Below are 55502 nucleotides of genomic sequence, written 5' to 3'. Positions count from 1 at the left end.
GGCCGATGCGGTGACCTGTGCGGTCAGGCTCGCCAGCGCATCGAAGATCGGCGTCAGCCCGCTCTGATAGGCGCGGCCGGCCGGTGTGGTGATGAGACGGTTCGCCTTGCGCTCGAACAGCGCGACGCCGAGCCGCTCTTCCAGCAGATGCACCATCCGGCTGATCGCGGCGGCCGAGACGTTGAGCTCGTGCCCTGCGCCGGCGAAGCTGCCGCTCCGCGCCGCGGCTTCGAACGCCTTGATCCCGTTGAGAAACAGCAGCCGCCGCATTCATCACCCTCAGGAAAACTGATGCAAGAGCAAGATAACTCAGTTTGCCCGCGCCGTCCAAGCGCGGGAATATTGGTGCCGCCACGAGATCATGCTCTGGACGTTGAGGGAGACATGCGATGGCTGAGACGACCGATGCCCTGGTGCTGGATCTTGTGGAATGGATCGCGCGCGAGCCGCGGCCCTATGCCGAGGTGATCGAGACCTGGCGCACCTCGTGCCCGCGGCTGACGATCTGGGAAGACGCCGTCGACCGCGGCTATGTCGCGCGCCGCCCGTCGGTCGAGGGACTGCGGGTGACGGTGACGGAAGTCGGCGAGAGATTCCTGCGCGCGCACGGCCGCATGCATTGATGCGCGCCGGCGGAATCTAGCGCGCCGGCTCCTTGAGCCGCGGCTTGATGATCTCGACCATGCGGTCGGCCGAGGTGCCGGGCGGGAAGAAGCCGAGATAATTGCCGTCGCGGTCCATCAGATAGATGTAGGCGGTGTGATCCACCGTGTAGTCGCCCGCACCCTCGAGCGGCACTTTTGCGTAGTAGACCTTGTAGGCGTCGGCGACCTTGCGGATCGCGTCCGCGCTGCCGGTCAGGCCGATCAGGCGCGGGTGGAACAGCGAAACATACTCGGCGAGATGGGCCGATGTGTCGCGCTCGGGATCGACGGTGATGAAGATCGGCTGCACGCTGTCGGCATCGCTGCCGAGCTCGTCGAGCGCCAGCGCGATCGCCTGCAGATCCGTCGGACAGACGTCGGGACAATAGGTGAAGCCGAAATAGACCAGCATCAATCTGCCGCGGAAATCGCGGTCGGTGCGCTCGTGGCCGGTCTGGTCGGTGAGTGCGAAGGGACCGCCGACCGGCTCCCGATTCCACATCAGGATGTCCATGATCTCGGCGGCCGAGCGCGTCGACTGCGTCGGCGCATCGCCGGCATGCGCGCTCGCCAGCGTCAGCCAGAGGCCGACACAGGCGAGCGCGATGGCCAGCCTTATAACATTTGCAATCATATGCCGAAGGAGAGGCGGCTGCCGGTGGTTGTGACCAGCACCTTGTCGCCCATCTGCGCGGTTGCTTCCTGCACGAAGTTGAGCCCGGAGCAATGCATCGGGATCAGCACGTCAGGATCGAGCTTCTTGATCTCGGCGACCACCTCGGTGAGGTAGTCCTTCGGCGCGGGGCCAAGATGGAAGCCGCCGACGATCGCGTGCACCTTCTGGATGCCGGAGACCTCCTGCGCCTGCATCACCGAATTGACGATGCCGACATGGCCGCAGGATGAGATCACGACCAGGCCCTTGTCCCTGATGTTGAAGCAGGTGGCGTGCTCGTGGATGTGCTCGTCGGGCACGATCTTGCCGTCCAGTTCGGCCGGCAGATAGTGGCTGGTGTTGCAGCCGAGCCCGTCTTTGATGCCGAACTCGACCCAGGTTTGCGGCAGGATGCGCTCGATGCTGCGGCGGGTGATCTTGCCGGTGGTGAAGGCATGGCCCGCGATCACGGTCGGCGTTTCGCACAGCACCGTGGTGACGCGTTGGGCTGCGAGCTGGCGGCGATCGAGCGTGCCGAAATCGGCGAACTGGCCTTTCGTCGGCGTCGCGTTGACGCGGTGGCAGAAATTGTCCTCGCCGCCGGCATAGAGCCTGACGTCGGCCGGCAGTTTGTCGCGGAATTTATCCAGGAAGCCGTTGAGGCCGCCGAAATGATCGTAATGGCCGTGGCTGACGATCAGCGCGTCGATCTTTGTGGGATCGACGCCGACCAGCTCCATGTTGTTGAGCAGCACCTCGGGCGTGTAGCCATAATCCAGCATCAGCGTGCGCTGGCTGCCGGCGGCCTCCGACTCGAGCCACAGCGACAGGCCCCATTCATTGTGCAGCGACCTGCGGAAATCGGCGCCGCGCGTCGCCGGCACGATCGAGACGCCGTTGGCCTGCTTGGCCCGCAGGAACTGGTCGAAGCTGGAATCGACGAGAACGCGGATCGACAATTTGTCGACGGTCGGCACCTCGATCGGCGCAGCACTCGCGATCTCGACGCAGGAGAAGGCGCCGGCCGCGGCCGCGCCGGCGATCGCCGCCGAGCCCTTCAGGAAATCGCGTCGCGCCAAATCTCTTGTCATGGAAAATCCCCCGAAAATGGTGATGCAAACAGTCGCGGAACCTAGGTCCAATCGCGCCAAGGCTCAAGAGAGGCTCAATGGGATTTCGGCGTCGGCGGGTTCATCACATTCACGCGCTGTCATGAGGCCGCCATTGACTCGTCGCGGGCATTGCGCGCAAGTTCATGCAATCGCATCTTCTTTCGCGACGCACACGGATGCGCGCGCCCAACGCAGGATCGTCCCCATGATCGACCTCCACTACTGGTCCACGCCGAACGGCCACAAGATCACGATGTTTCTCGAAGAAACCGGGCTTGAGTACAAAATCTTCCCGGTCAACATCGGCAAGGGCGATCAGTTCAAGCCGGAGTTCCTGGCAGTCGCGCCGAACAATCGCATTCCCGCAATTCTCGATCACGCGCCGAAGGGCGGTGGCAAGCCGATCTCGATCTTCGAGTCGGGCGCGATCCTGCTCTATCTCGCCGAGAAGACCGGACAGTTCCTGCCCGCCGATCTCTACGGCCGCTACGACGCGATCCAGTGGACGTTCTGGCAGATGGGCGGGCTCGGGCCGATGGCCGGCCAGAACCATCACTTCCGCAACTACGCCGTCGAAAAGCTGCCTTACGCGATCGACCGCTATGTCAACGAGACCAACCGTCTCTATGGCGTCTTGAACAAGCGCCTGTCCGATCGCGAATTCATCGCCGGTGATTATTCGATCGCCGACATGGCGAGCTATCCCTGGGTCGTGCCGTACAAGAACCAGGGCCAGGAGATCGACGACTTCCCGCATCTGAAGCGCTGGCTGGAGACGATCGGTGCGCGCCCCGCCACGATACGGGCCTACGCCAAGGCGAAGGAGGTCAACCCGAATTTCGGCCAGCCGGTGAACCGCACCGAGGAAGAGCGCAAGCTGCTGTTCGGGCAGACCGCGGCGGTGGTGCGGTAGGCGGAGGTCTCTCCGCCGTCATTGCGAGGAGCGAAGCGACGAAGCAATCCATTCTTTCCTTGTGTGGAGGCATGGATTGCTTCGCTTCGCTCGCAATGACGGATGTAGGTGAGTGAACCTACCCCCCGACATATGTCGCCGCCCGCCGCTCATTCCACGCCGCGAGCCCCTCGGCGAGATCGTGGCTCGGCACCAGCGCTGCGAACTGCTCGCTCTCGACCAGCAATCCTTCCGCAATCGCCATATTAAGCCCGCGGGTCACCGCGGTGATCGTGCTGGCGACGGCACCCGGGGAATGCCTGGTGATGCGGCCGGCCAGCTCCCGCGCGGCCGGCAGCAACTGATCGTGCGGCACGATCGTGTTGATGAGCCCAATCTCGCGCGCGTGCTCCGGCGAGAATGGATCGCCGGTCAGCAGCAACTCCAGTCCGCGCTTGCGGCCCGCCAGTCGAGGCAGCCGTTGCGTGCCGCCGAAGGTGGGCGGCATGCCGAGCTTGATCTCGGGTTTTGCAAACAGCGCCCTGTCACTGGCGATGGCGAGATGCACGGCTTCGGTGATCTCGCAGCCGCCGCCGAAGGCAAGCCCGTTGACCGCTGCGATGACCGGCTTGCTGAACGCCTCGAGCCGCGCGGTCATCGCCTGTCCGCGGCGGACGAAATCGCGCACCGCGATCGCGGGCCCTTGGCTCACGCTTTCCGAGAATTCCTTGATGTCGGCACCGGCGGAAAACGCGCGCTCGCCGGCGCCGGTCAGGATCACCGCGCGCACCGTCGCATCGCCCTCGATGCGGTCGAGTGCGGCCATCAGGTGATCAATCAGCGCGTAGCTCAATGCGTTCAACTTCTCCGGGCGGTTCAGCGTGATCAGCGCGATCCCGTCGTCGATCTCGAGCAGAATGGGTTCAGTCATGGCGTGGTCTCCGGCATTTGCATGTGGGGTTGGCACGACTGTAGGGGCGACGGCAATTTGTGTATATTCACTGGTCGGTATACATACGTCTGATGCCCAGACTTTCCGAACCCACCCGCGAGCGCATCGTCCAGGCGGCCAGCGCGCTGTTCTATAATGAAGGTATCAGGCGCGTCAGCGTCGACGAGGTGGCGGCCAAGGCCGGCCTCACCAAGCGCACGCTGTATTATCACTTCAAGAGCAAGGACGATCTCGTCGCCGCCTATCTCGCCGCGCGCGACCAGCCCAATCTCGCGCTGTTCCGGAAATGGTTCGCGGAAGCCGAAGGTGGCCTTCCCGAGCAGGTCGAAGCGATCTTCCGCAATCTCGCCCGCGCGGCGCGGCACCCGAAATGGAAGGGCTGCGGCTTTCTGCGCACCTCGGCCGAGCTCGCCAACATGCCCGGCCATCCCGCGATCAGGATCGGTGCCGCGCACAAGAAGAAGTTCGAGGATTGGCTGCGCACGACCTTCGATGAGGAAGGCATCACCGATCCGCTGAAGTTGGCGCGCCAGATCCTGCTGCTGCTCGACGGCTCGTTCGCCGTCGTGCTGTTGCATCGCGACGCCAGCTACATGGAGACGGCAGGTGAGGCGGCGCGCACGCTGATCGAGACGGCGTTGGCGACGCCGAGGCGGAAACGGCGGCAAGGCGTACGCACAAAGGCCGCGTCCGCTATGCTTTGAGCAGAGGACATAGAATTCGGACCGAATGTACGTCGGTATTGGGCACAAGGAGACATCGCAGGCTTGGCTTGATAATAAAAGGGGCCGCCAGCTGAGGGAGTCTCTGGGTGCGATCAGGATTTCGTGGATGTCAAAATTCGGACGCCGATTCCTTCAAGTGCTTTTGGCTCTGTGCATAGCGAACATCATTTCGATCTTCATTGTAGCCCTTGCAATAGTAGGCGGGGACGCACTCAAGGGGGGCGTAATTGATGGGCACTACTACGTTGGGCATTTGGGGAAGCTCGTCGAAGTGAGCGAGGCTACCTACACCTACGCCCGATTGCATGAAATGACCCTCTTCCTCACGGTTCCGTTGGCCGTCTTGGCCAGAGGGATACTTAGGAGAGGCTAGTCCAAAATCCGAATTGCGACACTCGTGACCACGCATGCCTCGGCTCGGTTGAATACAAGACAACCAACAATCAAACAAAGTGCGCAAAGCCCTGACGTCTTCCGTTTACGCGTATTCGCAGGCTGATCGCTCATCAAAGCACCACGATGCCAAGTCTTCTTGAGGTCTGCAATGGTTCAAAAGCGGTCCATGATGGCCAAGCCTTACCCTCAAAAGCGGACTCTCTTGGGCACACGCCCTGGCCGATCGGCTTCCGTCATTGCGAGGAACTGGTGACAAAATTGCAAAACAATTTTGCGCTGAAGCGACGAAGCAATCCATCGCTTCAAATATGCGGGACGATGGATTGCTTCGCTTTGCTCGCAATGACGCCTATTGAGGCCGCCGTGTGAGCACGCCTCTTTCCTGCAACATCGCCAGCACCGCGTTGAGGTCTGGCAGCACGGCTGCGCATTTTGCGCGGGTCTCTTCGGTGGGCGGCGCGATGTCGGGGACCATCAGCGTGATGGCGCCGGCGGCATGGGCGGCAGTGACACCATGGTTAGAATCCTCCACGGCGATGCAGGCCGCGGGCGTCACGCCGAGATGCGCGGCCGCCTTCAGATAGAGCTCCGGGTCCGGCTTGCCGCGTGTCACGTCGTCGAGCGTCAGCAGCGTGTCGAAGCGTTCGCGGATGCCGGCGAGTGCGAGGTTGCGCTCGGCGCCGCGGCGCGACGACGCGGTTACGATCGCCATCGGGCAATCGGCGGCGGCCAGCGCATCGAGCAGCGCCAGCGTGCCTGGCTTGAGCGGCAGGCCCGATCGCATCATCTCGTCGCGATGAACGAGGAACGCCTGATTGATCTCGGCCATTGGAAATGTCGGACCATAGTGCTCGAGCAGCATGGCCTCGCAGACCGGCCCGGGCAGGCCGACCATGGAATGGCAGAGCGCGACGGCATCCTCACCGTAGTCGAATGCGGTCAGCGCCGCGACCAGGCTGTCGAAATAGACCTTCTCGGTGTCGAGCAGCGTGCCGTCCATGTCGAGCAGGACGGCGTCGATAGTCCATTGCCTGCTCATGTGGCACTCGCGCTTGCGTGTTGTTCCGCCAGTTTCCGCAAGCATGACGGGCACAGGCAGTCGCCGCCGTCAGTCGGCATCGGCAGGCGAAAGCTTTCATCGGAACACCAGCAGGGACCGCCGAGCGTGCAGGAAAACCCGGTGCTGCAATTCGCGCAGACGAGCCGCCGAGGCGAAGACTGTTGGGATCGGTCTGTCATGACGAGATGAACATTCTAACCGCGATTTAATGCTGGAATTAATCTCGGGTTCATCCCGAACCGCGCTATGATCGCAAATCATACAAGGGATAACCTGCCAAGGGAATCCCCAAGGAAACTGCGATGGCCCGCGATTCGCAAGCAGCGCTGGTTGCCCTCAATCGGTTCGGATTCGGAGCCCGTGGTGGCGCATCCGGCGATTTCGTCAATGCGGCCTCCGATCCGCGCGGCTTCGTCAAGGCCGAGCTCGCGCGTCCCGACGGCGCGCTGCTCGAGGTTCCCGGCCTGCTCTCGACCGCCGCACTCGGCAAGCAGGTGTTCGACTATCAGTTCGAGATCCAACAGGCCCGCGACGCCGCGAAGGCGGCGCAACCGGCCGCCGGCGAGACGGCGCCGCAGTCATCGTCCGAGCCGGTGCCGCAGCGGCGCAATCTGTCGCTCTCCACCATCGCCAAGGAGATCACGGCGAAGGACCCGACGATGCAGTCGGCGGAGAATGCCAACGCGGCGATGACACCGGCCGGGACGATGCAGCCCGCGGTCGATCCGCCGAAGCCGCCGGCGCAGCCGCTCAACATCATCCAGAAGACATTTCGTGCCGAGGCGCTGGCGCGGCTGCAACGCGGTGTGGTCGCCGATTGCGGCTTCGTCGAGCGGCTGGTGGTGTTCTGGTCCAATCACTTCTGCATCTCCGCCAACAAGGGCGCGCTGGCGCGGATGTGGGCGGGCTCGTTCGAGCGCGAGGCGATCCGCCCGCATGTGCTGGGTCGTTTTGCCGACATGCTGAAGGCGGTCGAACAACACCCGGCGATGCTGTTCTTCCTCGATAACCAGCAATCGCTGGGCCCGGATTCGCGCGCCGGCATCAACCGCAAGCGCGGTCTGAACGAGAACCTCGCGCGCGAGATCATGGAATTGCACACGCTCGGCGTCAGCGGCGGCTACACCCAGGACGACGTGACGTCGTTTGCACGCGTCATCACGGGATGGACCTTTGCCGGACGGCAAGGCCAGCTCGGCACGCCAGGTACCTTCGTGTTCAACGCCAATGCGCACGAGCCCGGCCCGCAGTCTGTGCTGGGCAAGAGCTATCCGCCAAACGGCGTCGCGCAGGGCGAGGCGGTGCTATCTGACATCGCGCAGCATCCCTCGACCGCAAAATTTATCGCGACCAAGTTCGCGCGCCATTTCGTCGCAGATGATCCGCCGCCCGCGCTGATCGCAAAGCTGCAGGATGTCTTCACCAAAACCGATGGCGACCTCAAGGCGCTCGCCACCACGCTGGTCGATTCCAGCGACGCCTGGCAGGCGCCGCTGACCAAGATGCGCTCGCCCTACGAATTCCTGATCGCCTCCGGCCGCCTGCTGGCGCGCAACCCGGAAGATCCCGGCCGCTATCTCAACGGTCTCAACGTGCTCGGTCAGCCGCTGTGGTCGCCCGCCGGTCCGAACGGCTTTCCCGATACCAGCGCGGCCTGGGCGGCGCCCGAGGGTCTCAAGCTCAGGCTCGATATCTCCGCGCAGACAGCCTCCCAGCTCGCCGACCGGCTCGATCCGCGCGATCTGCTCGAACTGGTCGCCGCGGACGCCGCATCGCCGGAGACGCGGCGCACCATCGAGCGCGCGGAATCCCGCCAGCAGGCGCTGGCGCTGTTGTTGATGTCGCCGGAATTCCAGAGGAGGTGACGATGGAGTGCTGTGAGAGCTTGATGACGCAGGCGACGTCACGCCGCGCGCTGCTGCTCGGTGGCGCGTCGTTTGCGGCCTGGGCCTATTTGCCGAAATTCGCACGCGCCGCCGATGGCCGCGATCCCAGGCTCGTCGTCGTGATCCTGCGCGGCGCGCTCGACGGTCTCGCCACCGTCGCGCCGATCGGCGATCCTGACTATGCCGCTCTCCATGGCGCCATCGCACTGCGTGCCGATGGGCCGAATGCGGCCGTAATGCTCGATCCGTTTTTCGGCCTGCACCCGGCGATGCCGGAGTTCGCGCGGATGTATCGCGCCAAACAGGCCGCGGTGGTCCACGCGGTCGCGACCTCGTATCGCGATCGTTCACACTTCGATGGGCAGGACGTGCTCGAAAGCGGCTTTGCCGGCCCGGGCCGGGTGCAGTCCGGCTGGCTCAACCGCGCGTTGGAGGCGCTGCCGAAAGGCGATCGGGTGATGAGCGCGCTCGCGGTCGGTCCGACCACGCCGCTGGTGCTGCGCGGTGCGGCGCCCACGGTCGGTTGGGCGCCGGTCGCACTGCCGCAGGCTGCCGACGACACCGCGATGCGGCTGCTCGATCTCTATCAGCACCGCGATCCCATGCTGGCGAGCGCCTTGACGCAGGGGCTGCAGCTCGAGAAGCAGGCGCAGGGCGACGACATGAAGCCGAAGCCGGGCGCAGGCGGCGTGGCCGCGATGCGGCTGGTAGCGCGCGGCGCCGCCAAATTGATGGCGGCCGATGACGGCCCGCGGATCGGCGCGCTCGCCTTCGATGGCTGGGACACCCACGCCAATGAGGGCGGCCCGGTCGGCCGTCTCGCGCAACTGCTCGGCGGCCTCGACGGCGCGCTGGCGGAATTCGAAAGCGGCCTCGGCGATCGCTGGCGTGACACCGTGATCGTGGTCGCCACCGAATTCGGCCGCACCGCGCGCATCAACGGCACCGAAGGCACCGACCACGGCACCGGCACCATTGCGCTGCTCGCCGGTGGCGCGGTCAAAGGCGGCCGGATGATCACGGACTGGCCGGGCCTAAAGCCCGCCAATCTCTACCAGGCCCGCGACCTCGCCCCGACCACCGACCTGCGCGCGGTGATCAAGGGCGTGCTGCACGACCAACTCGGCGTCGGCGAGCGCGCGCTGGCGGAGACGGTGTTTCCGGATAGCAGCCCGGTGAAGCCGATGAAGGGGCTGGTGGCGTAAGCGCGAGCCACAAATTCGATGTCGTCCCGGCCTGCGCCGGGACGACGCTGTGGGTACATCTTCGCGGCGGTTACGCCTTCGTAATCCCATCGATCTCCGCGATCTCGTCCGCGGAGAGCTTCCAGTCGATCGCCTTCACATTCTGCTCGACCTGCTCGACGCGGGTGGCGCCGGCGATCACGCTTGAGACTTGCGGGCGCGCGGCGAGCCACGAGAACGCCAGCTCCAGCATGGTGTGGCCGCGCACTTTCGCAAAAGCCTGCAGCTTCTCGACGATGTCCTCGTTACGCGCTGTGACGTAGCGATCCCTGAGCGCCGGTGCTTTCCCGAAACGGGTGTCAGCGGGGGCAGCCGCACCGCGCTGGTATTTTCCGGTGAGCAGTCCGCTCGCGAGTGGAAAGAACGGCAGCAGGCCGAGATTGTATTCCTTCGCCGCCGGTAGCAGATCCTTTTCGATGTCGCGCACCACGAGACTGTATTCGTCCTGGCAGGAGACGAAGCGGACGACGTTCATCGCGCGCGCGACGTACTCGGCCTCGGCGATGCGCCATGCCGGGAAATTGGAATTGCCGATGTAGCGCACCTTGCCCTGGCGGACGAGATCGTCGAGCGCGCGCAAGGTCTCGTCGATCGGCGTCAAGGGATCGTAATCGTGCTGCTGGTAGAGATCGATGTAGTCGGTCTTCAGCCGGGTCAGGCTCGCTTCCACCGCCGACATGATGTAGCGCCGTGAGGCGCCCTGCTTGGTGCCGTCGGCCGCCATCGGCTTGGAGTATTTGGTGGCCAGCACGATGTCCTTGCGGCGGTCGCCCAGCACCGTGCCGAGCACGGTTTCCGAACCGCCCATCCCGGCGTAGATGTCCGCGGTGTCGAACAGGGTGATGCCGAGGTCGATCGCCTTGTGGATCACCTTGCGCGAGGTCTCCAGATCGGTGCGTTGGCCGAAATTGTTGCAGCCGATGCCGACCGCGGACACGCGCAGGCCGGAGCCGCCGAGATTACGAATTTCCATGAGACAATCCTGTGGGGGAGAAGCGAGGCGGGCGCATTGTGGCGCGCGGCTCTTCGCCCGGCAAGGTGCGCTCCGGCCGCGTACGGCGCATGGCAATGGCGCAAAAAAAAGCGGTCCCGGTCAGACGCGGCGACTGACGGGGACCGCTCGGGGCGCGAGATCCGAGACGGGGGGCCTGATCTTACGCAAGGCGAAACCTAGCCGGGCTTTGTAACGCCCCGGTGACATCTGATCTTATCCACAGGGCTTCGGAGACGCGCTCAGAAGCCACACTCAGAAGCGGTGCTCAGAAGCGGTGCTCAGAAGACTTGGACTCAGAAGTGGTATTCAAAAGACTTGGCGATAGATGACGAAGCCCGGCTTCTCCGCGACCTTGTCGTAGAGCTGCATGGCGGTGCGGTTGGTCTCGTGGGTCTGCCAGTAGACCCGCGGCGAGCCTGCGAGCTTCGCCTGCGCGTAGACGCCGTTGATCAAAGCGCGGCCGACGCCTTTGACGCGCGCGGCCGCGTCGGTGAAGAGATCCTGCAGGTAACATGTCGGTTCGATCGCCGTCGTCGAGCGGTGAAACAAATAGTGCGTCAGCCCGAGCAGTCTGCCGTCCCGCTCGGCGACCAGCGCATGCACCGGCTCATAGGCGTCGAAGAAACGCTGCCACGTCATCGCGGTGATCTCGGGCGCCAGCGCCGTCGGCCCTGACCGACCGTAGAACGCGTTGTAGCCGTCCCACAGAGGAAGCCACTGAGCGTAGTCCTGCCGGGTAACGAAGCGGATGGTGACGTCGTCGGACATGAATGATCCTGCGTTGTGGGATGCGCGTGAGGGCCGGCAACGTTCTATCGTCGGGATCGTGCGGGATCAATTGCGCAAGCGCATCCTGCGTCACTCCGCGGCGTGCAGAGGCGGCGCCTGCGCGCGCTCGCTGCCGCGCAGCGAACGGAAATAGTCGGCCCTGTCGGGATCGTCGGTGTGCCGCACCAGATCCGTCACCGGCGTGTAGCTCAGCATGCGCCCGCCATCGGGCAGCGCGGTGCAGCTGAAGCGCAGCACCTGGCCGTCGGCAAGGGTGATATTGATCGGCGTGGAATCGCCCGCGCGCATCTTCTCGGTACGCTCTGCGATGAACGCGCCCATCTCGTCCTCCGGCAACTCCCACGCGCCGGTGTCGCGGCCGTGATACATCAGCGCGATGAAGGGCGGCTTCGAGTCAGCCTGTGCGTCGGAGAGCGCGAAATATTCGCGGAACGCGCGGTTGATGAATTCGGCGCGGGTGTCGGAGTCGAGCAGCACGATGCCGATGTCGACCTGGTCGAGCGCGTTGGCGAGCCGCGCTGCGGTGGCGTTATGCTCCTGATCGGCGGCGAAGGCATCGATCCATTTCTGCCGCAGCAGTCCGGTGATCAAGGCGGTGCCGGCGGCGGTTGCCGCCAGCATCAGCATCCGCGACACGTCGGTTACGCCGTAACCGGGCATCGCGCGATGATCGAGAAAGAACAGCGCCGAGCATACCACCGCGATCCCAGCGCTGGTCAGCCCGGAGGCGATGCCGCTGACGGAGGCGGCAAGTGCGACGATGCAGACGAACAGCGGCGCGGGGTTGGGGACCGCGACCAGATAACGATCGACAAGGAATGCGGTCAGCGCGGTGACCGCCGTCAGAGCCGGACCCGAAATTGTACGCCAGTCGAACCGCATGCGCGTTCTCGTTGCCTGTCGAGAATAAGGGCCGCAGTTTGACGACAGGTCCGCAACGCTGCCGGCATTTCCGCTTTGAGCGTTAAGGCCTGCCTGCGGCGGCCGGGCGAGCTTTCGCCGCTTTCAAATCAAATGATAGGCACGTCGGCGTTTGACCGGGCTCCGTGCATCTTCCACGCATGGCGTTGCGCGCCGCCGTCTATTTGGCAGGCGTCATGATCCGCATCGGATGCGCACGGTCTTCGCCACGCGTGCCGGTCACGATCAAGAGCGATGCCGCGAGCAGGATCGCGACCGCCAACGTCACGGTTACCAGTCCGACGGGTGTCTTCATCATGTCGAGCCGCGCCGTCTCCACCGCGCCTTGCCGCGCAAAGGTGCCAACCGGAAAATGCTGAGTTACGTCGCGAGCGGCATCGCGATGGCGATCTTGCTCGACAGCACCGTCAGCGTGACGACAAGGCAGAGCGTCAGCGCGCCGATCGCGAGCGATGCGGCGATCGCATTCGTCAGACGGGTCGATGCCACCGGGGCAGGGCGGCCCTGGAAGCCTGCCGTGCCGGACGACCGTGTCATGGTCTAAATCCTTCAGGACGCGCGCGAATCACCCGCGAGGTCGATCGGAACCCTGCCGGTCGTCGCCGGCAATATTGCGGCGGCCAAGTCATCGAAAACGGCAAAAACACGGCGGTATCAGCGGTTTTGCCCGCTATTTGGGCGGTTTTCCCGCTAAATCAGTTGTTCAGACGCTGGCGGCGAGGCGGGCCGGGGCCTCGATCCCGGTTCCGGACTGCCAATCCATGGCAACGAATCCGGGGGTCTGCTCGACCCGTCGGAGCCAGGCGCGGATCGCCGGGAAGGTCGCAAGGTCAAAGTCGCAGCGATCGGCGACGTGGGTGTAGCCATACAGCGCGATGTCGGCGACGGTGAACTGGTCGGCGGCGAAATAGGCATGCCCCTTGAGGTGATTCTCCATCACCTGCAGCGCCGCATAGCCGCGCTCCATCCAGTCCTCCAGCGCGTGCGTCTGCAGGTCCCGGCCGCCCCTGACCAGCGACAGCCAGAAATAGGCGGCACCGATATTCGGCTCCAGCGCGTGCTGCTCGAAGAACATCCATTGCAGCGCTTCGGCGCGCTCGACCCGCGATTCCGGCGCCAGCGGCGTGCCGATCGCGACATACCAGAGGATGGCGTTGGACTCGGCGAGGTAGCGGCCTTCGGCGACTTCGAGCAACGGCACCTGGCCGCTCGGATTCTTGGCCAGGAATTCCGGGGTGCGGCTCTCGCCGCGCAGGATGTCGATCTCGACCGCCTCGTACGGCGTGTTCAGCAAGGCCAGCGCCAGGCGAACCTTGTAGCTGTTGCCGGAGCGCTGCATCGAATAGAGCTTGTACATTGCGTCGGGGTTCACTCGATCGGGAAGACGGGACGCTCGAAGACTGCGCGGCCTGTCACACCGCAATGCGCCTAAACAATGATGCCGATACCGGTGCGTCGCAAGCCCTGGACCCTGGAAAAAGTCGAAATGCCTACCGCACTGCACGCGTGCAGAACGATTCCATCGACACGGCAGAACAACTCGGATCACGCTTGCGCGACGCTGCGATCGATGCCGGCGGGCGGGTTGTGGTCGCGGATATTAACATGTTCAGGGCGTGCCGATCCCGAGTCCCGGCGATGCCGTGCTCGCGGACTCTCCGCGGCGAATTGTCCTCGGAGCAATCCGTGTTGGATCGCGTGGCGATGTGTTGTCGCGACGAGCCCGATCCGGCCGCCGCAGACCTTGCCGGATATGAGCGGATCGGGGCCGGAACTTGCGGAATGTTGCGTGCGTCGCGCGCGATCGCGCGAAAATTTCCGACTTTGCCGCCAAGCTTCTTGCGATGCAGCGGCGACCGGCCTAGTGTGCCGCGATCCCATTCAGATCAAGTCGTGGCCAACTGTTCACGACGTTTGCCCGGAGATGATCATGGCCTTCCTGTCCGCTGCGCTCGACCGTGTGAAGCCGTCCGCGACGATCGCGGTCACGGACAAAGCGCGTGCGCTGAAAGCCGCGGGCCGTAACGTCATCGGCCTCGGCGCCGGCGAGCCCGACTTCGACACGCCCGCCAACATCAAGCTGGCGGCGATCCATGCGATCGAGGCCGGCAAGACCAAGTACACCGATGTCGGCGGCATTCCGGAGCTGAAGGAAGCCATCATCAACAAGTTCTCGCGCGAGAACGGCCTCTCCTACAAGCCGAACCAGATCATCGTCGGCACCGGCGGCAAGCAGGTGCTCTACAACGCGCTGATGGCGACCATCAATCCGGGCGACGAGGTGATCATTCCCGCGCCCTATTGGGTCAGCTATCCCGAGATGGTGGCGCTTGCCGGCGGCGAGTCGGTGCCGGTGATTTGCCCGGCGTCGAGCGGCTTCAAGCTGCGCCCGCAAGATCTCGAAAAGGCGATCACGCCGAAGACCAAGTGGGTCATCCTCTGCTCGCCGTCGAACCCGACCGGCTCGGCCTATACGCGCAGCGAGCTGAAGGCGCTCACCGACGTGCTGGTCAAGCATCCGCATGTCTGGGTGATGACCGACGACATGTATGAGCACCTGGTCTATGACGACTTCGTCTTCACCACCGCGGCGCAAGTCGAGCCGAGCCTCTACGATCGCACGCTGACCGTGAACGGCGTCTCGAAGGCCTATTGCATGACCGGATGGCGCATCGGCTATGCCGGCGGTCCCGCACAGCTGATCAAGGCGATGCAGACGATCCAGTCGCAGTCGACCTCGAACCCGTCGTCGATCGCGCAGTGGGCCGCCGTCGAGGCACTGAACGGGCCGCAGGACTTCATCCCGGCCAACAACAAGGTGTTCAAAGAACGCCGCGACCTCGTGGTGTCGATGCTCAACCAGGCGAGCGGCATCGAGTGCCCGCGTCCCGAAGGTGCGTTCTACGTCTATCCGTCCTGCGCCGGCACGATCGGCAAGACGGCGCCGTCGGGCAAGGTGCTCGGCAACGACGAGGACTTCGTCACCGAGCTGCTCGAGAGCGAAGGCGTCGCCGTGGTGCAGGGCTCCGCGTTCGGGCTCGGACCCGCGTTCCGCATCTCCTATGCCACCAAGACCTCGGATCTCGAGGAAGCTTGCAAGCGCATCCAGCGCTTCTGCGGCAATCTGCGATAATTCGCTGTCGGACGAAAATGCATTCCCGCACATGATGCGGGAATGCGCCGGTGCGCGTTGAAGTCGCGCGCAGCGGTAAAAGCGCTGTGTCAAATCACGTCAAATCACATCCTGCTCAGGTCGTTACGGTCACACGCGGGAAGTTTTTACGGCATCTTTGCGAACCGCCTTGTTTTGGACATGACCCTTCCTTCCTGTCCGCCGCACAAATTCAGTTCATCTTGCGGAGACAGACCCAATGCGACTTTCGACACTCACCCTCGCCACGCTCGCGCTGCTGGCGCCGATCGCCACCGCCAACGCGGCGCCTCAGGTTCAGGCCGGAGTCCTGCAATGCCAGGGCGGGCAGAATGTCGGCTTCGTCGTCGGCTCCGTCACCCAGCTCGAATGCGTGTTCCAGAGCGCCAACGCCCGCCGGCCCGAGCCCTACATTGCGACCGTCAAGCGGATCGGCCTCGACCTCGGTGTCACCGCGCAGACCCAGCTCGCCTGGGCGGTCAGCGCGCCGAGCACGCAGCTCCCGCGCGGTGCGCTCGCCGGCAGCTACGGCGGCGTCGGCATCAACGCGTCGGTCGGCCTTGGCGCCGGTGGTAACTTCCTGTTCGGCGGCCCGAACAATGCTTATGCGCTGCAGCCGATGAGCGTGCAGGGCCAGACCGGCCTCAACGTCGCGGCCGGCATCGCCGGCATCGACCTCGAGCCGGTTCGTGTCGGCGGTCCGCGCCGGCACTATCACCGCCATCATCACCACCACTAAGCCGACAGGCTTTGAATCAAGGAGGCTCGCGAAAGCGGGCCTCTTTTTTTGTCCGGTGACCGCGGCGTGGGTCGCTGGGATACGTCGTGCCAGCCACATCCCGCAATAATCGGAAGGCGAACGGCCCAAATCTGGCACGGCGTGCGATGTTATGGCATAGCAAGCCGGGCGCCTCGGGTGCGGCGTCCGTTCCGCTCTCAGCTCGCATCATGCCTTTCAGCCGGAGATCCCTCAAATGCGTCGCTTCATCCTCCTCGCCGGTGCTGCCATCGCCACGCTGGCGGCCTCGATCGCTGGCGCCAATGCGCAGCAGCCGATCCAGCGCGTGCAGGTCGGCGTCCTCGAATGCCGCGGCGGCGCAAGCGTTGGTTTCATCGTCGGATCCGTGACCAATCTTGGTTGCGTGCTGCGCATCGACGGCATGCCGGAAGACCGCTACGTCGCGACCATCCGCAAGGTTGGCCTCGACCTCGGCATCACGCAGGAATCCGCGCTGGCCTGGGGCGTGTGGGCGCCGGTGGCGCGGCTCGGACCGGGCGACCTGACCGGTGACTACGCCGGCGCGCAGGGCAGCGCGACGCTCGGCGTCGGCGTCGGCGGCAACGTGCTGGTCGGCGGCTCGAACAACACGATCGCGCTGCAGCCGCTGAGCGTGCAGGGCCAGGTCGGCGTCAGCGTCGCCGCCGGGCTGGAGAGCCTCGAGCTGCGTCCGGGACGCTGATGCGTCTCCGATAGTTTGCGCATTGCGCAAGCTATGACCTCTCCCGTGAAGAGCGGGAGGGGTTTTATGACTCGCGCGCGACACCGCACCGCAGCGATTTTTCCGGCTTGCCAAAACCTCCGGACGGGCGGAGCATTGGAGGTCGCCGACCCAATCATGGGCCGAGCTCCAACGCGAGGAGGCGGCAATGGGACAAGACGTCAGAAGTCCCCGAGGTCCACGGTGCATTGCACTGGTGGGCCCTTTCCAAAGCGGTAAAACCACACTTCTGGAAGCGATCATGGCGCGCACGGGCGCCATCAAGAGTGCCGGCAGCGTCGATGCCGGAACCTCCGTCGGCGATGCCAGCCCCGAGGCGCGCCAGCACAAGATGGGCGTCGGCCTGACCGCCGCCACCACCCATTTCATGGGAGATAGCTATACCTTTATCGATTGTCCCGGCTCGGTCGAGTTTGCGCACGACATGCGCGCCGCGCTGCCGGCGGTCGACGCCGCGGTCGTGGTCTGCGAGGCCGATGAAAAGAAGCTGCCGCAGCTGCAGATCATCCTGCGCGAGCTCGAGGAGCTCGGCATTCCCCGTTTCCTGTTCCTGAACAAGATCGATCGCGCCAACAAGCGCATCCGCGAGACGCTCGCGACCTTGCAGCCGGCTTCGCGCGTGCCGCTGGTGCTGCGCCAGATCCCGATCTGGAACGGCGATCTGATCGAAGGTTTCGTCGATCTCGCGCTGGAGCGCGCCTTCGTCTATCGCGAACACAAGCCGTCGGAGGTCATGGCCCTCGAAGGCGGCGATCTCGACCGCGAGAAGGAAGCGCGCTTCTCGATGCTGGAGAAGCTCGCCGACCATGACGATGCGCTGATGGAGCAATTGCTGGAGGATATCCAGCCGCCGCGCGACGCGGTGTTCGACGATCTCGCCCGCGAGCTGCGCGAGGGCCTGATCTGCCCGGTGCTGCTTGGAGCTGCGAGCCGCGAGAACGGCGTGCTGCGGCTGATGAAGGCGCTGCGCCATGAAGCGCCCGGCGTCGCCGAAACCGCCAAACGCCTCGGCGTGTCCGGGACCAAGGATGCGCTGGCCTATGTGTTCAAGACCCTGCATCTGCAACACGGCGGCAAGCTGTCGCTGGCGCGCGTGCTCGCGGGCCGCCTCGACGACGGCGCGACGCTGCAATCCTCGGCCGGCGAGAGCGGACGCGTCTCCGGCATCCTGGCGGTGAGCGGCGGGCATGACAGCAAGCGTCCGTCGGCGGAAGCCGGCGAGGCCGTCGCGCTCGGCAAGCTCGACGCGATCAAGACCGGCGACACGCTGTCGAGCGGCAAGACCGCGCCGACGTCACTGGTGACGGTCGAGCCGGTTGCGCCGGTGCTGTCGATCTCGATCGCAGCGACCGACCGCAAGGACGACGTCAAGCTCGGCCAGGCGCTGTTGCGGCTGAACGAAGAGGATGCCTCGCTGTCGATGGTGCAGAACCCGCAGACGCACGACACCGTGCTGTGGGGGCAGGGCGAGATGCATCTGCGGGTGGCGCAGGAGCGGTTGAAGGATCGCTTCGGCATCAGCGTCAAATCGCATCCGCCGGTGATCGGCTATCAGGAGACCATCCGCAAAGCCGTCACCCAGCGCGGCCGGCACAAGAAGCAATCCGGCGGCCACGGCCAGTTCGGCGACGTCGTGCTCGAGGTCAAGCCGAAGCCGCGCGGGACCGGCTTTGAATTCCACGAGAAGGTGGTCGGCGGCGCGGTGCCGCGCAACTATATCGGTGCGGTCGAAGAGGGCGTCGTCGATGCGATGGCGCGCGGGCCACTCGGATTCCCCGTCATCGACGTCGACGTCACGCTGATGGACGGTTCCTATCACAGCGTCGATTCCTCCGATCTCGCGTTCCGCACCGCCGCGCGGGCCGGCGTCAACGAGGCGCTGCCGCAGTGCCAGCCGGTGCTGCTGGAGCCGATCCACCTGGTCGAGATCGTCTGTCCGACGGAGGCGACCGCCAAGATCAATGCGATCCTGTCGGCGCGCCGCGGCCAGATCCTCGGCTTCGATACCCGCGAGGGCTGGAGTGGCTGGGACTGCGTCCGCGCCACCATGCCGGAAGCCGAGATCGGCGACCTCATCGTCGAGCTGCGCTCGGCCACCGCCGGCGCCGGCAGCTTCACCCGCCAGTTCGACCGCATGGCCGAAGTGACGGGCCGCGCCGCCGACCAGATCATCGCCGCGCATCGCGACGCGGCGTGATGGTGCGATCGTCATTCCGGGGCGATGCGTAAGCATCGAACCCGGAATCTCGAGATTCCGGGTCTGGTCCTTCGGACCATCCCGGAATGACGGGAGAAAGTTGTTCTCGAACGTTCTCTTCTCAAGTCGATCGCTTTCATGGAGACTGCTGCTTTGACGCACAGCGGTCCTAAGTCAGCATGCTTGAATCCCGCCGCAACCTGGCGCTGGCCTGCGCGCTGAGCGCGTTGGCCGGCTATGTCGACGGCATCGGCTATCTGCATTTGGGCGGGCTGTTCGTCTCCTTCATGAGTGGCAACTCGACGCGGCTTGGCGTGACGCTTGCCGAGGCGCATTGGGCGCATGCCCTGGAGGCGTTGGGGCTGATCGCCCTTTTTGTCGCCGGTGCTGCGGCCGGCAGCTTGATCGCGCTCAGCCGCATCGCGCATCGCCAGCCCCTGGTCCTGCTCGCCGAGGCGCTGCTGCTCGCGGCTGCAGGGCTGAGTGCAGCGTTCGATCTGCCAAATACCGCGGTCGCGGCGATCGTGCTGGCGATGGGGCTGGAGAACGCGGTGTTCCAGATCGACGGCGGCGCCGGCCTCGGCCTGACCTACATGACCGGCGCGCTGGTGAAGGTCGGCCAGCTCACGGCCGCGGCGCTGACCGGTGGCGCGCGCTGGGCCTGGCTGCCGTACCTGCTGCTGTGGGCGGCGCTCGTGGCCGGCGCGCTGGTCGGCGCGCTCGCCTACCGCTGGATCAACCTCGCCGCGATCTGGTTTGCCGCGGGCGCGGCATTTGCCGTCGGCGCGCTGCTTGCCGCAACCGCGAAGCGGACGGATTGACAGCGGGGGGTGCCATGGCCGATGTCACGGCAATGACAACCTCGACCAAAGCCCGTGCCGCATGTCTGATCGGTTGGCCGGCGGCGCATTCCCGCTCGCCGCTGATCCATCATTACTGGCTGCGCATGCTCGGCATCGAGGGCGGTTACCTGATCGAGGCGGTGCCGCCTGCCGATTTCAAGGATTTCGTGCTGCGCCTGTCGTTTCGCGGCTTCGTCGGCGCCAATGTCACGATCCCGCACAAGGAGCAGGCGCTGGCGCTGTCGACGCCGGATGAGCGCGCCCGCGCCGTTGGCGCCGCCAATACGCTCTGGTTCGAAGATGGTGAATTGCGCTCGACCAACACCGACGTCGAGGGCTTCATCAACAATCTCGATGCCTGCGCGCCCGGCTGGGACAAGGCTGAGGACGCGCTGGTGCTCGGCGCCGGCGGCGCGGCGCGTGCGGTGGTGTTCGGCCTGATCGAGCGCGGCATTGCGCGCGTGCATCTGGTCAACCGCACCATCGACCGCGCCCGCGCGCTCGCCGATCAGTTCGGTGCGCGCGTGCATCCGGCGACATGGGACGCGGTGCCCGACTTGCTGCCGCGCGCGGGCCTGTTGGTGAACACCACCTCGCTCGGCATGCACGGCCAGCCCGCGCTCGACATCGATGTCGGGCTGTTGCCGCAGGCATCAGTTGTTTCCGACCTTGTCTATGTCCCGCTGGTGACGCCGTTGCTCGCGGCGGCGCAGGCGCGCGGGCTGAAGACCGCTGACGGGCTCGGCATGCTCCTGCACCAGGCGGTACGCGGCTTTGAATTGTGGTTCGGGCAGCGCCCGCAGGTCACGCCGGAACTGCGTGCGCTGGTCGAAGCCGATCTCACAAAGACTTGAGACATGGAATAGCGCTGCGAGGGTGGGGTCAGTGCTACATCAGCCTGCGCCCCCTCCCGGAGATTACGCCATGCCGTCCCGCCGTACCCAATTCGTTCGTCCCTTCATTGCGCTTGCGATGGTGACGGCGTCCACGATCTACGCCATCGCGCAGCAACCGCCCACGCCGACGCGGGTCCGCGGAACCGTCGAAGGCATCGATGGCGATACGCTTGCGGTGAAGTCGCGCAGCGGCGAAGAGGTCAAGCTGCACATGACGGGCAACATCCTGGTGCTCGGCCTCACCAAGATCGGCCTGTCGGAAATCAAGGTCGGGTCCTTCATCGGCACCACCACGGTGCCCGGCCCCGACGGCGTGCCGCAGGCGGTCGAGGTGCATGTGTTCCCGGAAAACATGCGTGGCACCGGCGAGGGCTCGCGGCCATATGATCTTAAGCCCAACAGCAGCATGACCAACGCCACGGTGGCCGAATCCGTCGTCGGCAATGACGGTCACACCTTGTTGATCAAGTACAAGGACGGTGAGAAGAAGGTGGTGGTGCCGTCAGAAACGCCCGTGGTGACCTATGTTCCCGGCGACAGATCGGACCTGAAGGCCGGCGCCAAGATCATCGCCTTCATGAAGAAGCTGCCGGATGGCTCGCTCGAGACCGATCGTGTCAGCGTCGGCCGCGACGGGTTGACGCCGCCGATGTGACGCGAAGCGTCATCCCGGGGCGATGCGAAGCATCGAACCCGGGATCTCGAGATTCCGGGTCTGGTCCTTCGGACCATCCCGGAATGACGGCGCCGAGATTGGAGCCCGGAATACCACCACTCATCCGGTGTTCCTGACTCCGCCAGCCAACCCACTGAGAGGGACACCCATGCCGAAATCACTTTTATTCGCCGCGCTGTTCGCAATTGCCTTTGCCTCCGTCGCGTCCGCGCAACAACCGCAGACCGTCCGCATCCGCGGCACCATCGAAGCCGTCGACGGCTCCCTGCTGTCGATCAAGTCGCGCGACGGCGCCGACATGAAGGTGCGCATGACCGACAATGTCGCGGTGTTCGGCGTTGCCAAGACCGAGTTGTCGGAGATCAAGCCGGGCTCCTATATCGGTGTCACCGCGATGCCCGAGCCGGATGGAACCCAGAAGGCGATCGCGGTCCACATCTTCCCGGAGAACCAGCGCGGCGCGGCCGAAGGTTTCCGTCCCTGGGACCTGCGCGCCAACTCGACGATGACCAATGCCACCGTCGCGGAGACGGTGAAGGGCGCCGACGGCCAGAACATCCTGGTCAAATACAAGGACGGTGAGAAGAAGGTCGTGGTGCCGCCGGAGACCCCGGTTGTCACGTTCGTGGCCGGTGACAAGTCCGAGTTGAAGCCGGGCGCCAAGGTCATCATCTTCGGCGCGGTGAAGAAGGACGACGGCACGCTCGAAGCCAACCGCGTCAATGTCGGCCGCGACGGGATTACACCGCCGATGTGAGGCGAAGGCAAACTCTCTCAACCGTCGTCCCGGCGAAAGCCGGGACGAGGACCGAATGAAGTGCGTAGCCCGGATGCAGCGCAGCGCAATCCGGGACATTTCACATGGGCGGGATTCCCGGATTGCGCTTCGCTGCATCCGGGCTACGACTGCCGCCTCACACCGCCAGCACGTGATCGTCGATCTCGGCGATGGTGTTGACGCCGCACAGGCCCATCGTGGTGGTGAGCTCCTTCGCCAGGATGTCGAGTGCTTTCGCGACGCCTTCTTGCCCGCCGGCGCCGAGGCCGTAGGCATAGGCGCGGCCGATCATGCAGGATTTGGCGCCGAGTGCGAGCGCGCGCATCACGTCCATGCCGGTGCGGATGCCGCCGTCGAACATGATCTCGATCTGCGAGCCGACAGCGTCGACGATCTCGGGCAGCACCTCGATCGACGACGGTGCGCCATCAAGCTGGCGGCCGCCATGGTTGGAGACCACGATCGCCTGCGCGCCGGTCTTGGCGGCGAGTTCGGCATCCTCGACGTCGAGGATGCCCTTCAGGATCAGCTTGCCCGGCCAGATCGAGCGGATCCAGTCGATGTCCTTCCAGTTCAGCGAGGTGTCGAACTGCGAGGCGGTCCATTCCGACAGTTTGGTCAGGTCATCGGTGCCTTTGACGTGGCCGACGATGTTGCCGAAGCTGCGGCGCTTGCCGCGCATAACGCCGGCGACCCATGACGGCTTGCTCGCGAAGTCGAGCAGTTTCGACAGCGACCATTCCGGCGGCACGCTCATGCCGTTCTTGATGTCCTGGTGACGCTGGCCGATCACCTGCAGGTCGACGGTCAAGACCAGCGCCGAGCACTTCGCCGCGATCGCGCGCTCGATCAGCGACTTGATGAAGCCGCGGTCCTTCATGACGTAGAGCTGGAACCAGAACGGCTTGTCGACGGCTTCAGCGATATCCTCGATCGAGCAGATCGACATCGTGCTCTGGGTGAAGGGAATGCCGGCCGCCTGCGCCGCGCGGCAGGCGTAGATCTCGCCGTCGCCATGCTGCATGCCGAGCAGGCCGACCGGGGCCAGGATCAGCGGCATCGCGGAGGGCTCGCCGAGGATCGTGGTCGACAAATTGCGCTTGGAGACGTCGACCAGGATGCGCTGCCGGAACTTGATCTGCTGAAGGTCGTCGGAATTGGCGCGCAGCGTGTCCTCGGTGTAGGAGCCGCGGTCCGCATAATCGAAAAACGCCTTCGGCACCCGGCGCTTGTGCAACTGGCGCAAATCTTCGATGCAGGTGATGTGCTTCATGGACGTTCCCGGCCCTTTTTGTTTGTCGCAAGCCTTTAGGTCGCAAAGTCTTGTAGGTCGCAAGTCTCGTTGGCGTTAGGTTCTGTCGTCATCTAGCATGGTTGGATCGCCTGCCAAATCGCCTGGTGGAACCGACAGGAGAGCGCGATGCCTCACTCAGGGTCCAAACCAAAAGCGGACGAGGGCGCTGAAAAACGCCGGCTCGATGATGCCCTGGAGGAGGGGCTGGAGGAGACGTTCCCGGGTTCCGATCCCGTCAGTGTCACCCAGCCGGCGCCCTCGACGGGTGACCGCCCCGTCAAGCACAACGGCAAAGACTAGGTCCGAATTATCGCTTCCGGGATCCCGTTGGAGGAGATAATTCTCTATTTTTCAATGCCTTAACATCGAACCCAGCGGTTCGATGATGGTAATGATTCATCATATTTTTTGAAGTCATTTTAGCGCCTGAGGGTCTATAAGGCCGATGCACGCTAAACTGGTGGGCGTTCGGGGCTTTCTCGCATGGTGGGGCGGGAAGCCCGTGCTGGGGGTACCATGAGCCGCAAATATTTCGGGACCGACGGGATTCGGGGCCGCGCCAACGGGCTGATCACGCCGGAGCTCGCGCTCAAGGTGGGGCAGGCCGCAGGCCTGGTGTTTCAGCGCGGCGACCATCGTCATCGCGTCGTGATCGGCAAGGACACGCGGCTGTCCGGCTACATGATCGAATACGCCATGGTCGCGGGCTTCACCTCGGTCGGGATGGACGTGCTGCTGCTCGGCCCGATGCCGACGCCGGCGGTCGCGATGTTGACCAAGTCGATGCGCGCCGATCTCGGCGTCATGATTTCGGCGTCGCACAATCTGTTCGAGGACAACGGCATCAAGCTGTTCGGCCCGCAGGGCTTCAAGCTCTCCGACGACGTCGAGAAGCAGATCGAGCTGCTGCTCGATGAATCGCTCGACCGCCGGCTGGCGCAGAGCGCGAGCCTCGGCCGCGCCCGCCGCATCGACGGCGTCCACGACCGTTACATCGAATTCGCCAAACGCACGCTGCCGCGCGACCTCTCACTCGATGGCTTGCGCGTGGTCGTCGATTGCGCCAACGGCGCCGCCTACAAGGTGGTTCCGGAAGCGCTGTGGGAGCTCGGCGCCGACGTGATACCGATCGGCGTGGAGCCCGACGGCTTCAACATCAACAAGGAATGCGGCTCGACCTCGCCGGAGGCGCTGTCCAGGAAGGTGCGCGAGATGCGCGCCGACATCGGCATTGCGCTCGATGGCGACGCCGACCGTGTCATCCTGGTCGACGAGCGCGGCCACGTCGTCGACGGCGACCAGTTGCTCGCGGTGATCGCGCAGAGCTGGAAGGAAGACGGCCGGCTCTCCAAGCCCGGCATCGTCGCCACCGTGATGTCCAACCTCGGGCTGGAGCGCTTCCTGCACGGCCATGGCCTGCAGTTGATCCGCACCCCGGTCGGCGACCGCTACGTGCTCGAGCAGATGCTGAGCGGCGGCTACAATCTCGGCGGTGAACAGTCGGGCCACATTATCCTGTCCGACTATGCCACCACCGGCGACGGTTTCGTTGCGGCGCTCCAGGTGCTGGCCGTGGTGCAAAAGCTGCGACGCCCGGTCTCCGAAGTCTGCCGCCGTTTTGATCCGCTGCCGCAAATTCTGAAGAACGTCCGCTATCGCAGCGGCAAGCCGCTCGACGACGCCGAGGTCAAATCCGCGATCACCGACGGCGAGAAGCGCCTCAACGGCCACGGCCGCTTGCTGATCCGCGCGTCCGGCACCGAACCCGTCATCCGCGTGATGGGCGAGGGCGACGACCGCATCCTGGTGGAGGACGTCGTCGACACCATCGTCCACGCGCTCGGACAGGCCGCGGCTTAAGGCCCACGGCCTCATATTCTCGCCAGAAATGACGGTGGTGGACTTGAGTACACCGCTTTATCCACGTCATTGCGAGCGTTAGCGAAGCAATCCATCGCGCCACAAGCGGAGGCATGGATTGCTTCGTCGCTATCGCTCGTCGCAATGACGGACGGATGGAGCCGATTCCAAGAGGCCGGCTACCAAGCGCATCGCTGCTATCGGCTATTGCAACTGGTCGCAGCCGCCTCCGCGTCGTACGAGACGGAGGTATTTTCGCGAATCCGTTTCGGAATGCTGCAGTGAACAAACCCGTCGTGAGTGAAGAGGCACTGGGCGAGCCGGTGCTGGTGCCCGAGTTGACGCCTGCGCTGGCCGCGAAGGCGGCAGCGGTGGGGCCGGCCTATATCGTGCTTGCCGGCATCAGCTTCTCGCATTTCCTCAACGACACCATGCAGTCGCTGATCGCTTCGATCTATCCGATCCTGAAGGACAATTATGCGCTCGACTTCGCGCAGATCGGCATGATCACGCTGGCGTTCCAGTTCACCGCGTCACTGCTGCAACCGGTGATCGGGCACTTCACCGACAAGAAGGCGCAGCCGTTCTCGCTTTCGATCGGCATGGGCTTCACCTTCTTCGGCCTGCTGCTGCTCAGCGTCGCGCACGCTTACGGGATCATCCTGATCGCCGCCGCGCTGGTCGGTCTCGGATCCGCCGTGTTCCATCCGGAGTCGGCGCGGATCGCGCGGCTGGCCTCGGGCGGCCGCTACGGCTTTGCGCAATCGGTATTCCAGCTCGGCGGCAGCTTCGGCACCTCGATGGGGCCGGTGCTCGCGGCGTTGATCGTGGTGCCGTTCGGCCAGCCCTCGATCGCCTGGTTCTCCTCGATCGCGTTCCTCGCCATCGTGATCCTGTGGCGCATCGGCGTCTGGTACAAGCCGCAGGTCGCGGGCAAGAAGGCCGCGGTGATCGAGCTGCATCCCGATCATCCGGACCAGCGGCGCGTGATGATCGCGCTCGGCGTGCTGGTCGCGCTGCTGTTCTCCAAGCAGCTCTACGTCTCGAGCCTGTCGAGCTACTACATCTTCTATCTGATCGACAAGTTCGGCGTCTCGACGCAAGGAGCGCAGTTCTATCTCTTCATCTTCCTGGCCGCGAACGCGGTAGGCACCTTCTTCGGCGGGCCGCTCGGCGACCGCTTCGGCCGCAAATATGTCATCTGGTTCTCGATCCTCGGCGCGCTGCCGTTCACGCTCGCGCTGCCCTATGCCGGCCTGTTCGGAAGCGCCGTGCTGTCGGTGGTGATCGGCCTGATCATCTCGTCGGCGACATCGGCGATCATCGTGTTCGCACAAGAATTGATGCCGCATCGCTTCGGCATGATCTCCGGCGTGTTCTTCGGCGTGGCCTTCGGCATCGGCGGTCTCGGCGCAGCCGTGCTCGGCAAGCTCGCCGACCACACCTCGATCGCCTTCGTCTATGATCTCTGCGCGTTCCTGCCGGCGATCGGCCTGCTCGCGGTGTTCCTGCCGAAGATGCCGAAAGCGATGCGCTGAACGGTTCTTCTCTGCGGAAGCGCACAACCGCCTGCGCGCTAAGCATTCGCTAACAGACGCGGCTCTGTGCGCCGCAACAGCGCGTGTTCCTCAACGCATCGTTAGCACTTGTGGCAGTTTCGCCATTTTTCGCGCCGCCGCTTTCCGCATATTGATGGACCCATAAGCCGCACCCGCAAAAAAGAGTGAGAGAAAATCAACCTTAAAAATTAGGGTTAAGTGCCGCTTAAACATTTTCTGAGATCGTCCGGCTGTGAGTTTCAGACGTGAGGCTTTTCGTATCGCCTCACTTGGCCCAAAAGGACGAAGCCAATGCGTAGCGTTAAGTCTCTGATTGCCGCAGGCGCGGCATCCCTGCTGTCCTCGGCGGCGTTCGCTGCCGACATGCCCATCATGCCGCCGCCCCAGATGGCGTATGCACCCCCGCCGGTCCAGGACTTCGGCGGTTGGTATCTTCGCGGCGACATCGGCATGACCAATTCGAGCGCCAAGCTGCACGATAATCTTTTCGACACCTTGCCGGCCGGCTCGACGCTGACGCATGACGGTCACGGTTTCACTGGCGGCCAGTCCTACGGTCTCGGCGTCGGTTATCAGTTCAACAGCTGGTTCCGTGCTGACATCACGGGTGAGTATCGCTCGCGTGTCAGCTTCAGCGGCACCGATGTCTCTACGTTCCCCGGTGGCAGCAGTCTCTCGGACGTCTATCAGGGTGGCTATACGAGCTGGGTCGGACTGGCCAACGTCTATGCCGATCTCGGCACCTGGTGGTGCCTGACGCCCTTCGTCGGTGTCGGCGTCGGCGCCGCGCATATTCAGACCACCGGTCTGCAAGACTCCGGTGTCGCGTTTGCTCCCGGCGTGGGTAGCTTCGGCAGCTCTTCATATTTCGCCAACGGTGCTTCGACGACCAACTTTGCCTGGGCCGTGCATGCCGGTGTCGCCTACAAGGTGAACCAGAACTTCACCGTCGAACTGGCGTACCGCTATCTCGATATGGGAACCGCCGTTCACGGCAACGGCCAGTCCTTCGATGGTTCGAATGCCGGCCCGTCGTCCTTCCAGTACCGCGATCTGATCTCGCAGGACGTGCGGCTTGGCGTCCGCTTTGCTCTCCCCTGCTGCGACGTGCCGCCGCCGCCGCCGCCTTTGCTGATCCGCAAGGGTTAATATCCGGCCTTCAAAGGTTAACGATCGAAAGCGGCGCGGGATCATCCCGCGCCGTTTTGCTTTTGCGGCGTGCGCGATCTGCAACGTGAGCATATCGAAAGTGGCGCGCGACAACGATTGGTTAAGGTTAACGGGCGATGATCATCGCGCAATCGGTGTGGTCGATGGAGCGTTGCGATGCGTAGGTTCTTGCTGGCGGCGATGATGTTCGGGGCGGTGACCGGCGCGCACGCGGCCGACATGCCTGATTTTCTTCGCGGCAGTCTCCCGGCTTCCAGCACACCAACCAGAAACTGGGACGGCTGGTACGCCGGCGGTGACGTCAGCTACTCTTCGGCCTCGGTAGATTTCAGCCAAAGCCTCGTCGGTCTGACCAATTCCATCTTCCGCAACAGCACGCTTCAGCAGCCCACGTCGGAATTGTCCGCGTTGAACAAGGCCAACACGCAAGGCACGGGTTTCGGGGCTTTCGTCGGTCGCAACTGGCAGTGGGACGATGTCGTTCTGGGTGTCGAAGCCAACTATAATTACCTCAATCATCTCTCGGCTTCGTCTTCCAATTCAATCGGGCCGCTCGCAATTTCCAATCCGCCCGGTGAAAATCCGCCCCCAGGCTTCACTGACGTCTACAGCGTTCAACTGACTGGCGCTGCAGCGGCGCAAATCAAGGACATGATCACGTTCAGGGGACGCGCGGGTTGGGCATCCGGCAATTTCCTGCCCTATATCTTCGGCGGCGTTGCGGTCGGCCGCATGGATATCTCGCGCAGCGTGAGCAGTAATGTTAGCGAAAACGTATATGCGACGACAACGAACGCACTTGGCAACACGGTCACTACACTTGTATCGTCCGGCCCCGTTCCATCGGTCTCGCAGAATCAATCCCAGGAAAGAACCAACAATTTCGTGGTCGGCTGGACCGCCGGTCTTGGAATGGAATACATGCTGTGGAACAACATTTTCCTGCGCGGCGAATGGGAATACGTCAAGTTCATGTCGGTCGAAAACACCAATGTGACGCTGAACAGCGTGCGCGCCGGCATCGGCTACAAGTTCTGATCCGCGATGCCGCATCGGCTTGACAGCCAATAGCAGCGCTGGTCCTCTGCCGCTCCAGGGTCGGGAGCGCAATCAATGAAGATCTACGGCGATACCAATTCGGGCAACTGCCTGAAGGTGAAGTGGGTGTGCGACAAGCTGGCGCTGCCTTACCATTGGGTCGAGATCGACACCATGAACGGCGGCAGCCGGACGCCTGAATTCCTCAAGCTCAACGGCTGGGGGCAGGTGCCCACGGTGGAGCTGGACGACGGCCGCACGCTCGCCCAGTCCAACGCCATCATTCGCTATCTCGCGCGCGGCAGCGACCTGATCCCGGGCGATGCGTATCGTGAAGCGCAAATGAACGCGTGGATGTTCTGGGAACAGAACACTCACGAGCCCTATGTGGCGGTCTGCCGCTTCCACATTGTCTATCTCGGCAAGACCACGGCCGAGCTCGATCCGAACCTGGTGAAGCGCGGCTATGCGGCGCTCGATCATCTGGAGCGGCAACTCGGTGGTGCGCGCTTCCTGGTCGGCGAGGCGGTCTCGCTCGCCGACGTGTCGCTGCTCGCCTATACCCGCGTCGCGCATGAGGGCGGCTTCGACCTCGAGCGCTATCCCCTGGTGCGCCGCTGGATCGGCGACGCCGAACACGCACTCGGATTGCCGCCGGCCCGCTGAATTTTGTTGAGACCGACATGACCGCAGCTTCATCCATCGTCATTCGCCGCGCGCGCCGCGACGACGTCGCCGCCATCGTCGGCATGCTGGCGGACGATCCGCTTGGCAGCGCCCGTGAGCGGATCGAGCATCCGCTGCCGCAGCCTTACTACCAGGCCTTCGAGCGGGTCGAGCGCGATCCCAATTTGCAGCTGGTCGTCGCCGTTGACGGCGAGGGGGCCGTCGTCGGCTGCCTGCAGCTTGCCATCCTGCCGGGCCTGAGCTCGCAGGGCGCTTCGCGCGGATTGCTCGAGGATGTTCGCGTCGCAAGCCATTGCCGCAGCCGCGGCATCGGCGAAAAATTGGTGCAGTGGGCGGTGGCGGAGGCGCGCGCGAAAGGCTGCGTGCTGGTCGAGTTGCTGACGCATCACACGCGCGTCGATGCGCAGCGCTTTTATGAACGGCTCAGATTCGCACGCAGCCATGTCGGCATGACGATACGATTCTGAGATACGCGCGAGTTGTATGCGCCGCGCACTCATGCCTGCGGTGGTTCTCGCTCTCCTATTCAGTTAACGAGCAATAAACTAAGCCGGCCTCCGTGATTTTACGGGGAGGAACGACTGCGCTATGTCGACGTCTCCCATGGGGCGCGGCGGCAGCTTGGGGATTTCCAATGCCAGATTATTCGATCGTGCGGGTCGGCAACGAGTACATCGTGCAGGCCGGCGAAAAGAGCATTTTGAAAATATCGAGTCGGCGCCGGGCCGCAAAGCTCGTGACCGAGGCGGCGGAGCTGTTGGATCAGGAGACCGCAATGCGGCTCGAGGACGCTCCATCAATCAGCTGTGATTCCGATATCTTGCCCGATACGTCCGAACTTCCTTGACGTTTGGGGGCCTTTCCCCTATTTCCGGCGGCGGGATACCTCTCCCCACCGAGAGGCAGCTATCTGGAAGGATAGATTATGACTGCAGCAAAGCCCGCTTTGCGGCCTCATGTGCCGCATTTCTCCTCCGGCCCCTGTGCCAAGCGCCCCGGCTGGAACCCCGAAAATCTCAAGGACGCAGCGCTCGGCCGTTCGCATCGTGCGAAGGTCGGTAAGGCCAAGCTCAAGCTCGCGATCGAACTGACGCGTGAAGTGCTTGAAGTGCCTGCCGACTACAAGATCGGCATCGTGCCGGCGTCGGATACCGGCGCGGTCGAGATGGCGCTGTGGTCGCTGCTCGGTGCGCGGCCCGTCACCACGATCGCCTGGGAATCCTTCGGCGAAGGCTGGGTCAGCGACATCGTCAAGGAATTGAAGCTCAAGGACGTCACCAAGCTCAACGCGGCCTATGGTGAAATCCCCGATCTTTCCAAGGTCGATCAGAAATCCGACGTCGTCTTCACCTGGAACGGCACCACGTCAGGCGTGCGCGTTCCGAACGCCGACTGGATCAGCGCGACCCGCGAAGGCCTGACGATCTGCGACGCGACCTCCGCCGCTTTCGCGCAGCCGCTGGATTTTGCAAAGCTCGACGTCGTCACCTTCTCCTGGCAGAAGGCGCTCGGCGGCGAGGCGGCGCACGGCATGCTGATCCTCTCGCCGCGCGCAGTCGAACGGCTCGAGAGCTACAAGCCGGCCTGGCCGCTGCCGAAGATCTTCCGCCTGACCAAGGGCGGCAAGCTCAACCAGGGCATCTTCGAAGGCGAGACCATCAACACGCCGTCGATGCTGTGCGTGGAGGACTATCTCGACGCGCTGAACTGGGCGAAGTCGATCGGTGGCCTGAAGGCGCTGACCGCGCGTGCCGATGCCAACACCAAGGCAATCGCCGATTGGAAGGCGAAGACGCCGTGGATCGACTTCCTGGCTAAGGACACAGCGATCCGCTCCAACACCTCGGTGTGCCTGAAGTTCACCGATCCTGCGATCACCTCGCTCTCATCGGACGCGCAGGCCGACTTCTGCAAGAAGCTGGTCGCGCTGGTCGAGAAGGAGAATGCCGGTTTCGACTTCGCGTATTACCGCGATGCGCCGGCGGGCCTGCGGATCTGGTGCGGCGCCACGGTTGAAGCAAAGGACGTCGAGCTGCTGACGCAGTGGATCGACTGGGCCTTTGCCGAAACCAAGGGCGCGTTGGCCAAGGCCGCGTAAGTTCACGTCATTGCCGTCATGGCCGGGCTTGACCCGGCCATCCATCGCACAAGATGGCCGCGCGGGCTTTACGCCTGCGGGTGTCGTTCATTCACGCATCGTTCCAGCAACGGATCATCCCGATGACAAAGCCCAAAGTTCTCATTTCCGACGCGCTGTCTCCCGCGGCCGTGCAGATATTCAAGGATCGCGGCATCGAGGTCGACTTCCAGCCGAACCTCGGCAAGGACAAGGAAAAGCTCGCCGAGATCATCGGCAATTACGATGGTCTCGCGATCCGCTCGGCCACCAAGGCGACCGCAAAAATCCTCGAGAAGGCGACCAGGCTGAAGGTGATCGGCCGCGCCGGCATCGGCGTCGACAATGTCGAGATTCCGGCGGCAACCGCCAAGGGCATCATCGTGATGAACACGCCGTTCGGCAATTCGATTACGACCGCCGAGCATGCCATCACGCTGATGCTGGCGCTGGCGCGCGAGATTCCGCAGGCCGACGCCTCGACCCAGGCCGGCAAGTGGGAGAAGAACCGCTTCATGGGCGTCGAGATCACCGCCAAGACGCTGGGCGTGATCGGCTGCGGTAATATCGGCTCGATCGTCGCCGACCGCGCGCTCGGCCTGCGCATGAAGGTGATCGCGTTCGATCCGTTCCTGTCGCCGGAGCGCGCCAGGGACATCGGCGTCGAGAAGGTCGAGCTCGACGACCTGCTTAAGCGCGCCGATTTCATCACGCTGCACACGCCGCTGACCGACAAGACCAGAAACGTGATCGACGCGGCCGCGATCGCCAAGATGAAGAAGGGCGTTCGCATCATCAATTGCGCGCGCGGCGGCCTGGTCGACGAGCAGGCGCTGGTCGATGCGCTGAATTCCAAGCACGTTGCGGGCGCTGCCTTCGACGTTTTCGTCGAGGAGCCGGCCACCACGAACGTGCTGTTCGGTCATCCCAACGTGATCTGCACCCCGCATCTCGGCGCCTCCACCACGGAAGCGCAGGAGAACGTCGCGCTGCAGGTTGCCGAGCAGATGTCGGACTATTTGCTGACCGGCGCGATCTCGAACGCGGTGAACTTCCCCTCGATCACGGCCGAAGAAGCGCCGAAACTGAAGCCATTTATCGAGCTCGCCGAGAAGCTCGGCTCGTTCGCCGGCCAGCTCACCGAGAGCGGGATCGTCAAGATAGAGATCACCTATGAAGGCCACGTCGCCGAGATGAAGATCAAGGCGATCACGTCGGCCGTGTTGTCGGGCCTGCTGCGCCCGATGCTCGGCGAGGTCAACGTGGTCTCGGCGCCGGTGGTGGCAAAAGAGCGCGGCATGGTGGTGGACGAGATCGTCCGCGCCGCGCAGAGCGACTATGAAAGCCTGATCACGGTGACGGTCACCACCGAACGGCAGGAGCGCTCGGTGTCCGGCACCGTCTATGCAGACGGCAAGCCGCGCCTGGTCGACATCAAGGGCATCCGCGTCGACGCCGAGTTCGGCAAGTCGATGATTTATGTGACCAACGAGGACAAGCCGGGCTTCATCGGCGCCTTCGCAAGCCTGTTGGGCGACGCCAAGCTCAACATCGCGACCTTCCATCTCGGTCGCGTCAAGCAGGGCGGCGACGCCATCGCGCTGGTCGAGGTCGACGGCGCGGTACCGGCCGAATTACTCGCCAAGGTTCAGGCGCTGCCGCAGGTCAAGCAGGCGAAGGCGCTGACGTTCTAAATCACCGATATTCCGATCTGCGGAACATGGCGCCGTCTCCGATCCCGGAGGCGGCGTTTGTGTTTGCGCGGGCTCCGGTATTCCTGTTGCGGAAGCCAAAATATGTGTACGAACGGGTTAGGACGGGCCACAATGGCGGCCATCTCAAAGGGAGAAAACAATGCGTGAAGCCGTAATCGTTTCCTATGCGCGCACCGGCCTGGCGAAGTCCGGCCGTGGCGGATTCAACATCACCGCGCCGATGTCGCTGGCCGCGCACGCCATCAAGCACGCGGTCGAGCGTTCCGGCGTCGACAAGGACTATGTCGAAGATAGCTATCTCGGCAATTGCGCGCATGGCGCGCCGAACATCGGCCGCCAGGCGGCGCTGCTCGCCGGCCTGCCGAAAACCACCGCCGGCGTCTCGGTGAATCGCTTCTGCTCGTCGGGCCTGCAGACCATCGCGATGGCCGCCAACTCGATCCGCTCCGACGGCTCGGATTGCATCGTCGCCGGTGGTGTCGAGAGCATCTCGATTCCCGGCGGCGGCTCGCCGAAGGAATCGATCGATCCGGACCTGCTGAAGACCGCGCCCGACATCTTCATGGCGATGATCGACACCGCCGACATCGTGGCCGAGCGCTACAAGGTCAGCCGCGAATACCAGGATGAGTTCTCGCTGGAGTCGCAGCGTCGGATGGCGGCCGCCCAGCAGGCCAACAAGTTCAAGGACGAAATCGTCCCGATGAAGACCAGGATGAAGGTGGTCGACAAGGTGACCAAGGCCGAGTCGATCGTCGATTATGTTGTCGACAAGGATGAGTGCAACCGTCCCGAGACCACGCTTGAGGGGCTCGCCAAGCTCGAGCCGGTCAAAGGTCCGGGCAAGTACGTCACCGCTGGCAATGCCAGCCAGCTTTCCGATGGTGCTGCTGCAGTGGTGCTGATGGAAGCCAAGGATGCCGAGAAGCGCGGCCTCAACCCGCTTGGCCGCTTCGTCGCCTGGGCCTCGGCCGGCTGCGAGCCCGACGAGATGGGCATCGGCCCGGTGTTCGCCGTGCCGAAGCTCCTGAAGCGTCACGGCCTGAAGATCGAGGACATCGATCTCTGGGAGCTCAACGAGGCCTTCGCCAGCCAGTGCCTCTATTCGCGTGACCAGCTCGGCATCGATCCCGAGAAGTACAACGTCAACGGCGGCTCGATCGCGATCGGCCATCCCTTCGGCATGACCGGCGCCCGGCTCACCGGCCATCTGCTGCAGGAAGGCCGTCGCCGCAAGGCCAAGTGGGGCGTCGTGACCATGTGCATCGGCGGCGGCCAGGGTGGCGCGGGTCTGTTCGAGATCTATAGCTGAGGTTTCGGCTCGGCTGATCGTTAGGAAAATTGGCAGCACGGCGTTGATCGCCGTGCTGCTTTGTTTATGACGTACTCTCCGCCGTCATTGCGAGGAGCGGAGCGACGAAGCAATCCATGCTTCCGCGCGTGTGGAACGATGGATTGCTTCGCGGAGCTTGTCATCGGGCGCGCATTTGCGCGACCCGGTGGCTCGCAATGACGGAGAGGACTAGCGAACGTCCTCCGACATCGCCGCGCCACGCGGCGGACGTAACCGCGCCATTGTCGTGCCGCGCGGAAACCTCAATTGAACCGGCTCTTTCCTCGCCGCGTCTCACCACGAGCAGTGGTGCACCGACGAACCGGGCGCGCCCCAAATGTCTCGCGCGATGCGGCGCTTTTCGGAGGGATGTCAATGCGATTGATTTCCAATTGTCTCGTTACGACCAGCCTGGTGCTGGTGACTGCGTTGGCCGCCGGGCCGTTGCACGCGGCCGATCTCGACGCGGCGTCCAATGTCGACGCCGTCACCGTCTATCCCGATGGCGCGAGCGTTACTCGCGTCGTCACGATCAACTTGCCCGTCGGTGAGAATACGCTGGTGGCGAAGGATTTCCCGGCGTCGCTCGATCCGTCCTCTTTGCGGGTGGAAGGCGAGTCCGGGGCGAAGCTGACGATCGGCGCGATCGATGCGCGGGAGCCACGGACAGCGCCGGTGAATCTGCCCGAGATCGACAAGCGGATCGAGGCGCTGAAGGATTCGCGCGACGATCTGCAGGGCATCATCGCGTCGGCCGAGGCGCGGCGCAAATTCGCCGAGCGCTTTGCCGAGGCCTCGCCGGCCGGCCTGGGTGAGAAAGGCGAGGCACGGCCGCTGAGCGAATGGCGTGCCGCGTTCTCCGCCGTCTCGGACGAGGTCGCGACCGCTGACAGCGCGATCCGTGACGCCATGCGCAAGCAACGCGAGATCGACCGCGAGATCGCGCAGCTCGAAGCCGATCGCGACGCCAAGCCGCCAAGCAAGGTCGAGGTGCGGATCGACGTCGCTTCCACGGTTGCGACCAAAGCGACGCTGCGGGTGACCTATTCGGTATCAGGCGCGCGCTGGACGCCGCTCTATGACGCCCGCCTCGATAGCGGCGCGAAGGACCGCAAGCCTGCGATCGAACTGGTGCGGCGCGCCGAGATCGCACAGTCCACCGGCGAGGATTGGTCGAACGTTACGCTCGGCGTCTCCACCGTGCGCGTTGCGCGCGGCGGCAACGCGCCCGATCTCAATTCGCTGATTGTGCAATATCCGCAACCGCCGCGGCCGCTGGCGCAGGCAGCCAAGGTGTCTGACAGCATGCGGCTGCGTTCCGCACTTGCGCCGGCAGCACCGGCCCCGGAGCCCGCCGAGGCGGACATCGCCTTTGGCGGCATGCCTGCCCAGGAACGTGAGGCGACAGCCGAGGTCGGCGCCTTCCAGGCAACCTTCAAAATTCCCGGGCGCGTCAGCGTCGCCGCCAATGAGGGAGCCAAGAGCCTGCGGATTTCGACTGCGACGATTGCGCCCGATCTCGTGGTCCGTGCGGTTCCGGTGATCGATCCGACGGCGTTCCTCGAGGCAAGCTTCGTGCAGGGCGAGGACGCACCGCTGTTGCCGGGGCGGGTTGCGATCTATCGTGACGGTATCTTCGTCGGCCAAGGCAGGATGACTGCTGCGGCAAAGGACGAGACCGTGCGGCTTGGCTTCGGCGCCGACGACAAGGTCAAGATCGAACGCACGGTGGTGAAACGCAACGAGGGCTCTGCGGGACTGATCGTGACGACGTCGAAGACCGACGAGCGCGCGTTCAAGACCATTGTGCGCAATGGTCACGACTTCCCGATCAAGGTCGCGATCCAGGATCAATTGCCGGTTAGCGAGAACCAGGACATCGTGGTCGAGATGCTGCCACAGTCAACGCCTGCAACCACCACCAACCTTCGCGACAAGCGCGGCGTGCTGGAATGGGCGTTCGAGGCCAAACCGGGCGATGTCAAGGATATCAACTTCGCCTGGCGGCTGCGCTGGCCGAAGGACAAGGGCGTGGTGATGGTGCCGGCGGGCTAGGTGCCGGTCATCCGTCACGAGTTGCGTACGATGACGATATAATGCGCTGTGGTGCGACCTGCGTTCTCAAAGGAGACAGGTCGCATCACGTCGAAATCCAGACAGTCGCCCTCGGACAGCGCGAAACACTTGTCTCCGACGAAGACGTTCAGTTGCCCCTGCTGCAACAATAGCTGCTGGGTATAGGCTCTTCGACCCCACGGACTGTAGGAGACGCGCGTCTCCGGCTGAAGTTCGACAACGATGACCTCGATACCGCTCGCAGCGCTGCGGGCGGAAGCATGCCGGCGCGTGTATCCGGTCTCCGGGTCGCGCCACACCGGCTGTTCCGACTTTCTCGTCAGCCGTTCCGGCGGTCGATCCGAAAGACCAACGACAGCGCTCAGGGTGGTGTCGAGCGCCGAGCAGAGTTTGCCGAGCAGCATCGCGGTTGCGCTGCTTTCGGCCCGCTCGATGCGCCCGATCATGCCGCGGCTGACGCCGGAGCGGTTCGCGAGCTCATTGAGGCTGAGCCCGGATTTCATTCGCAGTTCCTTCAGGCGCGATCCGATCGCCTGGTCCAGGTTTGCTTGCATCGACGGCTCTCGAATGTCCGAGAGCTTCGACCGGCGACGAAGCTCTCGTTTCATTCTAGGCCCGTTTCGAAACCAGTTCCACAAATCGGTCTGCCGAAATAACCGGCGCGAAGAAGTTGCTAATGCGCTCCATTGCGGCAGCTTCCTGTTCGGGCTTCTGGCAGGCGCAGGCGTCGCCGATCACGATCGGAAGATAACCGGCGTCACGCGCCGCGCGCGTATTGCCCTCGATGCACCAGTCGAGGTGAATGCCGGTGAGCACGATCGTCTGAATTCGCTTGCGTCCCAGTTCGAGTGGCAACTGGGTGCCGGCGAAAGCCGTCTGCAGTGCGAGTTCGTTGAATTCATTGTCGCCAGGATGAACTAGCGCACGCAGTTCACCGACGAGCTCGTTGTCCACCCTCTTCATCTCGGGCGTGAAGTTCAGGCCCTTGGTCCAGCTTGCATATTGCACCCGGTCGAAGTCGGACTGCGGGTAGTTCTCGCGAAAGACTTCGTATCCAATCCAGTTGAAGGATTTGAAGTTCGACGCCTTGCGTGCCGCGTTGACGACCTTGATCGTGGCCGGGAGGCTGCCGCGTTCGCGATGCCGTTCTGCGGACTGGACGCCACCAGGATCGTAGAGCGACTTGTTTTGGCTGACCGACATATAGGCCGCGGGTCGCGACAGGATTTCAGCGAGATCCAGTTCACTCCAATGCGCCGCGAGCGGCGGGATTGCGTTGATACCGCCTACAGCTGAGGCAGCATATGCTGATTTTTCGGCAGTCAGCGCCGATGCTGCGGCAACGGCCACGGCTCCGGCGAGGGCTTGCCGGCGGGAAGCGACAGGAAGATTCATCTCAGACTCCTTTGATTTGTTGGCTTGGCAGCGCGAGCCCAGGGACCTTCGGTTGTCCACGAGGTGCGACCACCGCAAATCAGCGAGCAATGCGAATGCCGGAGAGGAGACCAAAGCGGTCAATATATTGGAATCCACCGCGATCTCGGGCATGACTGTCCCAGAGGCCGTGCAACGGTCCGGAGATCGGGAGGATCCATGAGCTACCAGCACATCATCCTCGACGATCCACGTCCGCGTGTCCGGCGCATCACGCTGAACCGGCCGGAGAAGCGCAATGCCCTGAACAATCGCCTGCGCGGAGAGATCTTCGAGGTGCTGGAGCAGGTCGACCGCGATCCGGAGATATCGATTTCGATCGTGCGTGGCGCCGGGCCGTACTTTTCGGCCGGCTATGATCTCTCCGCCGACAATAGCGTCGATCAACCCTATCATTCCGCGTCAGGTCCCGGCCAATGGTCGCGCCATGTTGTCGAAGGCTGGTTCTCGATCTGGGATCTGGCAAAGCCCGTGATCGCGCAGGTGCACGGCTATTGCCTCGCCGGCGGCACCGAGCTGGCCACCGCCTGCGATGTCGTCTATGTCGCTGACGATGCCCAGATCGGCTATCCGCCGGTGCGGCTGATGAGCCCGCCCGACATGCAGTATCACCCCTGGCTGGTCGGCATGCGCCGCGCCATGGAATTGATGCTGACCGGCGATGCGATGTCCGGCCGTGAAGCCGCCGAATGGGGTTATGCGACGCGCTCGTTCCCGCTGGCCGAGCTTGAGATGAAGACGCTCGACTTCGCCGAGCGTGCCGCGAAAGTGCCGATCGAGTTGCAGCAGCTCAACAAGCGCAGCGTCCACCGCGCGATGGAAATCATGGGCGCCCGCGCCGCAATCCGCGCCGGCACCGAGATCCAGGCGCTGGCCTTCACGACGGAGGCGAGCAAAGCTTACATGGCGGGTTTTCGCCGCGACGGCGCCAGCGTGAAGGCCCAGCTCGACCAGCGCGATACCACGTTCGGGGATTACCGGACGAAGAAGGAGTGAGCTGACGCGCGTTGCGAGCGAGGCATCCAGTACGCCGCTGCCTCTCGCTTCGATATCAGCGCCTCCCGAATACTGCGTCGCGACAGATCGTGCTATCAAGGAGCTCAGCTGACAGGATACGAAGGTATCCGCTGCATACAGGAGAATGCTTGCATGTTCATCGCAATGAACAGGTTTCAGGTGAAGAACGGCTCGGAGCAGGCGTTCGAGACCGTCTGGAACACCCGGGAATCCTATCTCGGCGACACGCCGGGTTTCATCGAGTTTCACCTGGTGAAGGGGCCCGAAGCCGAGGACCACACGCTCTACGCCACGCACACGGTGTGGGCCGACAAGGCCGCATTCGAGGCCTGGACCAAGTCGGAAGCGTTCCGCCGCGCTCATTCCCGTGCGGGCAACGAAACCGGCGGCAGCCTCTATCTCGGTCATCCCAGGTTTGAAGGTTTCGAGGTGTTGATCACCGAGCGGGCGAAAACCAGCGTGGGATGACGAGGGCAACCGCGTTTGCGCGCCACCTATTGTACGATTCGCAACCAACATTCAGCGTCGTCCCGGCCTTCGCCGGGACGACAGTGGAGCGTGTGCGCACCCGCTACTCCTTCACCGCGCCCGTCAGCGACGACACGTAGTAATCCACGAACAGCGAGTAAAACAGCGCCACCGGCAGCGAGCCGAGCAGCGAGCCGGCCATCAGCGCGCCCCATTGGTAGACGTCGCCGGTGACGAGCTCGGTCAGGATCGCGACCGGCACCGTTTTGTTGGCGCCGCTCTGGATGAAGGCGAGCGCGTAGATGAATTCGTTCCATGACAGCGTGAAGGAGAAGATGCCGGCCGAGATCAGGCCGGGCACCGCCAGCGGCAGCGTGATCCGCCACAGGATCTGCAGCCGCGTCGCGCCGTCGACCAGCGCACATTCCTCGAGCTCGTAGGGGATCGACTTGAAATAGCCGATCAGGAGCCAGGTGCAGAACGGCACCAGGAAGGTCGGATAGACCAGGATCAGCGCCAGCGGTGAGTCGAACAGGCCGAACTGCACGATTACGGTCGCGAGCGGAATGAATAGGATCGAGGGCGGCACCAGATAGGCGAGGTAGATGCCGAGGCCGACATAGGGGCTGCCGCGGAAGCGCAGCCGCTCGATCGCGTAGGCCGCGAGCGTCGAGGCGAGCAGCGAGAGGAACGTCGCCCCGGTCGCGACCAGCATGGTCGTCATCAGCCAGTGCGGGTAGGAGGTCTCGAACAGGAGGTGCTTGATATGCGCGAGCGTCGGCGAGGTGATCCAGAACGGATTGTGCTCTTTGTAGTTCAACAGCTCCGCGTTCGGTTTGAACGAGGTGATCGCCATCCAGTAGAACGGGAACAGCAGGATCACGATGAAGCAGGCCAGCGGCAAATAGATCATCACCACTCGCCGCGAGCGGGAATCCCACGACATCGTGTCGGGCGTGGCGCTGGCGACGTTGCTGTTGCCCGGTGAGGCGGTGACGTCAGTCATTGGCTTCCCCCTGCTGCCATTTGCGGCGCGCGAGACCGAAGTAGGAAAACAACGTCGCGAACACGAGGAACGGGATCATCGACACCGCGATCGCCGCACCCTCGCCGAGCTCGCCGCCGGCGATGCCGCGCTGGAACGCCAGCGTGGCGAGCAAATGCGTCGAGTTGACCGGGCCGCCGCGGGTGATGGCGTAGACCAGCTGGAAGTCGGTGAAGGTGAAGATGATCGAGAACGTCATCACGATCGCGAGTATCGGCATCATCATCGGGAAGGTGATGTAGCGGAAGCGCTGCCAGGCGGTGGCGCCGTCAAGCATCGCGGCCTCGTAGAGCGAAGGCGAGATGGTCTGCAATCCCGCCAGCAGCGAGATCGCCACGAACGGGATGCCGCGCCAGATATTGGCCGCGATCAGCGAGAACCGCGCCGGCCATGGCGAGCCGAGGAAATCGACATTCGTGGTGCGCAGGTGCAGCACGTCGACCAGCAGATAGGAGATTATCGAGAATTGCGGATCGTAGATCCACCAGAACGCCAGCGCCGACAGCACCGTCGGCACGATCCACGGCAACAGTACGATGGCGCGGATCAGGCTCTTGAACGGGAAATGGTTGTTGAGCAGCAGCGCCAGCCAGAAGCCGAGCGCGAATTTCCCAAAGGTCGCGACCCCGGTGTAGAAGACGCTGTAGAACACCGCGTTCCACCACAGGGGATCGCTGAGCAGATACTGGAAGTTCTCCAGCCCGACATAGACGCCGCGCCGGCCGATCGTGGTGTCGGTGAAGGCGAGCCAGATGCCAAGATGATGTCGGGGCCGGCGCCGGAGTTCGAGGTCACCGCGGTCTGCTGGTTGATGTCTTCCCAGCCGACGAAGTCGACCTTGACCTCGACGCCGGTCTTGTCGGTGAATTTCTTGGCGTTGGCGCGGAACACGTCTTCGTCGGCCTGGACGAAGCGCACCGGGCGCAGCATGCGCAAGGACGCGCCCTTTTCGATCGGCAGCGACGGCGCCGCCACCTCGGCGGCCTTTATTTTTGATGCATCCTGCGCTGCAGCACCGGTGGTGGCCAGCGCCGCCGCGGACAAGCCGAGCGCCAACGCGTCACGACGGGTGAGGTCGTTCCTCATCACTTCCTCCCTATTTTGTGGCCTTCCCGGCGTTGATCGCCAGTGAAGGAGTTCTCTAGCCTTGACGCGTTTTCGTCACGCGAACCCGTCTAGCTGTTCGGACCGCGATCCATGCTGACGGGCTGCCAGCGGCGCAGCGCGGTGTCTTGCAGCACCGACGGGTTGACGCAGCTTACCGGCCACATGCCTTGCAGCACTAGTGACAATTCGTAGCCCACGCGGCGCTTGCGCGCCTCGTCGAAACGTGCCGAGGCCGAGGCGACATGGGCGGTCAAGGTCACATTGTCCATCCCGAGCATCGGGTTGTTGTGCGACGGTGGCTCCTTTTCCAGCACGTCGAGTGCGGCGTGTGCGATCCAGCCCTCCTGCAGCGCCTTGATCAGCGCCTCCTCGTCGACGGTGGCGCCGCGGCCGGTGTTGATGAAAACAGCCGATTTTTTCATCTGGCGAAAATGCTTCTCGGTCAGCATGTGGTGCACCTCGGGCCGCGCCGGGGCATGCATCGAGACGAAGTCCGACTGCGACAGCACCTCCGACAACGTCGAGGGGATCACGCCGTGGTCGTACATTAGCGTCTCCTGGATGAAGGGATCGTAGGCCATCATCCGCAGGCCAAAGGGCGCCGCGCGTTTCGCCACTGCGCGCGCGACTCGGCCGAACGAGATGAAGCCGAGCGTCTGCCCCATCAGGCGGGGAATTTTCAAAAGCGCCGGGCGGCCCTCGGCCCAGCGGCCGCTGCGAACCATCCTGTCCTGCTCGACCAGGCGGCGGAAGCCGGCCAGCAGCAGCATCATGGCGTGGTCGGCGACCTCTTCGATGAAGGTGTCGGGGATGTTGGTGACGGGGATGCCGCGGGCGGTCGCGGCCTTGATGTCGACCGAGTCGACGCCGACGCTGCCGAGCGTGATCACCTTGCAATTTTCGAGGGCGTCGATGATCGCTTTGGTGATCGGCATGCCCTTGGCGTAGATCGCGTCCGCGGTCCTGGCCGCGGCGATGAACTCGGCCTCGTTGGCCGGGGCTTCGATAATCTCGGCGCCGATCGGGTCGAGCGCCTCCTTCTCATAGTCGTAGCCGCCGCCGGCGACCGTGAAGCTCGCGCCTTTTGGCGTGACCACCCTGAATTTCGACATTGCCTGCTCCCGATGAGGTCTTCTGTTGTTGTTTGTTGCTGTCCGAGTCTTGCCGCTTTGGGCCACGGGCTCGACCCGCCGCCCATATGCTTTTACGCGACCCGGGCGGCTCGCTCCACAATTGCTGGTTGGTCTCCCGCCCGATCCTCCGGGCTTCTACGGGGTAGCAGCGTAACCAACGGGTAAAGGTCTCACGTTACCGTGAGGGTCATCAATACTTTGAAGGTTATCAATTCGCCCGTCGCGCCGCGTTCCCCATCTCCCGGAGATCCCCGTGAAGCTGTCAAATATGAAGATTACCCCCAAGCTCGGCATCTTGGTGGGGGTGGCTCTCGTTGGCCTTTGCGCCGCCGGCATCCTCGCGATCAACCTGATGCAGCGCGAGATGACCAATGCGCGCATCGACCAGGTCAAGGCCATGGTCGAAATGGCCAGGAATTACGCGACAAGCCTGAAGAAGGATGTCGACGCCGGCAAGCTGACCAAGGAGGCGGCGCTGGCCGAGTTGGGCAAGCGCGCCAACGCCATGACTTACGACAATGGCTCCGGCTATTTGTTCGGCACGTCCTATGACGGCACCACCGTGCTGGCGCCCGATCCGAAGCAGGTCGGCACCAACCGGATGGAGGTCGTGACCAACGGCCGCAAGCTGTCCTGGGAGCTGATGAACGGCGTCAAGGCCAACGGCGAGATCCTGCTGTTCTATGAATATGTGAAACCCAACCAGGAAACGCCGATCCGCAAGCTCGGCTATGCGGTCGCGGTCCCCGGCTTCGACATGTATCTCGGCACCGGCGCCTATCTCGAGGACATCGACGCCAAGATGCGGCCGATCACCTGGATGCTTGGGCTTGCCATCCTCGGCCTCGGCATCATCTCCAGCTCGGTCGCCTGGCTGATTGGCCGCAGCATTTCCCGGCCGCTCAATCTGCTCGGCAACCGCATGCGCGACATCGCCGACGGCAAGCTCGACGGCGAGATTCCAGGCGTCGGTCGCGGCGATGAGGTCGGCGCTATGGCGTCGACCGTGCAGATCTTCAAGGACAATGCGGTCCGGATCCGCGGTCTCGAACAGGCTGAAGCCGAAACCCAGGCCCGCGCCAGCGCCGAGCGCCGTGGCGCGATGGAGAACATCGCGAGCGACTTCGAGCGCAGCGTGAACGGCATTGTCCGCTCGGTGGCGACGGCTGCGGCCGGTATGCAGACCACCGCGCAGTCGATGACCGCGACCGCGAGCGACGCCAGCGCACGCGCTGCCACGGTTGGTGCAGCCTCCGACAGCGCCTCCAACAATGTCGGCACGGTTGCTGCCGCGGCCGAAGAGCTCTCCTCATCGGTTGCCGAAATCGCGCGCCAGGTGGCGCGCTCCAGCGAGGTCGCCGGCAAGGCGGTGGCCGATGCCGAGCGCACCAACGCGACCGTGCAGGCGCTCTCCACTGGCGCCGAGAAGATCGGCGAGGTGGTCAAGCTGATTCACTCGATCGCCGCCCAGACCAACCTGCTGGCGCTCAACGCCACCATCGAGGCCGCCCGCGCCGGTGAATCCGGCCGCGGCTTCGCTGTCGTCGCGTCCGAAGTGAAGGCGCTCGCCAACCAGACCGCGAAGGCGACTGAGGAAATCTCGGCGCAGGTCGCGGCGATGCAGGCGTCCACCGGCGAGGCGGTGGCCTCGATCGGCGGCATCACCGAGACCATCGCGCAGATGAGCGAGATCACCTCCTCGATCTCGACCGCGATCGACCAGCAGGGCGACGCAACCCGCGAGATCGCGCGCAACATCCAGCAGGTCGCGGCCGGCTCCAGCGAGATCTCGGCCCATATCGGCGGCGTCACCACCGCGGCCGCCGCCACCGGCACCGCGGCGGGAGACGTGCTGTCGAACGCCCGCGAGCTCGACACCCAGTCCGGCATGCTGCGCAACGCGGTCGACGAGTTCCTGCAGAAGGTCCGCGTGGCGTAGGTTTTCACGTATTGCGTCATTGCGAGCCAACGGGTCGCGCGAATGCGCGCCCGATGACAGGCTCCGCGAAGCAATCCATCTCTCCACTTGCGGAGGGATGGATTGCTTCGTCGCTTCAGCGCAAAATTGCTCTGCAATTTTGTCGCGAGCTCCTCGCAATGACGAGATTAGACGGGGCGGCTACCGCTTCGCCGATCCCTGCCGCGAGGCGATCACGACGCCGGCGAGCACCAGTGCGTAGCCGATCAAATGATACGGCGCGAGCTGTTCGCCGAGCAGCAGGATCGCCATCGCCGAGCCGAACACCGGTACCAGATGGAAGAACGGCGCGGCGCGGTTCGGTCCGATCAGCGCGACGCCGCGGTTGAAAAAGAGATAGGCCAGCGTCGAGGGGAAGATCAGCACAAAGCCCAGCGTGGCCATGGTCAGACCGTCGAATTGCAGCCGCACGCCGGCGGAGAATTCCCAGATCGCGGCCGGCAGCAGCATCAGCGCGCCGCAGCAGGTGGTGAACGAGATCAGCGAGAGCTGGTGGATCCTCGGCCGCCGCGGGATCAGCGCCGAATAGAGCCCGAACGACACCAGCGAGGCGCCGAACATGATGTCACCCTTGTTGAAGCTGATGCTGGCGAGTGCCGAGATATCGCCGCGCAGGATGATGGTGAGCACGCCGGCCAGCGAGATCGCGATGCCGGCAAGTTGCGCCGGCGTCAGCCGCACGCCGAACAGGACCAGCGACCACAGCGCCACGAACAGCGGGCCCGCCGACTGGATCAACAGCGCATTCAGCGCCTCGGTATATTGCATCGCCCAGTAGGAGATCGCGTTATTGAATGCGAAACCGACCGCTGACAACAGCAGCATCAGCGGCAGCGCGCTGCGCAGCTTCGGCCAGTCCTGTTTCAGATGCGGCCAGGCAAACGGCAGCAGGATCAGGAACACGCCGAACCAGCGGATCGTGGTCAATGTGATCGGCGGCACATGGCTGCCGACATGCCGCGCCAGCACGATGTTGGCGGCCCAGAACAGCGATGTCAGGCTGAGCAGCAGATAAGGCTGGTTGTTGAGCCAGTGCAGCGGCGAGCGATGCGTGGGTGCGGCAGGTGCGGGCAAAGCGCGAAGGTCGGTCATTGTTGCCGGATGTTGTGCCCGAATCTGTTGCTGCGACAAGACGAAAGAGCGGATTGGTGCCATGCGCGGCGACAGTCACCGATGTCATCACCCGATGCGCGGGTGATCCAGTATTCCAGAGACGCCAGCAATAATTTGAGAGGCCGCGGCGTACTGGATACCGGGGTATGACACGGTCACTCGGGGCATCGGCCCGCGCCCCGCATGCCCCGTCTATTTCTGCGGCCCCGACAGCGAGATCTCGCGTTCGGCGCGGAACACGTTGCCGTAGAGATTGGCGGTCCATTGCCGGCCGCTGGAGGTGATGTCGAGGTGGCGAATCGCCGTCTGCACATGCGGCGCGACGCTGTTCCAGTAGAACTGGGGATACAGGTTGACGATGTCGGCCGGCGAATCGTAGCCGAGCTGGCGGTTCAGCCCGGCCTCCTCGAACTCATGATACAGCGCATTGGCCTTGCGGATGTAATGGGGATCTCCGAGCTGGCCGATCAAATCGGCGGCGCGCAGCAGGGCTGCCTCGTCGTCGAACGCTGCGTTCTCGCCGGGGACGCTGTCCGGGAATCGCGTGCCTTCGATGGCGCGCGCGATGCGGTCGCTGTCGAGCTGCGCGATGCCCTTGATCCGCTCCATCACGAACATCTTGGAGCGGTCGACGTGATAGGGCAGCAGTGCGGCGTCCGACGCGCCGCGCGGCAGTGCGACCTTGCGTCCATCGCGATCGACCAGATAGCCATCCTTGTCGTCGGCGTCGAACAGCCCGCGCACATAGCCGATGTCGTGGGTCAGGCAGGCGATGATGACATGGGCATAGTCCTCCGCGGTCATGTGCGCGTGCAGCGCGCGTCCGCGCAGGATGTCGTGGCCGGCCAAGGTCACGAGCATGGTGTGCTCGACATTGTGATACAGCGCGTCGCTGTTGCCGATGCATTCGATTGCGATCCGCGCGATCGAGGGCACCGTCTCGACGAGGTGGGACTGCGCGGCGCCGAACCGGCGCTGCATGTACTCGCCGAGGAATTTGCCGAGCGCGTCGGCCGCAAGTTCGGGAAGGGTCATCACGGCCTTGACCTCCGGGGTCGCGCGTCGGCATGGAAGCTTGAGCCCTGCGCGCATTTCAGGGTAGCCCCGCCATGTGACATAATCTTTGCGGCCGGACCGCGGCCCCGGTTCGGTCTTGGTGGGAGCTATTGATGGGCGTCGATCTCTTGAACGTCAAAGGCCTGAGCGAACTGGACGGCGCGGCGCCGGTCGTGATGGTCAATCTGATGCGGTTTCGCGCCCGATCGCTCGACGGCGACGGCTCGGGCTGGGATGCCTATTTGCGCTACAGCGCACTCACCGTCCCCATGATCAAGGCGCGCGGCGGCACGCTGCTGTGGACCGGCAACGCCCAGAGGGTGGCGCTGGGCGAGCCGGCCGGGCAGCAATGGGACTACCTCGCGCTGGTCTATTACCCCAGCGTCGCGGCCTTCATCGACATGATGACCTCGGCCGAGTACGAGACGTTGTGCGATCCGCACCGCCGCAACGGCTGCGACGAGCACGTGATCATCGCGACGCGCGAGGCCTACAGCAAGTTCGGGGGTGTGTGAGGGGCGGAGCGCAGCTCTAACCACGTCGCTGCCGCTCCTCGCAATGACGGTTGGATATGAACTCGCAGGGGCTCAGGATGACGGATTTGACAGCGGCGCCAGCGCCGCGTGAGAGGCTTCCTGCACCAACCGGCACACCTCATCCCTCGACCGCCCCACGCTCAGCGACGCAAACGTCGGATAGCTCGTCAGCGCGAAGATCAGATCGACCGCGTCCTTGCGAGCCTGAGCTGGCGCGTCCTGGCCCGCGATGCGGCCGATCAGGACAGTGAGGCCCTTGCGGCGGCGCTCGTTGCGTTCGCGCACGGCCTCGGCGAAATCAGGATCGGTCGCCATTGCGTCGTGCAGCCGGCCGACCGCCGAATCGCGGCTCCAGAATCCGCAGAAGACCTCGACCATGCGATCGAGCGCGGCGCGCGGATCGCTCATCGTCATGATGTCGGCGATCTGGTGCAGGCCGCCGGCCAGCGCGATCTCGTCGAACACGGCCTCCAGCAGCCCGCGCCGCGAGCCGAACTGGTTGTAGACCGTCAGCCGCGTCACGCCGGCCGCCTTCGCCACCGTATCCAGCGAGAACCGCGCGATGCTCTCGCCCTCGCGCAGCGTGCGCGACGCCGCCTCGATCACCCGGTCGCGGGTTTCGGCGGCGGCGGCGTTGCGCACCGAGCTCACATAGCTGCGCGGAGGCATCCCCTTGCCCTTTCGACAAATTGATTATACATATTGTATATCTAATATCCAAATCTGATTTCGGAGCGACGCGATGCAGACCGCCCTTATCATAGCCCTGTCCCTTCACGTCCTGTCATCGGTGTTTTGGGCCGGTTCCAGCTTCACTTTGGCCCGCACCGGCGGCCTCGGCGGCGAAAAGCTGCTGGTGCCGCAGATCGGCGCCGCGACGGTGGCGATCGTGACCGGCGCCACGCTCTGGCACATGGTTCACGAGGGTTCGTTCGCGCTGTCCGAGATGATTTTGGCGGCCGGTGCGATCGCCGCGCTGTTTGCCGTGGCAGTGCAGATCATCGTCGGCGGCGGCGCTATCAGGCAGTTGCGCAACAGCGCGGCCGACGATTCAGCGGCGCGCTCGCGGCTCGCAATCGCGCAGCGCGTGGCGGCCGGATTGCTGGCCGTCACGGCGCTCTGCATGGGCGCGGCGCGCTACGCCTGAGCCTCAAAACTTCCGCACCAGCTCCGGCGTGATCTCCTTGAGGCTGCGGATGCCGAGTAGCGCGAGATCGCGGTCGATCTCGGCGTGCAGCAGCGAGATCGCGCGCGATACGCCGGCTTCGCCCGCGACCACGGCGGCATAGAGGAGGGGACGGCCGACCCAGACGAAGTCGGCGCCGAGCGCCAAGGCCTTGATCACATCAGTGCCGCGGCGGATGCCGCCGTCCACCATCACGGTCATACCGCCCTTCTGCGCCGCGATCTCTGGCAGCATGCGCAAGCCGGAGACGGTGTAGTCGAGCTGGCGGCCGCCATGGTTGGAGACCATCACGCCGTCGCAGCCATGCTCGCGCGCCAGCCGTGCATCTTCGGGCGAGATCAGCCCCTTGACTACGAGCTTGCCGGGCCAGCGCTTGCGGATCAGCTCGACATGCTTCCAGGCCAGCTGGTCGCGGTTGCCGATGTTGCGCATCAGGTTCTTGGCGAGCACCGGCGGGCCCCGCTTGGCGTCCATGTTCTCGAAACGCGGCATGCCGTGGTTGACCAGCGTCCGCGCCCATGTGTTGAGCAGCCAGTCGGGATGGCTGATGGTGTCCCAGAGCACCCGCGGCGTGATCGCGAGCGGCACCTGAAAGCCGTTGCGGATGTTGTTCTCGCGGTTCGGCGGCACCGGCACGTCGGCGGTGACGACGAAGGTGTCGTAGCCGGCGGCCGCGACGCGATCGACCAGCGGCTCGATCCGCGCGTCGTCGCCGGCGAGATAGGCCTGGTACCAGGCATCCGCGTTAGCGGCGCGGACGTCCTCCAGTGTGATCAGCGACGACGCCGACAGGATCATCGGTACGTCGGCCGCGGACGCTGCGCGGGCCAGCACGATGTCACCGCGATAGGCGACGAGCGCGGCTGAACCCATCGGCGGAATGCCGAACGGCGAGGCGTAGGTCTTGCCGAACAGGGTCGTGGACTGGTCGCGGCCGGAGACGTCGTTCAGGACACGCGGCACGAAGCCGTATTCGTCGAACGCCCTGCGGTTGTCGGTGCGCGCCGTATCGGTCTCGGCGCCGCCCGAGACGTAGCCATAGAGGAATTTCGGCAGCATCCGCCGCGCTTGCGGCTCGAAATCATCGAGCGTGAGATAGCGCTGCAGACGCCGGGGCACGGCGCTGGTCGCGCGGGTGACGGTGGTGGGTGGCGGGGAGGGCGCGGCGATCCGGTCGTGCACGGCGGTGGTTCCGTTGTTCTTGATTGGTCAGTTACGTCAGCGCTTGCGGGCGCCGACAATTTTCTCGTTGAACGCGTTGACCGACTGGCTGACGTCAATGAGCGTCTTGCGGGTGTCGGCGATCACGGCGCCGGACTTCTTGTCAAAACTTTCGATCAGTTCGCGCAGCGAGATCACGGTCGGCAGCAACTCGCCGCCATATTTGTCGCTGCCGAGATTTTTGAGGAATTTGTCCGCCGCCGTCATCTTGGCGTCAACGGTGTTGACGTCGGCCTCGGCGGCATCGATGAAGCCGGAGATCATTTCGCCATTGCCTGACAGCGAGTTGGTGAAGTTCTCGAAGCCGCGCAGCGTGTCCTTGACCGCACCCTCGTTCTCGACGATGACGCGGTCGACATTGCGCAACGCCCGGCGCAGCTTCTCCGACACGCCCATCGTGCCTTCGGGATCGGCGGTCAGTTCCGGAATGCCGTCGGCGCCGGGCGGTGGCGGTGGGGCGTCGTCGGAGCCGCCGGTGAACGAGATCGCGGCGATGCCGGTCAGGCCCTGGAATTCGAGGCCGACTTCGGTGTCCTTCCTGATCGGCGCGTTGTTCTCGATCCGGGTCATCGCGACCACGCGGTGATGGTCCAGCCTGATCGACACCACCTCGCCGATCCGCACGCCGGCGAAGTTCACGCTGCCGCCGCGGCGCAAGCCCGAGGCCGAGCCCTCGAAGATGACGCGGAACGGCACCTGGCGCTTGATGCCGGCATAGCGCTGATAGCCCAGCCAGCCGCCGAGCGAGCCCGCGATCAGGGCCAGCGTCAGGGTGCCGATCATCACATTGCTGGCGCGCGCCATCTCGTTCCGGGTCCATTCGCGAAGCAGTCTCTAGAGATAGCGGATTTCGAGCGGCTAGTCACCGCGGCCTTCTTTGCCTCGCCCCGCTTGCGGGGAGAGGCCGGAACGCATGCAGCGCAGCGGAATGCGATCCCGGTGAGGGGGAGTCTCCGAGCGTCCGTCTCTCACCGTCTCCGCGGAACGAGCCCCTCATCCTAGCCTTCTCCCCGTAAGAACGGGGAGAAGGAAAAGAAAGCGTCACGCCGCCTGCTTCCGCGACGCTGCGAAGACGCCGGCCAGCACCAGCCCAAAGCCGATGAAGTGGAACGCCTGCGGATGCTCGCCGAGGAACACGATCGACATCACGGTGCCGAACACCGGAACCACGTGGAAGAACGGCGCGGCGCGGTTGGCGCCGATCAGCTGGATGCCGCGGTTGAAGCAAAGATAAGCCAGCGTCGAGGGGAACACCGCGACATAGAACAGCGACAGCAGATTGGCGGTGTTGATCTCCATGATCGGGCGCGTAGTGAGCTCCCAGATGAAGAACGGCATCAGCATCAGCGCGCCGCAGCCGAAGGTGAAGCCGGCGACTGACAGTCCGTGGATCTTCGGCCGCTTCAGCGTCAGCACCGAGTACAGCGCGAAGATCACCAGCGCGACGATGAAGATCAGATCGCCCTTGTTGAACTCGATCTTCGACAGCGTGGTGAGATCGCCATGCAGCAGGATCACCAGCACGCCGCAGAGCGATAGCAGGACGCCGAGCGCCTGCGCCACCGTCAGCCGCACGCCGAGCAGGATCAGCGACCACACCGCGACCACCAAAGGCGCCGCCGATTGCAGCAGCAGCGTGTTCAGCGCCTGGGTGTGCTCGAGCGCCCAGTATTGCAGCGTGTTGAAGGCGCTGATGCCGGTGACCGACAGCATGATCATGACGCCGAGATTTTTGCGGATCACGCCCCAGTCGCGCGCCAAATGCTTCCAGGCAAACGGCAGGATGATCAGGAACGCCGCGGTCCAGCGCAGGAATGACAGCGTCACCGGCGGAATGTGGCCCGCGGCGAGCCGGCCGACGATCGCATTGCCGGCCCAGCAGATCGCGGTGATGCAGAGCAGCAGATAGGGCTGGTTGGCGATCCAGGAGCTGGATGCAGGCGTTGTCGCGGATTCGGAAGCAGACATGCGATGGACCGGGTTCACGACGCCGCGGCCCGCCCGGCGAGCAATCACCGGGCCTGAATGACATGCCCGGCGCTTCTCACAGACACGGAATCCGACGCGCTATCAATGGGAGAGGACGCATCGCGACCATGCGCAACTCCCGCTTGCGGACTGGTCCGGTGGAACCGGCCGGCAAGGACGATGCCGCAGGGGCGCGAACCCGATCCGTGACCGGGTCCGGCGCACGAAGCAGGCCCCCGTCGGTCTCAAATCAATTTACCCGGACCACATATTATTGTAGAGATACTTATAATTGCAATTAAGGGGTGAAATATGAGGCGAGCCCCGGCCGAATTTGTTGCCCCGACCTGTATCGAAGCCTTCCCGCTCATCGCCGATCTCGCGACCAAAGGCGAAACCCCGGTGAAATTCGAGGACGCCGCGCCGGCCGCCGAAGCCGAGGCAGGCGCGAGCGCTTCGCCGCGCGGGCCAATGCCGTCCTCGCCCTCGCCGAATGTCTGGAGGACGATCGGCCGAAACTCCGCGAGGCGATCGTCGAGGCGATGCTGTGGGCGCGGAAGCAGCCGTGACCTCAGTCACTCGTGCGACGCCGTCACCGCCTGCATCTTCGCGCCTGCCGCGAGGGCGGCGTCGTTCGGATCGATCTCGATCTGCAGGCCGCGCTGGCCGCCATTGACGAACACGGTGACATGGGTGAGCGCGGACTCGTCGATCGCAGTCGGCACCCGCTTCTTCTGGCCGAACGGGCTGATGCCGCCGACATGGTAGCCGGTCAGCCGCTCGGCGTCGGCCGGGCGCATCATCTTCGCGGACTTGCCGTCCATCACCGAAGCAAGCTTCTTCATGCTGACCTCGCAGTCCGCCGGCACCACGGCGCAGACCGGCTTGCCGTCGACCTCGGCCATCAGCGTCTTCAGCACCCGGTTCGGTTCGACGCCAAGCGCTTCGGCGGCCTGCAGCCCGATACTTTCAGCATTCGAATCGTAGACATAGGTGTGGAGCTTGAAGGCGATGCCAAGCTTCCGCAGGGCGATGGTCGCAGGCGTGGAATTGGGCATGGATCGAGCCGGTTAATATTGGTGGATGATTGCCGCAACGGCAGCCGCGATCAACCGCTTGCGCGGCCTGTCGCGGTGGCGCCAACATTAAATTCGCTGCTGCCTCGCGCAGGCTTGGGTCCTTCCGGATTTTCAGGGGATATCAAAGGGTTGGAGCCTGTCCAAAAGGCGTAAAGCGCGCCCTTCTTGCTTGCGCAGCCGACCCGCTTCCTTTATCCGGTTAGACGCCTTGCGTGCGAACGGCCCTCAGGCCGTGCTTTGGGCTGGGCACACCAACGCATGATCGCTGTGGGCGGACGCGTTTTTGCCGCGATCGTGGTCTGAGAAACACCTGAAGGGAATAGCTTCGAAATGGCCAATGTTGTCGTCGTCGGCGCCCAATGGGGCGACGAGGGGAAGGGCAAGATCGTCGACTGGCTGTCGGAACAGGCCGACATCGTCGTGCGCTTCCAGGGCGGCCACAATGCCGGCCATACGCTGGTAATCAATGGCGTGACCTACAAGCTGGCGCTGCTGCCATCCGGCGTGCTGCGCCCGAACAAGCTCGCGGTGATCGGCAACGGCGTGGTGTTCGATCCGCAGGCCTTCCTCGACGAAGTGGCGAAACTGAAGGGGCAGGGCGTCGCCGTCGGCCCGGACAATCTGCGCATCGCCGAGAATGTCACGCTGATCCTGCCGCTGCATCGCGAGCTCGATAGCTTGCGCGAATCCGGTAACGCGGTCACCGCGATCGGCACCACCCGCCGCGGCATCGGACCGGCCTATGAGGACAAGGTCGGCCGCCGCGCCATCCGCCTGATGGACCTCGCCGACCTCGACACGCTGCCGCACAAGATCGAGCGGCTTTTGGCCCATCACAATGCGCTGCGCCGTGGCCTCAATCTGGAAGAGATCGACGGCAAGGGGATTCTCGCCGAGCTGACCGCGTTCGCGCCGAAACTCCTGCCCTATGCCGAGACGGTGTGGCGGCTGCTGGATATCAAGCGCCGCGAGGGCAAGCGGATCCTGTTCGAGGGCGCGCAGGGCGCGTTGCTCGACGTCGACCACGGCACCTATCCCTATGTGACGTCGTCGAACACGGTGGCGGGGCAGGCCGCGACCGGCACCGGCATGGGCCCGGGCGCGGTCGGCTATGTGCTCGGCATCTGCAAGGCCTACACCACCCGCGTCGGCCTCGGCCCGTTCCCGACCGAATTGCATAACGAGATCGGCGAGGAGATCGGTCGCCGCGGCAAGGAGTTCGGCGTCAACACCGGGCGCAAGCGGCGGGTCGGCTGGTTCGACGCCATGCTGGTGCGACAGACGGTCCGGACCTGCGGGATCGCCGGGCTGGCGCTGACCAAGCTCGATATCCTCGACGGCTTCGACTCGATCGAGGTCTGCATCGGCTACAAGCTTGACGGCAAGGAGATCGACCATCTGCCGGCCGGCGAGGGCGCGCAGGCCCGCCTGGAGCCGATCTACGAAACCATCGAGGGCTGGAAGGAGCCGACCGCCAATGCGCGGTCCTGGGCGGCCCTGCCGGCCCAGGCCATCAAATATGTCCGCCGGGTCGAGGAGCTGGTGGGGTGCCCGATCGCCCTGTTGTCCACCAGCCCGGAACGTGAGGATACTATTCTGGTACAGAATCCGTTCGAAGCTTAACGGGATATTACCTATATCCCACCAATTGTGTGGAAATGGCTGACTACTACCCGCTGATCGCCCGTGCCATTGCCGGACTGGATCCCAACGCCCCCGGCGAGAGCCGCCGCGCGCTCTATGAGCGGGCGCGGGCGGCGCTGATCCAGCAGCTGCGCAGCGTGCAGCCGCCACTCTCCGAATCCGAGATCACCCGCGAACGGCTGTCGCTGGAAGAGGCCGTCCGCAAGGTCGAGTCTGAGGCCGCCCAGCGTGCCCGCGAGTCCCGTTCGAGCGGCGGCGCCGCGCGTGGCGGCGATGCCTTCCGCCGCGCCAATGCTGCCCGCCCGCCGGAGGCGAATTCAGCGCCCGGCGCATCGTCGCGTCCGCGCCCCGCCACGCCGC

General features: G+C 64.2%; 55 protein-coding genes and 3 pseudogenes (1 of these 58 running past the window's edge). 33 read left to right on the top strand and 25 right to left on the bottom strand.

What is annotated here, in order from left to right; all coding sequences use genetic code 11:
- Positions 1–270: the beginning of a LysR substrate-binding domain-containing protein gene (locus tag UP09_RS17020; RefSeq protein ID WP_044539400.1), read on the bottom strand. 636 nt of this gene lie to the left of the window's left edge; 270 of the gene's 906 nt are visible here — the first part of the coding sequence; its start codon is at positions 268–270; its stop codon lies off the left edge, out of view.
- Between the two features lie 119 nt (positions 271–389).
- On the opposite strand from UP09_RS17020, the gene UP09_RS17015 reads away from it, so the two are divergent.
- Positions 390–623, top strand: coding sequence for a hypothetical protein (locus UP09_RS17015; protein WP_044539399.1), 234 nt, complete (start codon positions 390–392; stop codon positions 621–623).
- A 16-nt stretch (positions 624–639) separates the two neighbouring features.
- Here the strand turns inward: UP09_RS17015 and UP09_RS17010 are convergent, their stop codons facing one another.
- On the bottom strand, positions 640–1278 hold the full coding sequence (locus tag UP09_RS17010) for an SCO family protein (protein ID WP_044539398.1): 639 nt from the start codon (positions 1276–1278) through the stop codon (positions 640–642).
- On the bottom strand, positions 1275–2390 hold the full coding sequence (locus UP09_RS17005) for an MBL fold metallo-hydrolase (protein WP_044539396.1): 1116 nt from the start codon (positions 2388–2390) through the stop codon (positions 1275–1277). The genes UP09_RS17010 and UP09_RS17005 overlap by 4 nt, the downstream gene beginning before the upstream one ends.
- Before the next feature lie 226 nt (positions 2391–2616).
- On the opposite strand from UP09_RS17005, the gene UP09_RS17000 reads away from it, so the two are divergent.
- Positions 2617–3324, top strand: a complete 708-nt coding sequence (locus tag UP09_RS17000) for a glutathione binding-like protein (protein WP_044539395.1) — start codon at positions 2617–2619, stop codon at positions 3322–3324.
- A 118-nt stretch (positions 3325–3442) separates the two neighbouring features.
- Here UP09_RS17000 and UP09_RS16995 read toward each other — a convergent pair whose 3' ends face one another.
- Entirely contained in the window at positions 3443–4234 is a 792-nt protein-coding gene (locus UP09_RS16995) for a crotonase/enoyl-CoA hydratase family protein (protein ID WP_044539394.1), read from the bottom strand.
- A gap of 92 nt (positions 4235–4326) precedes the next feature.
- Here UP09_RS16995 and UP09_RS16990 point away from each other — a divergent pair, with 92 nt between their 5' ends.
- Together UP09_RS16990 and UP09_RS16985 are read left to right on the top strand one after the other, a co-directional pair.
- Entirely contained in the window at positions 4327–4959 is a 633-nt protein-coding gene (locus tag UP09_RS16990; RefSeq protein ID WP_044539393.1) for a TetR/AcrR family transcriptional regulator, read from the top strand.
- 25 nt (positions 4960–4984) lie between these two features.
- Positions 4985–5353, top strand: coding sequence for a hypothetical protein (locus tag UP09_RS16985; RefSeq protein WP_082070168.1), 369 nt, complete (start codon positions 4985–4987; stop codon positions 5351–5353).
- Between the two features lie 372 nt (positions 5354–5725).
- Here the strand turns inward: UP09_RS16985 and UP09_RS16980 are convergent, their stop codons facing one another.
- The gene (locus UP09_RS16980) at positions 5726–6415 is read right to left on the bottom strand and encodes an HAD family hydrolase (RefSeq protein ID WP_044539392.1); all 690 of its coding nucleotides are present in this window, start codon (positions 6413–6415) and stop codon (positions 5726–5728) included.
- A gap of 323 nt (positions 6416–6738) precedes the next feature.
- Between UP09_RS16980 and UP09_RS16975 the strand changes: the two genes are divergently transcribed.
- A complete protein-coding gene (locus UP09_RS16975) occupies positions 6739–8301 on the top strand; it encodes a DUF1800 domain-containing protein (RefSeq protein ID WP_044539391.1) in 1563 nt (520 codons plus the stop codon).
- A gap of 23 nt (positions 8302–8324) precedes the next feature.
- Positions 8325–9527 (top strand): DUF1501 domain-containing protein, encoded by a 1203-nt coding sequence (locus UP09_RS16970; RefSeq protein WP_502689057.1) that lies wholly within the window; start codon positions 8325–8327, stop codon positions 9525–9527.
- Positions 9528–9597: 70 nt separating this feature from the next.
- Here UP09_RS16970 and UP09_RS16965 read toward each other — a convergent pair whose 3' ends face one another.
- The 6 genes from UP09_RS16965 to UP09_RS16950 all read right to left on the bottom strand — a co-directional run bounded on the left by UP09_RS16965 (position 9598) and on the right by UP09_RS16950 (position 13627).
- Complete coding sequence (locus tag UP09_RS16965) at positions 9598–10539, bottom strand: aldo/keto reductase (protein WP_044539389.1); 942 nt, start codon at positions 10537–10539, stop codon at positions 9598–9600.
- A 327-nt stretch (positions 10540–10866) separates the two neighbouring features.
- Positions 10867–11328, bottom strand: a complete 462-nt coding sequence (locus UP09_RS16960) for a GNAT family N-acetyltransferase (RefSeq protein WP_044539388.1) — start codon at positions 11326–11328, stop codon at positions 10867–10869.
- A gap of 90 nt (positions 11329–11418) precedes the next feature.
- Complete coding sequence (locus UP09_RS16955; RefSeq protein ID WP_044539387.1) at positions 11419–12231, bottom strand: PAS-domain containing protein; 813 nt, start codon at positions 12229–12231, stop codon at positions 11419–11421.
- Between the two features lie 199 nt (positions 12232–12430).
- The gene (locus tag UP09_RS38150) at positions 12431–12568 is read right to left on the bottom strand and encodes a hypothetical protein (RefSeq protein ID WP_197082684.1); all 138 of its coding nucleotides are present in this window, start codon (positions 12566–12568) and stop codon (positions 12431–12433) included.
- Between the two features lie 62 nt (positions 12569–12630).
- Complete coding sequence (locus UP09_RS38145) at positions 12631–12807, bottom strand: hypothetical protein (protein WP_197082683.1); 177 nt, start codon at positions 12805–12807, stop codon at positions 12631–12633.
- A 166-nt stretch (positions 12808–12973) separates the two neighbouring features.
- Complete coding sequence (locus UP09_RS16950; protein WP_044539386.1) at positions 12974–13627, bottom strand: glutathione S-transferase family protein; 654 nt, start codon at positions 13625–13627, stop codon at positions 12974–12976.
- Positions 13628–14200: 573 nt separating this feature from the next.
- On the opposite strand from UP09_RS16950, the gene UP09_RS16945 reads away from it, so the two are divergent.
- The 8 genes from UP09_RS16945 (at position 14201) to UP09_RS16910 (ending at position 22288) form a co-directional block, all read left to right on the top strand.
- Positions 14201–15403 (top strand): pyridoxal phosphate-dependent aminotransferase, encoded by a 1203-nt coding sequence (locus UP09_RS16945; RefSeq protein ID WP_044539491.1) that lies wholly within the window; start codon positions 14201–14203, stop codon positions 15401–15403.
- A gap of 238 nt (positions 15404–15641) precedes the next feature.
- Positions 15642–16160, top strand: coding sequence for a DUF992 domain-containing protein (locus tag UP09_RS16940; protein ID WP_044539385.1), 519 nt, complete (start codon positions 15642–15644; stop codon positions 16158–16160).
- A 235-nt stretch (positions 16161–16395) separates the two neighbouring features.
- Positions 16396–16881: a DUF992 domain-containing protein gene (locus UP09_RS16935; RefSeq protein WP_044539384.1), complete on the top strand. Its 486-nt coding sequence runs from the start codon at positions 16396–16398 to the stop codon at positions 16879–16881.
- 187 nt (positions 16882–17068) lie between these two features.
- Positions 17069–19117: an elongation factor G gene (locus UP09_RS16930; protein WP_044539383.1), complete on the top strand. Its 2049-nt coding sequence runs from the start codon at positions 17069–17071 to the stop codon at positions 19115–19117.
- Positions 19118–19296: 179 nt separating this feature from the next.
- Positions 19297–19938: a YoaK family protein gene (locus UP09_RS16925; protein ID WP_044539382.1), complete on the top strand. Its 642-nt coding sequence runs from the start codon at positions 19297–19299 to the stop codon at positions 19936–19938.
- Between the two features lie 14 nt (positions 19939–19952).
- Positions 19953–20813: a shikimate dehydrogenase gene (locus UP09_RS16920; protein WP_082070166.1), complete on the top strand. Its 861-nt coding sequence runs from the start codon at positions 19953–19955 to the stop codon at positions 20811–20813.
- A 118-nt stretch (positions 20814–20931) separates the two neighbouring features.
- The gene (locus UP09_RS16915; RefSeq protein WP_502689059.1) at positions 20932–21510 is read left to right on the top strand and encodes a hypothetical protein; all 579 of its coding nucleotides are present in this window, start codon (positions 20932–20934) and stop codon (positions 21508–21510) included.
- A gap of 169 nt (positions 21511–21679) precedes the next feature.
- Complete coding sequence (locus UP09_RS16910) at positions 21680–22288, top strand: single stranded DNA-binding domain-containing protein (RefSeq protein WP_044539380.1); 609 nt, start codon at positions 21680–21682, stop codon at positions 22286–22288.
- A gap of 157 nt (positions 22289–22445) precedes the next feature.
- Here the strand turns inward: UP09_RS16910 and UP09_RS16905 are convergent, their stop codons facing one another.
- Entirely contained in the window at positions 22446–23582 is a 1137-nt protein-coding gene (locus tag UP09_RS16905) for an alpha-hydroxy acid oxidase (protein ID WP_044539379.1), read from the bottom strand.
- 147 nt (positions 23583–23729) lie between these two features.
- Here UP09_RS16905 and UP09_RS38140 point away from each other — a divergent pair, with 147 nt between their 5' ends.
- The 12 genes from UP09_RS38140 to UP09_RS16850 all read left to right on the top strand — a co-directional run bounded on the left by UP09_RS38140 (position 23730) and on the right by UP09_RS16850 (position 37136).
- A complete protein-coding gene (locus tag UP09_RS38140) occupies positions 23730–23903 on the top strand; it encodes a hypothetical protein (protein WP_197082682.1) in 174 nt (57 codons plus the stop codon).
- Between the two features lie 216 nt (positions 23904–24119).
- Positions 24120–25463 (top strand): phosphoglucosamine mutase, encoded by a 1344-nt coding sequence (gene glmM, locus UP09_RS16900; RefSeq protein ID WP_044539378.1) that lies wholly within the window; start codon positions 24120–24122, stop codon positions 25461–25463.
- A 281-nt stretch (positions 25464–25744) separates the two neighbouring features.
- Positions 25745–27001 carry an MFS transporter gene (locus UP09_RS16895; protein ID WP_044539377.1) on the top strand — a complete coding sequence of 419 codons (1257 nt, stop codon included), beginning with the start codon at positions 25745–25747 and terminating at the stop codon, positions 26999–27001.
- Positions 27002–27313: 312 nt separating this feature from the next.
- Positions 27314–28171: an outer membrane protein gene (locus UP09_RS16890; RefSeq protein WP_044539376.1), complete on the top strand. Its 858-nt coding sequence runs from the start codon at positions 27314–27316 to the stop codon at positions 28169–28171.
- A gap of 177 nt (positions 28172–28348) precedes the next feature.
- The gene (locus tag UP09_RS16885; protein WP_044539375.1) at positions 28349–29230 is read left to right on the top strand and encodes an outer membrane protein; all 882 of its coding nucleotides are present in this window, start codon (positions 28349–28351) and stop codon (positions 29228–29230) included.
- Between the two features lie 75 nt (positions 29231–29305).
- Positions 29306–29896, top strand: coding sequence for a glutathione S-transferase family protein (locus tag UP09_RS16880; RefSeq protein ID WP_044539374.1), 591 nt, complete (start codon positions 29306–29308; stop codon positions 29894–29896).
- Positions 29897–29913: 17 nt separating this feature from the next.
- The gene (locus UP09_RS16875) at positions 29914–30384 is read left to right on the top strand and encodes a GNAT family N-acetyltransferase (protein WP_044539373.1); all 471 of its coding nucleotides are present in this window, start codon (positions 29914–29916) and stop codon (positions 30382–30384) included.
- A 167-nt stretch (positions 30385–30551) separates the two neighbouring features.
- Positions 30552–30764 carry a hypothetical protein gene (locus tag UP09_RS16870; RefSeq protein ID WP_044539372.1) on the top strand — a complete coding sequence of 71 codons (213 nt, stop codon included), beginning with the start codon at positions 30552–30554 and terminating at the stop codon, positions 30762–30764.
- 78 nt (positions 30765–30842) lie between these two features.
- Complete coding sequence (locus tag UP09_RS16865) at positions 30843–32015, top strand: phosphoserine transaminase (protein ID WP_044539371.1); 1173 nt, start codon at positions 30843–30845, stop codon at positions 32013–32015.
- Positions 32016–32137: 122 nt separating this feature from the next.
- Positions 32138–33727, top strand: coding sequence for a phosphoglycerate dehydrogenase (gene serA / locus UP09_RS16860; RefSeq protein ID WP_044539489.1), 1590 nt, complete (start codon positions 32138–32140; stop codon positions 33725–33727).
- A gap of 160 nt (positions 33728–33887) precedes the next feature.
- On the top strand, positions 33888–35060 hold the full coding sequence (locus UP09_RS16855) for a thiolase family protein (protein ID WP_044539370.1): 1173 nt from the start codon (positions 33888–33890) through the stop codon (positions 35058–35060).
- A 396-nt stretch (positions 35061–35456) separates the two neighbouring features.
- Positions 35457–37136, top strand: coding sequence for a mucoidy inhibitor MuiA family protein (locus UP09_RS16850; RefSeq protein ID WP_044539369.1), 1680 nt, complete (start codon positions 35457–35459; stop codon positions 37134–37136).
- A 14-nt stretch (positions 37137–37150) separates the two neighbouring features.
- Here UP09_RS16850 and UP09_RS16845 read toward each other — a convergent pair whose 3' ends face one another.
- Both UP09_RS16845 and UP09_RS16840 read right to left on the bottom strand, forming a co-directional pair.
- Positions 37151–37711, bottom strand: coding sequence for a helix-turn-helix domain-containing protein (locus UP09_RS16845; RefSeq protein WP_044539368.1), 561 nt, complete (start codon positions 37709–37711; stop codon positions 37151–37153).
- A 55-nt stretch (positions 37712–37766) separates the two neighbouring features.
- Positions 37767–38552: a cysteine hydrolase family protein gene (locus tag UP09_RS16840; protein ID WP_082070165.1), complete on the bottom strand. Its 786-nt coding sequence runs from the start codon at positions 38550–38552 to the stop codon at positions 37767–37769.
- Between the two features lie 198 nt (positions 38553–38750).
- On the opposite strand from UP09_RS16840, the gene UP09_RS16835 reads away from it, so the two are divergent.
- Both UP09_RS16835 and hmuQ read left to right on the top strand, forming a co-directional pair.
- The gene (locus UP09_RS16835) at positions 38751–39587 is read left to right on the top strand and encodes an enoyl-CoA hydratase-related protein (RefSeq protein ID WP_044539367.1); all 837 of its coding nucleotides are present in this window, start codon (positions 38751–38753) and stop codon (positions 39585–39587) included.
- Positions 39588–39740: 153 nt separating this feature from the next.
- Positions 39741–40076, top strand: coding sequence for a heme-degrading protein HmuQ (gene hmuQ / locus UP09_RS16830; RefSeq protein WP_044539366.1), 336 nt, complete (start codon positions 39741–39743; stop codon positions 40074–40076).
- Positions 40077–40179: 103 nt separating this feature from the next.
- On the opposite strand, the gene UP09_RS16825 is transcribed toward hmuQ, so the two are convergent.
- The 4 genes and pseudogenes from UP09_RS16825 to UP09_RS16810 form a co-directional block, all read right to left on the bottom strand.
- Positions 40180–41022, bottom strand: a complete 843-nt coding sequence (locus UP09_RS16825; RefSeq protein ID WP_502689058.1) for a carbohydrate ABC transporter permease — start codon at positions 41020–41022, stop codon at positions 40180–40182.
- Between the two features lie 52 nt (positions 41023–41074).
- Positions 41075–41881: pseudogene (locus UP09_RS16820) on the bottom strand (carbohydrate ABC transporter permease); the annotation flags it as partial.
- Positions 41878–42207: pseudogene (locus tag UP09_RS38850) on the bottom strand (ABC transporter substrate-binding protein); the annotation flags it as partial. The pseudogenes UP09_RS38850 and UP09_RS16820, both read right to left, overlap by 4 nt.
- Positions 42208–42296: 89 nt before the next feature.
- On the bottom strand, positions 42297–43340 hold the full coding sequence (locus UP09_RS16810) for a C-terminal binding protein (RefSeq protein WP_044539363.1): 1044 nt from the start codon (positions 43338–43340) through the stop codon (positions 42297–42299).
- Between the two features lie 274 nt (positions 43341–43614).
- On the opposite strand from UP09_RS16810, the gene UP09_RS16805 reads away from it, so the two are divergent.
- The gene (locus UP09_RS16805; RefSeq protein ID WP_044539362.1) at positions 43615–45300 is read left to right on the top strand and encodes a methyl-accepting chemotaxis protein; all 1686 of its coding nucleotides are present in this window, start codon (positions 43615–43617) and stop codon (positions 45298–45300) included.
- Positions 45301–45480: 180 nt separating this feature from the next.
- Here the strand turns inward: UP09_RS16805 and UP09_RS16800 are convergent, their stop codons facing one another.
- Positions 45481–46431 carry a DMT family transporter gene (locus tag UP09_RS16800; RefSeq protein ID WP_044539361.1) on the bottom strand — a complete coding sequence of 317 codons (951 nt, stop codon included), beginning with the start codon at positions 46429–46431 and terminating at the stop codon, positions 45481–45483.
- A 213-nt stretch (positions 46432–46644) separates the two neighbouring features.
- Complete coding sequence (locus UP09_RS16795) at positions 46645–47490, bottom strand: hypothetical protein (protein WP_044539486.1); 846 nt, start codon at positions 47488–47490, stop codon at positions 46645–46647.
- Positions 47491–47621: 131 nt separating this feature from the next.
- On the opposite strand from UP09_RS16795, the gene UP09_RS16790 reads away from it, so the two are divergent.
- Entirely contained in the window at positions 47622–48023 is a 402-nt protein-coding gene (locus UP09_RS16790; RefSeq protein ID WP_044539360.1) for a DUF1330 domain-containing protein, read from the top strand.
- Positions 48024–48095: 72 nt separating this feature from the next.
- Here UP09_RS16790 and UP09_RS16785 read toward each other — a convergent pair whose 3' ends face one another.
- The gene (locus tag UP09_RS16785) at positions 48096–48713 is read right to left on the bottom strand and encodes a TetR/AcrR family transcriptional regulator (protein ID WP_044539359.1); all 618 of its coding nucleotides are present in this window, start codon (positions 48711–48713) and stop codon (positions 48096–48098) included.
- Positions 48714–48786: 73 nt separating this feature from the next.
- Here UP09_RS16785 and UP09_RS16780 point away from each other — a divergent pair, with 73 nt between their 5' ends.
- Positions 48787–49191, top strand: coding sequence for a hypothetical protein (locus UP09_RS16780; protein ID WP_044539358.1), 405 nt, complete (start codon positions 48787–48789; stop codon positions 49189–49191).
- A 3-nt stretch (positions 49192–49194) separates the two neighbouring features.
- Here UP09_RS16780 and UP09_RS16775 read toward each other — a convergent pair whose 3' ends face one another.
- From UP09_RS16775 to ybaK, 4 genes are all read right to left on the bottom strand, one after another.
- Positions 49195–50349 (bottom strand): alpha-hydroxy acid oxidase, encoded by a 1155-nt coding sequence (locus UP09_RS16775; RefSeq protein WP_044539485.1) that lies wholly within the window; start codon positions 50347–50349, stop codon positions 49195–49197.
- A gap of 99 nt (positions 50350–50448) precedes the next feature.
- Positions 50449–51255 (bottom strand): MlaD family protein, encoded by an 807-nt coding sequence (locus UP09_RS16770; protein WP_044539357.1) that lies wholly within the window; start codon positions 51253–51255, stop codon positions 50449–50451.
- A 237-nt stretch (positions 51256–51492) separates the two neighbouring features.
- The gene (locus UP09_RS16765) at positions 51493–52419 is read right to left on the bottom strand and encodes a DMT family transporter (RefSeq protein WP_044539356.1); all 927 of its coding nucleotides are present in this window, start codon (positions 52417–52419) and stop codon (positions 51493–51495) included.
- A gap of 575 nt (positions 52420–52994) precedes the next feature.
- Positions 52995–53477 carry a Cys-tRNA(Pro) deacylase gene (gene ybaK / locus UP09_RS16760; RefSeq protein ID WP_044539355.1) on the bottom strand — a complete coding sequence of 161 codons (483 nt, stop codon included), beginning with the start codon at positions 53475–53477 and terminating at the stop codon, positions 52995–52997.
- Positions 53478–53828: 351 nt separating this feature from the next.
- Between ybaK and UP09_RS16755 the strand changes: the two genes are divergently transcribed.
- Both UP09_RS16755 and UP09_RS16750 read left to right on the top strand, forming a co-directional pair.
- Positions 53829–55121 carry an adenylosuccinate synthase gene (locus tag UP09_RS16755; protein WP_044539354.1) on the top strand — a complete coding sequence of 431 codons (1293 nt, stop codon included), beginning with the start codon at positions 53829–53831 and terminating at the stop codon, positions 55119–55121.
- 35 nt (positions 55122–55156) lie between these two features.
- Positions 55157–55502: pseudogene (locus UP09_RS16750) on the top strand (hypothetical protein); the annotation flags it as partial.

Origin of the sequence: Bradyrhizobium sp. LTSP885 (assembly GCF_000938305.1) — a bacterium.
Lineage (GTDB): Bacteria > Pseudomonadota > Alphaproteobacteria > Rhizobiales > Xanthobacteraceae > Bradyrhizobium.
The sequence above is the reverse complement of the archived record's forward strand: the minus strand, read 5'-3'. Positions and strand labels throughout refer to the sequence as shown.

Coding starts and splice junctions, on each gene's coding strand:
- UP09_RS17015 (WP_044539399.1), top strand. CDS start 390: ATGGCTGAGACGACCGATGCCCTGGTGCTGGATCTTGTGGAATGGATC.
- UP09_RS17010 (WP_044539398.1), bottom strand. CDS start 1,278: ATGATTGCAAATGTTATAAGGCTGGCCATCGCGCTCGCCTGTGTCGGC.
- UP09_RS17005 (WP_044539396.1), bottom strand. CDS start 2,390: ATGACAAGAGATTTGGCGCGACGCGATTTCCTGAAGGGCTCGGCGGCG.
- UP09_RS17000 (WP_044539395.1), top strand. CDS start 2,617: ATGATCGACCTCCACTACTGGTCCACGCCGAACGGCCACAAGATCACG.
- UP09_RS16995 (WP_044539394.1), bottom strand. CDS start 4,234: ATGACTGAACCCATTCTGCTCGAGATCGACGACGGGATCGCGCTGATC.
- UP09_RS16990 (WP_044539393.1), top strand. CDS start 4,327: ATGCCCAGACTTTCCGAACCCACCCGCGAGCGCATCGTCCAGGCGGCC.
- UP09_RS16985 (WP_082070168.1), top strand. CDS start 4,985: ATGTACGTCGGTATTGGGCACAAGGAGACATCGCAGGCTTGGCTTGAT.
- UP09_RS16980 (WP_044539392.1), bottom strand. CDS start 6,415: ATGAGCAGGCAATGGACTATCGACGCCGTCCTGCTCGACATGGACGGC.
- UP09_RS16975 (WP_044539391.1), top strand. CDS start 6,739: ATGGCCCGCGATTCGCAAGCAGCGCTGGTTGCCCTCAATCGGTTCGGA.
- UP09_RS16970 (WP_502689057.1), top strand. CDS start 8,325: ATGACGCAGGCGACGTCACGCCGCGCGCTGCTGCTCGGTGGCGCGTCG.
- UP09_RS16965 (WP_044539389.1), bottom strand. CDS start 10,539: ATGGAAATTCGTAATCTCGGCGGCTCCGGCCTGCGCGTGTCCGCGGTC.
- UP09_RS16960 (WP_044539388.1), bottom strand. CDS start 11,328: ATGTCCGACGACGTCACCATCCGCTTCGTTACCCGGCAGGACTACGCT.
- UP09_RS16955 (WP_044539387.1), bottom strand. CDS start 12,231: ATGCGGTTCGACTGGCGTACAATTTCGGGTCCGGCTCTGACGGCGGTC.
- UP09_RS38150 (WP_197082684.1), bottom strand. CDS start 12,568: ATGATGAAGACACCCGTCGGACTGGTAACCGTGACGTTGGCGGTCGCG.
- UP09_RS38145 (WP_197082683.1), bottom strand. CDS start 12,807: ATGACACGGTCGTCCGGCACGGCAGGCTTCCAGGGCCGCCCTGCCCCG.
- UP09_RS16950 (WP_044539386.1), bottom strand. CDS start 13,627: ATGTACAAGCTCTATTCGATGCAGCGCTCCGGCAACAGCTACAAGGTT.
- UP09_RS16945 (WP_044539491.1), top strand. CDS start 14,201: ATGGCCTTCCTGTCCGCTGCGCTCGACCGTGTGAAGCCGTCCGCGACG.
- UP09_RS16940 (WP_044539385.1), top strand. CDS start 15,642: ATGCGACTTTCGACACTCACCCTCGCCACGCTCGCGCTGCTGGCGCCG.
- UP09_RS16935 (WP_044539384.1), top strand. CDS start 16,396: ATGCGTCGCTTCATCCTCCTCGCCGGTGCTGCCATCGCCACGCTGGCG.
- UP09_RS16930 (WP_044539383.1), top strand. CDS start 17,069: ATGGGACAAGACGTCAGAAGTCCCCGAGGTCCACGGTGCATTGCACTG.
- UP09_RS16925 (WP_044539382.1), top strand. CDS start 19,297: ATGCTTGAATCCCGCCGCAACCTGGCGCTGGCCTGCGCGCTGAGCGCG.
- UP09_RS16920 (WP_082070166.1), top strand. CDS start 19,953: ATGGCCGATGTCACGGCAATGACAACCTCGACCAAAGCCCGTGCCGCA.
- UP09_RS16915 (WP_502689059.1), top strand. CDS start 20,932: ATGGTGACGGCGTCCACGATCTACGCCATCGCGCAGCAACCGCCCACG.
- UP09_RS16910 (WP_044539380.1), top strand. CDS start 21,680: ATGCCGAAATCACTTTTATTCGCCGCGCTGTTCGCAATTGCCTTTGCC.
- UP09_RS16905 (WP_044539379.1), bottom strand. CDS start 23,582: ATGAAGCACATCACCTGCATCGAAGATTTGCGCCAGTTGCACAAGCGC.
- UP09_RS38140 (WP_197082682.1), top strand. CDS start 23,730: ATGCCTCACTCAGGGTCCAAACCAAAAGCGGACGAGGGCGCTGAAAAA.
- glmM (WP_044539378.1), top strand. CDS start 24,120: ATGAGCCGCAAATATTTCGGGACCGACGGGATTCGGGGCCGCGCCAAC.
- UP09_RS16890 (WP_044539376.1), top strand. CDS start 27,314: ATGCGTAGCGTTAAGTCTCTGATTGCCGCAGGCGCGGCATCCCTGCTG.
- UP09_RS16885 (WP_044539375.1), top strand. CDS start 28,349: ATGCGTAGGTTCTTGCTGGCGGCGATGATGTTCGGGGCGGTGACCGGC.
- UP09_RS16880 (WP_044539374.1), top strand. CDS start 29,306: ATGAAGATCTACGGCGATACCAATTCGGGCAACTGCCTGAAGGTGAAG.
- UP09_RS16875 (WP_044539373.1), top strand. CDS start 29,914: ATGACCGCAGCTTCATCCATCGTCATTCGCCGCGCGCGCCGCGACGAC.
- UP09_RS16870 (WP_044539372.1), top strand. CDS start 30,552: ATGCCAGATTATTCGATCGTGCGGGTCGGCAACGAGTACATCGTGCAG.
- UP09_RS16865 (WP_044539371.1), top strand. CDS start 30,843: ATGACTGCAGCAAAGCCCGCTTTGCGGCCTCATGTGCCGCATTTCTCC.
- serA (WP_044539489.1), top strand. CDS start 32,138: ATGACAAAGCCCAAAGTTCTCATTTCCGACGCGCTGTCTCCCGCGGCC.
- UP09_RS16855 (WP_044539370.1), top strand. CDS start 33,888: ATGCGTGAAGCCGTAATCGTTTCCTATGCGCGCACCGGCCTGGCGAAG.
- UP09_RS16850 (WP_044539369.1), top strand. CDS start 35,457: ATGCGATTGATTTCCAATTGTCTCGTTACGACCAGCCTGGTGCTGGTG.
- UP09_RS16845 (WP_044539368.1), bottom strand. CDS start 37,711: ATGCAAGCAAACCTGGACCAGGCGATCGGATCGCGCCTGAAGGAACTG.
- UP09_RS16840 (WP_082070165.1), bottom strand. CDS start 38,552: ATGAATCTTCCTGTCGCTTCCCGCCGGCAAGCCCTCGCCGGAGCCGTG.
- UP09_RS16835 (WP_044539367.1), top strand. CDS start 38,751: ATGAGCTACCAGCACATCATCCTCGACGATCCACGTCCGCGTGTCCGG.
- hmuQ (WP_044539366.1), top strand. CDS start 39,741: ATGTTCATCGCAATGAACAGGTTTCAGGTGAAGAACGGCTCGGAGCAG.
- UP09_RS16825 (WP_502689058.1), bottom strand. CDS start 41,022: ATGTCGTGGGATTCCCGCTCGCGGCGAGTGGTGATGATCTATTTGCCG.
- UP09_RS16810 (WP_044539363.1), bottom strand. CDS start 43,340: ATGTCGAAATTCAGGGTGGTCACGCCAAAAGGCGCGAGCTTCACGGTC.
- UP09_RS16800 (WP_044539361.1), bottom strand. CDS start 46,431: ATGACCGACCTTCGCGCTTTGCCCGCACCTGCCGCACCCACGCATCGC.
- UP09_RS16790 (WP_044539360.1), top strand. CDS start 47,622: ATGGGCGTCGATCTCTTGAACGTCAAAGGCCTGAGCGAACTGGACGGC.
- UP09_RS16785 (WP_044539359.1), bottom strand. CDS start 48,713: ATGCCTCCGCGCAGCTATGTGAGCTCGGTGCGCAACGCCGCCGCCGCC.
- UP09_RS16780 (WP_044539358.1), top strand. CDS start 48,787: ATGCAGACCGCCCTTATCATAGCCCTGTCCCTTCACGTCCTGTCATCG.
- UP09_RS16770 (WP_044539357.1), bottom strand. CDS start 51,255: ATGGCGCGCGCCAGCAATGTGATGATCGGCACCCTGACGCTGGCCCTG.
- UP09_RS16765 (WP_044539356.1), bottom strand. CDS start 52,419: ATGTCTGCTTCCGAATCCGCGACAACGCCTGCATCCAGCTCCTGGATC.
- ybaK (WP_044539355.1), bottom strand. CDS start 53,477: ATGCCCAATTCCACGCCTGCGACCATCGCCCTGCGGAAGCTTGGCATC.
- UP09_RS16755 (WP_044539354.1), top strand. CDS start 53,829: ATGGCCAATGTTGTCGTCGTCGGCGCCCAATGGGGCGACGAGGGGAAG.